The organism is Corallococcus sp. M7, assembly GCF_054512695.1.
Window position 1 is genome coordinate 2394342 of the sequence record NZ_CM137252.1, and the last position, 57671, is coordinate 2452012.

At 71.2% G+C, this 57671-nt stretch carries 38 protein-coding genes (2 of these 38 cut by a window edge); 23 read left to right on the plus strand and 15 right to left on the minus strand.

Translation table 11 applies throughout. The features are described 5' to 3' along the window. Positions 1-160, minus strand: the beginning of a protein-coding gene (locus ACX114_RS10135; RefSeq protein WP_459297052.1) for an acyltransferase family protein. It extends 932 nt beyond the left edge of the window; only the first 160 of its 1092 coding nucleotides appear in the window; it begins with the start codon at positions 158-160; its stop codon lies off the left edge, out of view. A gap of 140 nt (positions 161-300) precedes the next feature. Here ACX114_RS10135 and ACX114_RS10140 point away from each other — a divergent pair, with 140 nt between their 5' ends. The 3 genes from ACX114_RS10140 (at position 301) to ACX114_RS10150 (ending at position 2870) form a co-directional block, all read left to right on the plus strand. Continuing rightward, positions 301-1080: a hypothetical protein gene (locus tag ACX114_RS10140; RefSeq protein ID WP_459297054.1), complete on the plus strand. Its 780-nt coding sequence runs from the start codon at positions 301-303 to the stop codon at positions 1078-1080. A 180-nt stretch (positions 1081-1260) separates the two neighbouring features. Next, positions 1261-2382: a cytochrome-c peroxidase gene (locus tag ACX114_RS10145; protein WP_459297056.1), complete on the plus strand. Its 1122-nt coding sequence runs from the start codon at positions 1261-1263 to the stop codon at positions 2380-2382. A 50-nt stretch (positions 2383-2432) separates the two neighbouring features. Further along, positions 2433-2870 (plus strand): hypothetical protein, encoded by a 438-nt coding sequence (locus ACX114_RS10150; RefSeq protein WP_459297058.1) that lies wholly within the window; start codon positions 2433-2435, stop codon positions 2868-2870. A 51-nt stretch (positions 2871-2921) separates the two neighbouring features. Here ACX114_RS10150 and ACX114_RS10155 read toward each other — a convergent pair whose 3' ends face one another. After that, entirely contained in the window at positions 2922-4391 is a 1470-nt protein-coding gene (locus ACX114_RS10155) for a chondroitinase-B domain-containing protein (RefSeq protein ID WP_459297060.1), read from the minus strand. Between the two features lie 165 nt (positions 4392-4556). On the opposite strand from ACX114_RS10155, the gene ACX114_RS10160 reads away from it, so the two are divergent. Then, on the plus strand, positions 4557-5060 hold the full coding sequence (locus ACX114_RS10160; protein ID WP_459297062.1) for a hypothetical protein: 504 nt from the start codon (positions 4557-4559) through the stop codon (positions 5058-5060). 10 nt (positions 5061-5070) lie between these two features. Here the strand turns inward: ACX114_RS10160 and ACX114_RS10165 are convergent, their stop codons facing one another. The 3 genes from ACX114_RS10165 to ACX114_RS10175 form a co-directional block, all read right to left on the minus strand. Next, on the minus strand, positions 5071-5766 hold the full coding sequence (locus ACX114_RS10165) for a DUF4476 domain-containing protein (RefSeq protein WP_459297064.1): 696 nt from the start codon (positions 5764-5766) through the stop codon (positions 5071-5073). Between the two features lie 110 nt (positions 5767-5876). Continuing rightward, positions 5877-6476: a 2,3-bisphosphoglycerate-dependent phosphoglycerate mutase gene (locus ACX114_RS10170; RefSeq protein WP_459297066.1), complete on the minus strand. Its 600-nt coding sequence runs from the start codon at positions 6474-6476 to the stop codon at positions 5877-5879. 96 nt (positions 6477-6572) lie between these two features. Beyond that, the gene (locus ACX114_RS10175) at positions 6573-6833 is read right to left on the minus strand and encodes a phosphopantetheine-binding protein (protein WP_014394890.1); all 261 of its coding nucleotides are present in this window, start codon (positions 6831-6833) and stop codon (positions 6573-6575) included. Positions 6834-7027: 194 nt separating this feature from the next. Between ACX114_RS10175 and ACX114_RS10180 the strand changes: the two genes are divergently transcribed. Both ACX114_RS10180 and ACX114_RS10185 read left to right on the plus strand, forming a co-directional pair. Beyond that, a complete protein-coding gene (locus ACX114_RS10180) occupies positions 7028-10777 on the plus strand; it encodes a type I polyketide synthase (protein ID WP_459297068.1) in 3750 nt (1249 codons plus the stop codon). A gap of 11 nt (positions 10778-10788) precedes the next feature. Continuing rightward, complete coding sequence (locus ACX114_RS10185) at positions 10789-11064, plus strand: hypothetical protein (protein ID WP_459297070.1); 276 nt, start codon at positions 10789-10791, stop codon at positions 11062-11064. Positions 11065-11069: 5 nt separating this feature from the next. On the opposite strand, the gene ACX114_RS10190 is transcribed toward ACX114_RS10185, so the two are convergent. The 3 genes from ACX114_RS10190 to ACX114_RS10200 are packed head-to-tail and all read right to left on the minus strand — an operon-like array spanning position 11070 to position 25820. Further along, positions 11070-23894 (minus strand): non-ribosomal peptide synthetase, encoded by a 12825-nt coding sequence (locus ACX114_RS10190; protein WP_459297072.1) that lies wholly within the window; start codon positions 23892-23894, stop codon positions 11070-11072. A gap of 55 nt (positions 23895-23949) precedes the next feature. Next, a complete protein-coding gene (locus ACX114_RS10195; RefSeq protein ID WP_459297074.1) occupies positions 23950-24213 on the minus strand; it encodes a phosphopantetheine-binding protein in 264 nt (87 codons plus the stop codon). Between the two features lie 20 nt (positions 24214-24233). Then, complete coding sequence (locus ACX114_RS10200) at positions 24234-25820, minus strand: AMP-binding protein (RefSeq protein WP_459297076.1); 1587 nt, start codon at positions 25818-25820, stop codon at positions 24234-24236. 280 nt (positions 25821-26100) lie between these two features. Here ACX114_RS10200 and ACX114_RS10205 point away from each other — a divergent pair, with 280 nt between their 5' ends. The 10 genes from ACX114_RS10205 to ACX114_RS10250 all read left to right on the plus strand — a co-directional run bounded on the left by ACX114_RS10205 (position 26101) and on the right by ACX114_RS10250 (position 35529). Further along, the gene (locus ACX114_RS10205; RefSeq protein WP_459297078.1) at positions 26101-27048 is read left to right on the plus strand and encodes a 1-deoxy-D-xylulose-5-phosphate synthase N-terminal domain-containing protein; all 948 of its coding nucleotides are present in this window, start codon (positions 26101-26103) and stop codon (positions 27046-27048) included. Further along, the gene (locus tag ACX114_RS10210; protein WP_459297080.1) at positions 27045-28082 is read left to right on the plus strand and encodes a transketolase family protein; all 1038 of its coding nucleotides are present in this window, start codon (positions 27045-27047) and stop codon (positions 28080-28082) included. Before ACX114_RS10205 ends, ACX114_RS10210 begins: the two co-directional genes overlap by 4 nt. 1 nt (position 28083) lies before the next feature. Continuing rightward, entirely contained in the window at positions 28084-28287 is a 204-nt protein-coding gene (gene lysW / locus ACX114_RS10215; RefSeq protein WP_120551333.1) for a lysine biosynthesis protein LysW, read from the plus strand. Between the two features lie 9 nt (positions 28288-28296). Further along, positions 28297-29151: a RimK family alpha-L-glutamate ligase gene (locus ACX114_RS10220; RefSeq protein ID WP_459297083.1), complete on the plus strand. Its 855-nt coding sequence runs from the start codon at positions 28297-28299 to the stop codon at positions 29149-29151. After that, the gene (argC, locus tag ACX114_RS10225; protein ID WP_459297085.1) at positions 29148-30191 is read left to right on the plus strand and encodes an N-acetyl-gamma-glutamyl-phosphate reductase; all 1044 of its coding nucleotides are present in this window, start codon (positions 29148-29150) and stop codon (positions 30189-30191) included. Before ACX114_RS10220 ends, argC begins: the two co-directional genes overlap by 4 nt. A gap of 29 nt (positions 30192-30220) precedes the next feature. Next, positions 30221-31066 (plus strand): family 3 encapsulin nanocompartment shell protein, encoded by an 846-nt coding sequence (locus ACX114_RS10230; RefSeq protein ID WP_459297087.1) that lies wholly within the window; start codon positions 30221-30223, stop codon positions 31064-31066. Further along, on the plus strand, positions 31066-32058 hold the full coding sequence (locus ACX114_RS10235) for a sulfotransferase (protein WP_459297089.1): 993 nt from the start codon (positions 31066-31068) through the stop codon (positions 32056-32058). The genes ACX114_RS10230 and ACX114_RS10235 overlap by 1 nt, the downstream gene beginning before the upstream one ends. Positions 32059-32823: 765 nt before the next feature. Further along, positions 32824-33600 carry an SDR family oxidoreductase gene (locus tag ACX114_RS10240; RefSeq protein WP_459297091.1) on the plus strand — a complete coding sequence of 259 codons (777 nt, stop codon included), beginning with the start codon at positions 32824-32826 and terminating at the stop codon, positions 33598-33600. Next, positions 33597-34466, plus strand: coding sequence for a [LysW]-aminoadipate kinase (locus ACX114_RS10245; protein WP_459297093.1), 870 nt, complete (start codon positions 33597-33599; stop codon positions 34464-34466). The genes ACX114_RS10240 and ACX114_RS10245 overlap by 4 nt, the downstream gene beginning before the upstream one ends. Then, positions 34453-35529, plus strand: coding sequence for a M20/M25/M40 family metallo-hydrolase (locus ACX114_RS10250; RefSeq protein WP_459297095.1), 1077 nt, complete (start codon positions 34453-34455; stop codon positions 35527-35529). Before ACX114_RS10245 ends, ACX114_RS10250 begins: the two co-directional genes overlap by 14 nt. Positions 35530-35533: 4 nt before the next feature. Here ACX114_RS10250 and ACX114_RS10255 read toward each other — a convergent pair whose 3' ends face one another. Beyond that, positions 35534-36769, minus strand: a complete 1236-nt coding sequence (locus ACX114_RS10255) for an MFS transporter (protein ID WP_459297097.1) — start codon at positions 36767-36769, stop codon at positions 35534-35536. Positions 36770-36868: 99 nt separating this feature from the next. Here ACX114_RS10255 and ACX114_RS10260 point away from each other — a divergent pair, with 99 nt between their 5' ends. The 4 genes from ACX114_RS10260 to ACX114_RS10275 all read left to right on the plus strand — a co-directional run bounded on the left by ACX114_RS10260 (position 36869) and on the right by ACX114_RS10275 (position 42365). Then, a complete protein-coding gene (locus ACX114_RS10260) occupies positions 36869-37789 on the plus strand; it encodes an RluA family pseudouridine synthase (RefSeq protein WP_459297099.1) in 921 nt (306 codons plus the stop codon). Between the two features lie 97 nt (positions 37790-37886). After that, positions 37887-39380, plus strand: a complete 1494-nt coding sequence (locus tag ACX114_RS10265) for a putative metal-binding motif-containing protein (protein ID WP_459297101.1) — start codon at positions 37887-37889, stop codon at positions 39378-39380. Between the two features lie 13 nt (positions 39381-39393). Beyond that, positions 39394-40878, plus strand: a complete 1485-nt coding sequence (locus ACX114_RS10270; RefSeq protein WP_459297103.1) for a putative metal-binding motif-containing protein — start codon at positions 39394-39396, stop codon at positions 40876-40878. A gap of 11 nt (positions 40879-40889) precedes the next feature. Further along, positions 40890-42365, plus strand: coding sequence for a hypothetical protein (locus tag ACX114_RS10275; protein WP_459297105.1), 1476 nt, complete (start codon positions 40890-40892; stop codon positions 42363-42365). Positions 42366-42403: 38 nt separating this feature from the next. Here the strand turns inward: ACX114_RS10275 and ACX114_RS10280 are convergent, their stop codons facing one another. After that, positions 42404-42685, minus strand: a complete 282-nt coding sequence (locus tag ACX114_RS10280) for a hypothetical protein (protein ID WP_459297107.1) — start codon at positions 42683-42685, stop codon at positions 42404-42406. A gap of 146 nt (positions 42686-42831) precedes the next feature. Between ACX114_RS10280 and ACX114_RS10285 the strand changes: the two genes are divergently transcribed. Beyond that, entirely contained in the window at positions 42832-43872 is a 1041-nt protein-coding gene (locus ACX114_RS10285) for a hypothetical protein (RefSeq protein WP_459297109.1), read from the plus strand. 10 nt (positions 43873-43882) lie between these two features. After that, a complete protein-coding gene (locus ACX114_RS10290) occupies positions 43883-44404 on the plus strand; it encodes a GNAT family N-acetyltransferase (protein WP_459297111.1) in 522 nt (173 codons plus the stop codon). An 8-nt stretch (positions 44405-44412) separates the two neighbouring features. On the opposite strand, the gene ACX114_RS10295 is transcribed toward ACX114_RS10290, so the two are convergent. Then, complete coding sequence (locus ACX114_RS10295) at positions 44413-48342, minus strand: nSTAND1 domain-containing NTPase (RefSeq protein WP_459297113.1); 3930 nt, start codon at positions 48340-48342, stop codon at positions 44413-44415. Positions 48343-48470: 128 nt separating this feature from the next. Here ACX114_RS10295 and ACX114_RS10300 point away from each other — a divergent pair, with 128 nt between their 5' ends. Continuing rightward, the gene (locus ACX114_RS10300; protein WP_459297115.1) at positions 48471-49403 is read left to right on the plus strand and encodes a sigma-70 family RNA polymerase sigma factor; all 933 of its coding nucleotides are present in this window, start codon (positions 48471-48473) and stop codon (positions 49401-49403) included. Position 49404: 1 nt separating this feature from the next. On the opposite strand, the gene ACX114_RS10305 is transcribed toward ACX114_RS10300, so the two are convergent. From ACX114_RS10305 to ACX114_RS10320, 4 genes are all read right to left on the minus strand, one after another. Beyond that, positions 49405-50502, minus strand: a complete 1098-nt coding sequence (locus tag ACX114_RS10305) for an ADYC domain-containing protein (protein WP_459297117.1) — start codon at positions 50500-50502, stop codon at positions 49405-49407. 66 nt (positions 50503-50568) lie between these two features. Next, positions 50569-55941, minus strand: coding sequence for a hypothetical protein (locus ACX114_RS10310; protein ID WP_459297119.1), 5373 nt, complete (start codon positions 55939-55941; stop codon positions 50569-50571). 97 nt (positions 55942-56038) lie between these two features. Further along, positions 56039-57181: a hypothetical protein gene (locus ACX114_RS10315; RefSeq protein ID WP_459297121.1), complete on the minus strand. Its 1143-nt coding sequence runs from the start codon at positions 57179-57181 to the stop codon at positions 56039-56041. Positions 57182-57446: 265 nt separating this feature from the next. Beyond that, positions 57447-57671: the 3' portion of a hypothetical protein gene (locus ACX114_RS10320; protein ID WP_459297123.1), read on the minus strand. The gene runs 306 nt beyond the window's last position; the window shows 225 of its 531 coding nt (coding positions 307-531); its start codon lies off the right edge, out of view; its stop codon occupies positions 57447-57449.

A 57671-nucleotide genomic window follows, 5' to 3' on the forward strand; every position in this document is an offset into this window, starting at 1 on the left:
TCCAATACTCCTGGACCCACGGGTGGTCCCGGAACGCGGGCGCCAGCAGCGCGTCCAGCGTGTGACCCATCACCATGGCGAGCACGGCCAGCCCGCGCGCGCCATCCAACGCGGGGTGCCGGGTCTGCCGGAAGCTGAGCGAGGGACCGAATCCTTTCAAAGCGGGCCGAGCATAAGCCCACCCTTGGGCCTCGTCTCCAAAACGCACCAACCGTGGGGGTCGGCAAGCGTGGAAACGACCCGGATTTTCACTCTCCGCCCAGGTCGCTTCCTTCGCGCGGGATGCTACAGGATGGATGCATGCCTGCCCGCTCCGCGCTCGCCGCCCTCGTGCTCCTCGCCATTCCCGCCCCGGGCCGCGCCGAGTCCGGCGATGACTGGTTTGGCCGCGACAAGCCCAAACACTTCATGGCGTGCGCGGCGGCCACGGGCGTGGGCTACGGCGCGGGCGCCGTCCTCTTCGATTCGCCGGGCGCGCGGGCGCTCACCGGCGTGGGACTGGGATTGGGCGTGGGGTTGGGCAAGGAGGTCTACGACCGGGCCCGCGGCAAGGTCTTCTCCGTGAAGGACCTGGCGTGGGACACCGCCGGCACCGCGACGGGGCTACTGGCCTCGTTCCTCGTGGATCGGTTCATCACCGAGGTGCTCTTGCCCCCGTCCCGGAGCCTCGCCGTCGCCAGCCGTGGCGGCGGGAGCGTCCGGGCGCGCGCGGCGCTCCACGAACTTCAAGAGCAGGTCGCGCTGCAGCCGGGGCTCCACCAGCAGCAGGCGGCCTTCGGGATCATCGCTGTCGGAGACGAGCACGGTGACCTGCCGGCGCGGGCACTGGTTCATGCAGCCGGTGGGCGTGACGCGCACCTGTCCGGCGAGGTCCCGCTCGGCCAGCTCCCCCTGGAGCCAGCGCGGCAGGTCCTGCCCTCCGGTCCGGGCGCTCTTCCCCAGGCACTTGCGGCAGACGAGCACGTCCACCTCCCGCCCCTTGCCGCCCGAATCACCGTCCTGCATCCGCCGTCCTCCGTGGCGCCCCGCTTCCAGGCGGATGCGCCGCTGCGTGTCGCCGAGACCTTCAAGAAGAGGTAGCGGCGCGGGGATTGTTCCGCAGGAGCCCCGGGCCACGTCCGCCGGGCCGGCGTCCAGGCGGGCGCTGACGGACTGATGGAATGGGAAAGCCCGCGCCGTGGGTGCGACGTTCCGTCGCGAAGCCAGCCGCCCAGAGCGCTGCTACGGTGCGCTCCGCGACGCATCCGGGAGGCTCTCCACATGACGCGAAATCGACTGCTGATCGGGTTCACGCTGTCCGCGTTGGGCCTTGGCGCGCTCTCCGGTTGTGAGCGCTCCGCGGACAAGGCTCCGGACGTGAAGCCGCCCGCGCCCGCTCCCGTGGCGGAGCAGGCCCCGAAGCCGGCGGCGCCGGATGCCGCGGCGGTGGCGAAGCTGGCGACGCACTTCTTCCAGGCGCCTCGCAACCAGGCGCCGCTGCCCGAGGACACCGCGGAGCAGGTGGCCCTGGGGCGCATGCTCTTCCACGAGCCCCGCCTGTCGAAGAACCACGACGTGTCCTGCAACAGCTGCCACGGCCTGGACACCTTCGGCGTGGACAACAAGGCGCTGTCGGAAGGGCACAAGAAGCAGAAGGGCAGCCGCAACTCGCCCACCGTCTACAACGCGGCCCACCACATCGCGCAGTTCTGGGACGGCCGCGCCGCCACGCTGGAGGCCCAGGCGGAGGGGCCGATGATGAACCCGGTGGAGATGGCCATGCCGGACGCGAAGCGCGTCGAGGCCACGCTGGGCTCCATCCCCGAGTACACCACGCGCTTCCGCGCCGCCTTCCCCAAGGGGGGCAAGCCCGTCACGCTGGCCAACGCCGCCCGGGCGCTGGCCGCCTTCGAGCGCACGCTCACCACGCCGTCGCGCTTCGACCGCTTCCTCGCGGGAGAGCACGCGGCCCTGAGCGCGCAGGAGCAGCGCGGCCTGGAGGCCTTCGTCACCACCGGCTGCACCACGTGCCACAACGGCCCGGCGGTGGGCGGCGCGTCCTTCCAGAAGCTGGGGCTGGTGGAGGCGTACCCGGCCCTCACCGACGCGGGCCGCTTCGACGCGACGAAGAACGAGGACGACCGGGGCTACTTCCGCGTGCCCACCCTGCGCAACGTGGAGATGACCGGGCCCTACCTGCACGACGGCAGCGTGAAGGACCTGCCCACCATGGTGCGCCTGATGGGCCGCTACCAGTTGGGCCGCACGCTGAAGGACGGCGAGGTGGACGACCTGGTGGCCTTCCTCAAGAGCCTCACCGGCGAGCTGCCCCCCGCCGAGCGCATCTCCGCGCCGCCCCTGCCTCCCAGCACGAAGCGCACGCCCAAGCCGGACCCGTCATAGCTTGCAGGAAACGTCGCGCCCCGCCCGGCGGGTGCTAAACCCTCGCGCCCATGACCTTCTTCTTCCATCTCCACTCGGGTCTTCGCTACCTGGTGCTGTTGTCCGGTGTCATCGCGCTCGCGTTCTTCGCGTTCGCGGTCGCCACGAAGCGCCCGTTCGACAAGGTGGGGCGCATCATCGGCGCGTCCTACTCCGGCCTGCTGCAGCTCCAGGTGCTCGTGGGCATCGGGGTGCTGCTGACGCGCGGCTACTACCCGGCGCTCATCGGGCACATCGTGATGATGATCCTCGCGGTGGGAGCCATCCAGGGCCCCCTGGGCGCCACCCGGCGGCGCCTGCGGTCCGCGGAGGCCCCCGCCGCGGGTGAGCAGCCGCGCGCGGCGCCCAACTTCGTGCCCGTGCTGGTGGGCACGCTGGTGTCGCTGCTCCTCGTGGCGGGGGGCATCCTGGCCATCCGCCCGGGCCTGTTCGTCTCCACCGCGTTCTGAAGCGCGTGCGAGGCGGCTGGGGTCTCCAGCCGCCTCGGGTGAGGCCGTTCGCTAGCGGCGGGCGCGCCGGCGCAGGGCCAGCGGCACGAGCAGCCCGAGGAGCGCGGGCAGCAGGCCGGGGCTCGCGTTGCAGCCGCCGTCCTCATCCTCGTCCTCGTCCCCGGACGGGTCCTGCTCCGGGCCCGCGTCCGGCACGACGCCCGCGTCCGTGGTTCCGGTGCCCGCGTCCGTCGTTCCACCGGTGCCCGCGTCCACGCCGCTGCCGGTGCCCGCGTCCGTCGTTCCACCGGTGCCCGCGTCCGTGCCGCCACCCGTGTTCGCGGGGCAGTTCCCCAGCGAGTGCTCCAGCGCTCCCAGCGTGGCCGAGGCGGGCCGGGCGCGCACGCAGAAGTCCTCCGGCGCCAGCGTGTTGCGCGGGGCCGCGCCGATGAGTGACGACACGTCGCCCTTGAGCGTCAGGTCGCCCTTGAGCGGCGCCACGTACCAGGAGGCGAAGGTGGTGGTCGTCACGTTCGACCGGTTCGAGCTCTGGGTTCCGGTGGCGCTGTCGCGGTTGCGGATGACGCCCGTCAGGACGTTGCCCACGGCCTCGCCGGTGGATGCGGCGTAGCGGTAGTCCACGCCCGTCGTGCCGACGAACGTGTTGAACAGCACGCGCGTGTTCGCGGCCTTGTTCAGGTACACCGCGACGTCCGAGCAGTTGGCCACGATGTTGTTGCGGATGATTCCATCCGTGTGCTCCGGCGAGCACGGCACGGACGGGTCGAAGGCCGGCGCGCAGTACTGATTGCCGGTGCCGCCACCGCCGAAGGACAGGCCGATGCGCGTGTCCCCCGCGGGGAAGTCCTTCACGCACAGGACGCGGTTGCGCTCGAAGAGGCCGCGCTTTCCGCCGCTCTTCATGAAGGCGCCGTAGGAGATGCCGCCCTGCTTGGAGAAGTCGTGAATCTCGTTGTCGCGGACCACCCAGTCATCGCCGGTGTCGATGTTCAGCTTGTTGACCGGCGTGGACGTCACGCGCGCGCGCGTGTCGTAGATCTCGTTGTTCTCGATGAGGCCCCGGTGCGGCATCTCCCACACGCCGCTGCCGTTCTGCGTCGCGTTCGCCTTGAGCTGCGAGTTGAAGTCGCGCACGCGGCTGTTGCGCAGGACGAAGTTCTCCGCGTGGCCGGTGACGTGGAAGGCGTGCTCGCAGGTCTGGTCGTTCGAACAGATGCCCTCCACCGTGAGCCCGTCGAAGGTCCAGTAGCGGCCGGACACCTTGAAGCCCTCCTGCGCGTTGAATCGCACGACGGCCGCGTGGCGGTTCTTCGCGCGCACGATGATGGGCGCGGCCTGGGTGCCCTCCGCCACGCAGTTGAGGTTTGCGTTGACGGTGTACGTGCCGTCCTCCAGGACGAGCTCGTCTCCGGCCTTCGCGGATGAAAGCGCGGTCTGGAGCTCGGCCACGGTGGAGACGCTCTTCACGGCCGCGCCGCCCGTCAGGGGCAGCAGGAACAGGGCGAGGGAAAGGGTTCTCAAGGGGGGACTCCCGGTACGAAAGGGGGGCGCCGAGGTTAGCGGATCCCCACGCGTGGCAGGCAGCCGGGCGTGCGCAGGCATTCCGGGCGCTAGGAACCCTGCCTCCGTGTGAACACCTGTCCTCTAATGGCTCGCCAATCCAGAGGATCGCGACGGGGACACTCCATGATTACGGTGTCAGCGCTCGCCGCAGGGCTGCTCATGGCCCCGGGCGCGTTCGCGCTGCCCTCCCGGGGACAGCCGCTGCCGGAGTTCTCCGCGCGCGACCTGACGTCCGGCCAGCACGCGAGCGATGAGCTGAAGGGGCGTCCCACCCTGCTGGTCGTCATCACCGACAAGGACGCGGGAGACCAGATGCGCGGGTGGTTCGATGCCGCGGACCAGCACGTGGCGGATTCGGTGCATCGCCAGTCGCTCATCACCCTCAAGCTGCCGTTCTTCGTCAGCGAGGGCGCCGCGCGGGGGAAGGCGAAGAACCAGGTGCCCCAGGCGTTCTGGAAGGACACCTGGATGGACAAGAACGGCGACATGGCCAAGGCGCTGGGCCTCTCCTCCAGCGACACCCCCTATGTCCTGGCGCTGGACGCGGAAGGACGGGTGCTGGCCAGCGTCCACGCCGCCGTGGACTCGCCGGAGGCGCGGGCCATCTGGTCCGCGCTCCGACGGTGATGCCGGAGGGCTAGTAGCGCCCGCCGCTGTCGAGGATGGCCTGCAGCTGCTGCTTGTCGTTGGAGAACGGGAACGCCTGGTACAGCTGGTAGCCGTTCTGCGGATCCAGCAGCGTGGGCCGCATCAGGCGCACCACCTCCAGCTTGTCATTGGAGAAGTTGAACTGGCCCAGCACCGACAGGATGTGCGTCACGAGGAAGTTCTCGTTCGGGGCCACCTGCGACAGGATGCGCAGCTTCTCGCGCGGGAAGGACTCGCGCACCATCGCCGCGGTGATGTTGCGGAACTGCTGGTCGGAGATGGGCCGCACCACCGGCGGCGGGGGCGGCAGCGGCGCCGGCTGGTTCACCACCACCGGGGGCGGCAGGCCCCCAGCCTCGTCCACGTACTCGCTCAGCTTGTCCAGCTCCTCCATCGCCTTGCGGATGCTGTCGCGGCCCTTGGCGTCCTTCGTGCGGGACATCGCGTCGCGCAGCGCGTTCTCCAGCCGGTTGATGCGGCGCTCCATCTGCTCCCGCTCGACGACGGCCAGGTTGCGCTGCGGCACCGGCTGCGGCATCGGCTGCGGGGTGGAGTGGCCCGGGGGCGGAGGGCGGCGGAACTCGGCGCCGCCAGCGATGTTGACTGAGTCCGCCGCTTTGGGCGCCGTCTGAGCCAGGGCAGCGGCGGAGGACAGCAGGACAACGGCGAGGGTCAGGGCCTTCATGGTGTGCATCCTTGGGGGTGTTCTTGCTTCATCCCATCTGACGGGACAGAGGCCTGCTCATTCAAGCCCCCTCCCATCTTCCCCAGGAAGGCCCTGCCGTCGGGGCGTCTCTAGCCGCGCTTGGAGACGACCTGGCCGTCGGCGCCAATCTCGTAGACGAGCGGCACGCCGGTGGCGAGCTCCAGGCCCACCACCGTCTCGCCGGACAGCTTGTCCAGGCGCATCACCAGGGAGCGGTTGGAGTTGCCGTGCGCCACGACGAGCACGTTCTTGCCCTGGCGCAGGTCGCCCGCGATGGCCCGGTCGAAGAAGGGCAGCACGCGCCTGGCCGTCATCTCCAGGGACTCGCCGTTGGGGGGCGGCACGTCATAGGAGCGGCGCCAGATGTGGACCTGCTTCTCGCCGAACTCCTTGGCGGCGTCCGCCTTGTTGAGGCCCTGCAGGTCGCCGTAGTGGCGCTCGTTGAGGGCCGCGTCGCGGATGACGGGCGGGGTCTGCCCCAGCGTCTCCAGCAGGATGGCCAGCGTCTGCTGCGCGCGGGTGAGGGCGGAGGTGTAGGCGACGTCGAACTTCACGCCCTGGAGGGAGTCGGCGGCCTTGCGGGCCTCGGCGCGGCCCTGCTCGGTGAGGGGCACGTCCACGAAGCCGGTGAAGCGGTTCTCCAGGTTCCAGAGCGACTGACCATGACGGACGAGGGCGAGGATGGGCATGGTCCCCCTGCTAGCCCAACCGGGGGCGGGGGGAAAAGAGGCAAGCCCCATCCACCCGCCCGGCCCGTCGTCTTGCGGCCACGCGTCGGGGCGCGTTCAGCCGGCGGCCTGGGTCTCCTGCTGGAGCCGCTCGCAGACGGCCGCCACGGCGCTCAGCGTGTTGAACAGGTCCACCATGCCCACCTGGAGGCCCAGGTCGTCCTCGATGCGGTTGGCCAGCATGGTGGCCAGCAGCGAGTTGCCCCCCACCTCCAGGAAGTGGTCCTCCGGACGCACGGCGTCCACTCCCAGCAGCTCCTGCCAGTACCCCGCAAGCCGCGCCTCCATGGGCGAGGGGACCGCGCTCTGTGTGCTCATGGTGGCTGCTCCGGGGGGGGCTGGATTTGCCGTAAATTGAGGAAAATAGAACTACCGCGTCAAGGCTGACCGCGCCAGGGCGAGCAGGCGGGCTTCGTGTTTCCCCCGGGTCCGGACTTCCCTGGCAGGCTCGGGAGCCATGGACCACGACGCGAACGGAGGCCGGGACGGCCGCCGGGGACGAGGACGTGCCCATGGCGGTGGCGGTGGTGGGGTTAGCGCTGCGCTTTCCGGGGGCGGAGGACGCTCGCCAGTACTGGCGCAACCTGGTGGGCGGGGTGGACTCCATCACCCGGCTGGACGCGGCGGGCCGGGAGCGGCTGGGGCTGCCCCAGGGCGACGAGTGGATCACCGCAGCGGGGGTGCTGGAGGAGGCGGAGTCCTTCGACGCGGCGTTCTTCGGGTACTCGGCGCGCGAGGCGGAGCAGATGGATCCGCAGCACCGGGCGCTCCTGGAGTGCGCGTGGGCGGCGATGGAGTCCGCGGGGTACGCGCCCCGGGGCCAGCCGATGCGGGCGGCGGTGTACGCGGGGGCGGGCTTCACGACGTACGGAGGGAGGGACGTGGCTGCGGGCCTGGCGGGGGCGCTGGGGCTGTCCGGGGACTTCCTCGCCACGCGGGTGTCGTACGAACTGGACCTGACGGGTCCGGCGATGACGGTGCAGTCGGCGTGCTCCACGTCGCTGGTGGCGTTGCACCTGGCCTGTCAGTCGCTGCTCGCGGGGGAGTGCGACCTGGCGCTCGCGGGGGGCGTGTCCATCCGCACGCCGCAGTTGGGCGCGCACCGCAACCAGGAGGGCGGCATCCTGGCGCCAGACGGGAGATGCCGGCCGTTCGACGTGAACGCGGCGGGCACGGCGGTGGGCAATGGCGTGGGGATGCTGGTGCTCAAGCGGCTGGCGGACGCGGTGGCGGACCGGGACACGATTCGCGCCATCGTGCTGGGCACGGCGCTGAACAACGATGGGGGCGCGAAGACGGGGTTCGCGGCGCCTTCGGTGCAGGGGCAGGCGGCGGTGATTCGCGAGGCGCTGTCGGTGGCGGGGGTGGCTCCGTCGGACGTGTCCTATGTGGAGGCGCACGGGACGGCGACGGCGTTGGGCGACCCCATCGAGGTCGCGGCGCTCAAGCAGGTGTTCCAGGGCGTGTCGCCGGGCGCGTGTGGGCTGGGCGGGGTGAAGAGCAACTTCGGGCACCTGGACGCCGCGGCGGGCGTGGCGGGGGTCATCAAGACGGTGCTGTCGATGGAGCACCGCACGCTGCCTCCGACGCTGAACTTCACGAAGCCGCATCCGATGCTGGAACTGGAGGGGAGCCCCTTCCAGGTGGTGGGCAGCACGCGCGCGTGGGAGGGCCCGCTGCCGCTGCGCGCGGGGGTGACGGCGCTGGGGATCGGGGGCACGAACGCGCACGTGGTGTTGCAGGAGGCGCCGGCTCTTCCGGAGACGGACGCGCCCCGGCGTGGGGAAGAGGTGCTGCTTCTGTCCGCGAAGACGGAGGGGGCGCTGGAGCGGATGACCTCGGCGCTCGCCGAGCGCTTGCGTGAGCATGCGGATCCCGGTGCGACCGTCGAGGCGGCCCTGCTTGCGGATGGCGCATCGCGTGCGGACGTGAACGCGGTGAAGAGGCAGGCGGCGGTGGACAACATCGCAGCATCACGGACGCAGTCCGCGAGTAACACATCGGACGACTGGCTCGCGGACGTCGCTCATACGTTGCAGGTGGGGCGGGCTCGCTTCCCGTGGCGCCGCTTCGTCGTGGTCCGCCAGGGCGAGGACGCGGCGGCGCTGCTGGAGGGACGGTCCTCCGCTGGTGAGGATGCGCCTCCTCGGATCCGCACCGTGTTCGACGAGGGGGAGTCTCGCGGCGTGGCCTTCCTGTTCCCGGGCGGTGGTGCGCAGCGGGTGAACATGGGCGAGGCCTTCCTTCGCGAGCCCGCGTTCCGCGCTGCCATTGATACGTGCGCGGAGTTGCTCAAGGGGCCCATGGGCGCGGACCTCCGCGACATCCTCTTCGCGGGCCCCGAGCGCTTCGACGCGGCGGCCCGTGAGCTGGACCGGCCGCTGTGGTCCCAGCCCGCGCTGTTCGTCTGCGACTGGGCGCTCGCGCAGTTGTGGCTGTCGTGGGGCGTGAAGCCGGACGCGCTGCTGGGGCACTCGCTCGGTGAATACGTGGCCGCGTGCCTCGCGGGGGTGTTCACGCTGGAGGAGGCGCTGGGCCTCGTCGTTGCTCGCGGACGGCTGATGGAAGCGATGCCTCCGGGCGGGATGGTGTCCGTGCTCGCGCCCGTGGAGCAGGTCTCGGAGCTCGTGGGGCCGGTTGTGTCGGTGGCGGCCATCAATGGCCCGGAGACCTGTGTCCTCTCCGGCCCGTTGCCGGAGCTGGAGGCCGCGGAGCAGGCGCTGACGGCGCGGGGCATCGAGCACAAGCGGGTGCGCTACGCGCGCGCGGCGCACTCCTCCATGATGGAGCCGTACCTGGAAGGCTTCGCTCGGGAAGTGGCTCGCGTGAAGCTCCGCGCTCCGTCGCTGCCTGTCGTGTCCAGCCTCACCGGACGGTGGCTCCAGGAGCGCGAAGCGACGTCGCCGGACTACTGGGTCCGGCACCTGCGTCATACGGTCCGTTTCTCCGACGCGCTGGGCTGCCTGCTGGAGTCCGGCGACCGTGCACTGATTGAAGTGGGCCCGGGCACGACGCTCACCGCGCTCGCGCGGCAGCACCCGGCGCGCAAGACGCAGCCTGTGCTGGCCACCCTGCCGACGAAGGGTGACGCGCCCGGGAGCGCCTTGTCTGCCCTGGGCGAAGCGTGGGCCGCGGGCGTGGACGTGGACTGGGAACACATCCGCGATGGCGAGCGGCGCCGTCGCGTGGACCTGCCGACCTACAGCTTCGATCGCGAGCACTACAGCCTGGACGACGCCGCGGTGAGCCCCGTTCCTCGCGACGCCATGGCGGCCCGGGCGAAGGCGACCGGGCCTTCGAAGCCGAAGGGAAGTGCTCCCCGTCGCGGTGAGCGCGTGGCACCCCGTGACGCCACGGAGCAGTCCCTGGCCGAGTGCTTCCAGACGCTGTTCCGCCTGGACGAAGTGGGCGTCCACGACGACTTCTTCGCGCTGGGCGGCGACTCGCTGGTCGCGCTCCGGCTGCTCGCGATGATCTCCGAGCGCTTCGGCAAGCGGCTCGCGCTGAAGGAGATGCTGACCGCGCCCACGGTGGAGTTGTTGGCGCGGAAGCTGGGCGGACGGGAGGAGGCCCGGTCCCTGCCACCCGGGGTCGCGCTGCTCCAGCAGGGCACTCGCGGTCCGCCGCTCTTCTTCGTGCACGCGGCCGGAGGTCAGGCGGTGTTCTACCGGGACCTGGCGCGCGCCATCGACTCGGACCGGACCGCCTACGCCTTCGAGTCCCGGGGCCTGGAGCCGGACGGACCGCTGCACACGTCCGTCGACGAGATGGCGACGGCCTACCTGGAAGGCCTGCGCGCGTTGCAGCCCGTGGGACCGTACCTGCTGGTGGGCGCGTCGTTCGGCGGCGCGGTGGTCTACGAGATGGCCCGCCGGCTGACGGCGGAAGGCCACGCGGTGCCGCTGTGCGCGATGCTCGACACGCCGGGCCCCGGGGACATCGCCCGGGCCCGGGCCGGCGGAGTGGGCTTCGCACAGGAGCAGGTCCTCGCGGATCCGGAGCAGCAGCGGCGCTACGTGCGCGTCTGGGAGGCGAACATGACGGCCTTGCGCGACTACCCCATGCCCCGCTTCGAGGGCGGCACCCTCCAGTTCTTCCGCGCGGCGACGGTCATCGAGCACATGCCGAAGCACGTGGAGCTTGAATGGTTGGACTCAGGCGCGGTGCTCCGGGTGGAGACCGTGCCCGGCGACCACCAGTCGATGCTCACGGGCGGGAACGCCGAAGGGCTGGGCGCGAAGCTCGCGGCGTTCCTGCCGTGAACGAGGCCTCCATGTCGCCGCTGCTCCATCGCTACTGGCTCCAGTTCCCCGACGACGCCTTCGTGCGTTCGATGGGGCTGAACCAGGGCTGCGGGGTGACGGCCTACAGCCTGGAGGATGCCCGGAGGCTGCTTCAGGAGCAGCTCTTCCGGGACATTCCGCTGCCGCCCTTCGCGCGTGTCATCGAGGACGTGGACGTGACCACGCTCGAAGCCAACCACATCCGTCCCAACATCGGCGTCGTCACGTGGCGGGGCATCTGGTTCCCGTTCATCCAACTCTGCTGAGCGACCTAGTTGGAGCCCGGGCGGCCGCGCCGCTGGGCCATGCGCCGCAGGTTGTCCCTCCGTTGTGCGCCCGGGTCCTGCGCGGGTGCGGGAGCCGTCGCTGGAGGCGTGTCCTTCGGCGGTGACAGGTGTCCGGCGAGCGCGCGCACCGTGGGGTACTGGAAGAGCGTGACCAGCGGGACCTTGCGGCCCACCAGCGCCTCCAGCTTCGCGTGCACGGACTGGAGCAGCAGTGAGTTGCCGCCCAGGTCGAAGAAGTTGTCGCTCGCGCCCACGCGCTCCAGCCCCAGCACTTCGGCCCAGAGCGCGGCCAGCGTCTGTTCCAGACCTGCTTCGGGGACGCGGTAGTCCTCGCTCAATTCGGGCCGGTGCACGTCTGGCGCGGGCAGGGCCTTGCGGTCCAGCTTGCCGTTCGCGGTGAGGGGCAGCCGCTCCAGCACCACGAACGCCGACGGCACCGCGTGCTCCGCGAGCGACCGGCGCAGCGAGGCCCTCAGCGCATCCACCGTGAACGCGGACCCTTCGCGCAGCACCAGATACGCGACCAGCCGGCGTTGTCCCGGCACGTCCTCGCGCACCTGCGCCACCGCCTCCTTCACCGACGGCTGCGAGAGCAGCGCGGCCTCCACCTCGCCCAGTTCGATGCGGAAGCCTCGCAGCTTCACCTGCGAGTCCGCGCGGCCCCGGAACTCCAGCGTCCCATCCGCGAGCCACCGCACCACGTCGCCCGTGCGGTACAGGCGTGCGCCGGGTTCTTGGGAGAACGGATCCGGTCCGAAGCGCTCCGCCGTGAGCGCGGGCTGGCCCAGGTAGCCGCGCGCCACCTGGGCGCCTCCCAGGAACAGCTCGCCCCACAGGCCCACCGGCACGGGCTGTCCCGTGCCATCCAGCACGTACACGCGCACGTTGGGCTCCGGGCTTCCGATGGGAGGCAGCAGGCCTTCGGGCGCTTCGGGCTTCACGACGCCGGAGGTCGCGATGACGGTGTTCTCCGTGGGGCCGTAGCAGTTGAGCCACTGCCCCGGAACGGAGGGCCCCGGACGGCGGTGCAGCACGTCACCGGCCACGTGCACCCGGCGCAGTGGCATGCCGGGCGGCCATGGCTGCTCCAGCGCGGCCTCCGCCATGGGCGTGGGCAGCGTGGTGAGCGTGATTCCCTCCGTTGCGAGCCACCGCACCAGCCGGGCCGGCTCCGCGCGCACCTCGTCCGTGGGCAGATGGAGGCTCGCGCCATGAGAGAGGGCCGGCCAGGTCTCGAAGACGGTCGCGTCGAACGCGAGCCCCGTCAGCAGCGTGGCCCGGTCTCCCGGTCCAATCTCCGCCGCCGTACCGAGCCCCGCGACGAGGTTCGCCAACGTCCCATGCGTCACCGCGACGCCCTTGGGTTTGCCGGTGCTGCCCGACGTGTAGATGACGTAGGCCATCGCCTCCGCGTGCAGTGTCACGCCAGGCACGGTGACAGGCTGTGTCTCCAGCGCGGGCTCCGCGTCCAGGCAGAGCACGCGCACGCCGCATCCCTCGAAGCGGGCGGCGAAGGCCTGCCGGGTGACGACGATTCGCGCGCCACTGTCCGTGAGCACGTGCCGCCACCAGGCCTCCGGCCACGTCAGGTCCATGGGCAGATAGGCCCCGCCTGACTTGAGGATGCCCAGCGCGCCCCACACGTAGCCGGGCGTGCGGTCCACGCACAGGGCGACCACGGTCTCAGGCTTCACACCCTGCGCGCGCAGCAGGTTCGCGAGCTGGTTCGACCGGGCCTCCAGCTCCCCGAACGTCAGTTGCTGCCCGTCGCCCGCCAGCGCGAGCGCCTCCGGCCTCAGCCGTGCCTGCTCCGCGATGCGCGTGGGCACGCGCAGGTCCACGGGGACATCGAGCGCGGTGTCGTTCCATTCCACGAGGACCTGCTGGCGCTCCGCCTCCGTCAGCAGCGACAGCGACGCGAGCGGGCGCTCCGGGTGCCGCGTCACCTGCTCCAGCAGACGCAGGTAGTGCCCGGCCATGCGCTCCACCGTCGCCGCGTCGAAGAGCGCGGTGTTGTATTCCCAGTGCGTCAGCAACCCGGTGGCGGATTCGCGCATGAACAGGGTGAGGTCGTGCTTCGCGAGCCCTGGATCGAAGGGCACCGGCGCCGTCTCCAGTCCTCGCAAGGGGAAGCCGGGGAAGTCCTTGAAGAGCGCGAACACGGCCTGGAACACGGGCGTGCGGCTCAGGTCTCGCGGCGTCTGGAGCGCGTCCACCAGTTGTTCGAAGGGCACCTCCTGATGCGCGTACGCGCCCAGGCACGTCTCGCGCACGCGGGCGAGCAGGACCTGGAAGGACTCGGAGCCGGAGACCTTCACGCGCAGGGGCAGGGCGTTGACGAAGAAGCCGATGAGCCCCTCCACCTCGCGGTGGTTGCGGCCGGAGATGGGCGAGCCGACCACCACGTCGTCCTGGCCGCTGTAGCGCGACAGCAGGGCGTGGAAGCCCGCGAGCAGCGCCATGAAGGACGTGACGCCCTGCTGATGACACAGCTCACGCACGGCGGCGTCCACCGCGGCGGGGATCCGCACCATGTGGGCCGCGCCTGCCTGGGCCTGCACGGGCGGACGAGGCCGGTCGGTGGGCAGCTCCAGCGCGTGGGGCGCCCCGTTCAACTGCCGCTTCCACCAAGCGAGCTGCGCGTCGAGCCCTTCGCCCTGCAACGTCGCGCGCTGCCAGCGGGCGTAGTCCGTGTACCGGATGGGCAGCGGCGGCAGGCGCGGCGTCTGGTTCCGGGTGAAGGCGTCGTAGAGGACGCCCAGCTCGCGCCCCATCACCTCCGTGGACCAGCCGTCCGTGATGATGTGATGCATGAGCAGGAAGAGCGCGTGGTCCTCCGCGTCCAGCCGCAGCAGCGTCGCCGTCAGCAGCGGACCCGTGCGCAGGTCGAAGACGTGGCGCATCCGCTCCTCGGCCCGCTGACGCAGGACGGTGTCGCGCTGCGGGGGCGGCACATCCTCCAGCCGCTCGAAGGCGAGCGCGAAGGGCACCGAGGGCAGGACGCGCTGAACGGGCTGGCCGTTCTCTTCCGCGAATACCGTGCGCAGGGACTCGTGGCGGTCGATGAGCGCCGCGAGCGACCGCTCCAGCGCGGCCACGTCGAGCGGTCCCTTGCACCGGATGAACAGCGGGACGTTGAAGGCGAACCCGCCCGGTGCGAGCGCGTCGATGAACCACAGCCGCTGCTGCGGGAAGGACTGGGGCGCGGAGTCTCCGGCCTCCGTTCGCACCAGGGGCTGTGCCTGGAGGGGATGGGATTCCTGGCGCAGGGCTTCGATTCGAGCGGCCAGCTCCGCGAGCGTCGGGGCCTCGAAGAGCACGCGCACCGGCAGCTCCATCTGAAGCGACTCACGCAGACGGGAAGCCACCTGGGTCGCGAGCAGCGAGTGGCCGCCCAACTCGAAGAAGTGGTCCTGCGTGCCCACGCGCGGCACGCCCAGCAGCGGTGCCCAGATGTCCGCGATGAGCTTCTCCACCGCGGAGACCGGGGCCACGTAGACGGTCCCCGGAATGGCCTCCTCCGTCGGAACGGGCAGGCCGTTGCGGTTCACCTTGCCACTGGGCGTCAGGGGCAGCGCGTCCATGCGCACCAGCGCGGAGGGCACCATGTATTCCGGCAGCCGTCGCGACAGTGCCTGCCTCAGCGCTTCCGCGGAGAAGACCGTCTCCGGTTGCACCACGTAGGCCACCAGCCGCTTGAAGCCCGGTGTGTCCTCGCGCAGCACGACGACCACATCCTGCACGTCGGGCAGGGCGCGCAGGGCGGACTCCACTTCGCCCAGCTCGACGCGGAAGCCGCGCAGCTTCACCTGTCCGTCCAGGCGGCCCAGGAACTCCAGCTGTCCATCCGCGAGCCAGCGGGCCTTGTCGCCCGTGCGGTAGAGGCGGGCGCCCGGTGTGGCGCTGAAGGGGGAGGGCACGAAGCGCTCCGCGGTGAGGTCCGGCCGGTTGTGGTAGCCGTGCGCGAGCCCTTCACCTCCGATGAAGACCTCTCCCGGGACGCCGACGGGGCTCGGATTCCCGCGTGCATCCAGGACGTAGGTCTGGACGTTCGTCAGTGGTGTTCCCACCGAAGGAAGCGCGGGCCAGGTGCTCGGGGGCCCTGAAGCCCGCCATGCGCTGGCGGCGTGCGTCTCCGAAGGACCGTACTGGTTCTCGAGTACGCACCCGGGCAGCCGCTCGAAGAGGGACACGACGGCGGGCGTCACCTGGAGTTGCTCGCCCGCGGTGATGACCTCGTTGAGCGGGGGCAACTCCGTCGCGGTGCGCGCTGCTTCACTCAGCGATTGGAGCGCGACGAAGGGCAGGAAGAGTCGCTCCACGCGGTGCTGGGTGAGGAAGCGCAGCAGCGCGGGTGGGTCGCGGCGCAATTCAGCGGAGCTGAGCAGCAGCCGCCCACCGATGCACCAGGTGCCGAAGATCTCCTGGAAGGAGACGTCGAAGTTGAGCGAGGCGAACTGGAGCGTCGTGGCCTCCGCGCGCACTGCCCGGCGGAGCTGCCACGCGAGCATGTTGCCGATGCCCCGGTGGGACATGGCGATGCCCTTGGGCCTCCCGGTGCTGCCCGAGGTGAAGACGACGTAGCAGACGGCCTCAGGCGACAGCTCCACGTCCGGAGACGTGGTGGGGCGGGAGGCCAGCGAGACGGTCTCCATCGTCACGATGCGCGCGGAGGTGCCCGGCGGCAGGGCACGCACGAAGCCCTCATGCGCGAGGACGACCGGCGCGCGTGTGTCCTCCACCATCAAGGTCAGACGCTCGGCCGGGTAGTTCGGATCCAGCGGGACATAGGCAGCGCCAGCCTTGAGGGTGGCGAGAACGGCGACAGGCATGTCGAGGCTGGAGCGCTCCAGGCACAGCCCGATGGAGCTTCCAGGCGTGACACCCAGGGCGATGAGGTGGTGCGCGAGCTGATTGGCGCGAGCATCCAGTCGTGCGTAGGTCAGCGACTCCGTGCCGTTCGTGACGGCGACTGCTTCCGGTGTCCGCGCGACCTGCGCCTCCACCCAGCGGTGCATGAGACCGGGCTCGAAGGACGTGTCCTTCGCGGCGTTCCACGTCACGACGACCTGCCGCCGTTCCTCCTCGGAGAGGAGCGGCAGGGCCGACAGGGGCTGGTCGGGATGGCGGACCGCTCCCTGGAGCATTCGCACGTAGTGCCCGGCCATCCGGGTGAGGGTCGCTTCCTCGAAGAGGGCGGTGTTGTACTCCCAGAAGGCTGTCAGCCCCTGCTCCGACTCGCGCACGAAGAGCATGAGGTCGAAGCGGGAGACGCCCGTCTGGAACGGGACGTCCTCCGCTTGGAGGCCGGGCAACGAGAAGGGGACGGCCGCCTGTTGCAGGACGAAGAGGGCCTGGACCAGCGGCGCGCGGCTCAGGTCGCGTGGTGGCTTGAGCGCCTCCACGAGCTGTTCGAACGGCAGGTCCTGGTGCGCGAAGGCGCCCAGACAGCTCTCGCGCACGCCGCGCAGCAGGTGGCGGAAGGAGCGCGAACCGGTGACGTCCGCGCGCAGGGCGAGCGTGTTGACGAAGAGGCCCAGCAGGCCTTCCACCTCACGGCGGTTGCGGCCGGAGATGGGCGAGCCGACCACCACGTCGTCCTGGCCGCTGTAGCGCGCGAGCAGGGCCTGGAACCCCGCCAGCAGCGTCATGAACAGCGTGGTGCCCTCGCGCTGTCCCATGGAGACGAGGGCGCTGGTCAGCGCGGGTGGCAAGGGGACTTCGATGTACGCGCCCCGGAAGGTCTGCACGGGCGGACGTGGCTTGTCGGTGGGCAGGTCCAGCACGGGCGGCGCCCCCGCCATGTGCTCGCGCCACCACGACACCTGTTCTTCCAGCACGTCGCCCTGCAACCACGCGCGCTGCCACAGCGCATAATCCGAGTACTGGACGGAGATGGGCGGGAGCTCGGCCTCCGTTCCCTTGAGCCGGGCGAGGTAGAGCGCATCCAGCTCCCGCTGGAGCAAGGCGATGGACCAGCCATCGAAGACGCTGTGATGGAAGTTGAGGATGAGGATCTGATCCTCATTCTCGATCCGGAGCAGCGTGGCCCGGATCAGGGGGCCTTTCCGCAGGTCGAAGGGCACGTGCGCTTCGGTCTCCACCTGACGCTGGAGCGGGATGCGCGGGTCCACGTCCACCTGCTTCAGGGCGAGCTTCCACTCGGGGCCGATGCGCTGCACCGGCTGGCCGTCCACTTCGTCGAACGTGGTGCGCAGGACCTCGTGACGCCGGATGAGGGCGTTGAGCGCGTCTTCCAGTGCCTGCGTCTCCAGCCGCCCGCGCAGCCGGGTGACCAGGGGCAGGTTGTAGGCGTGCGCGCTGGTGTCCAACTGCGAGACGAACCACAGCCGCTGCTGGGAGAACGACTGGGGAACGAGCGCGCCGCGAAGCTGGGGCACCAGCGGTGGGACGGCCTTGCGGTTCGCGCCGTGCAGCTGTTCCTCCAACCGCGCGGCGAGCTGCGCGACGGTGGGTGCCTCGAAGAGGACGCGCAGGGACAGGTCCACCTGGAAGGCCTCCCGCAGCCGGGAGACCACCTGCGTGGCGAGCAGCGAGTGCCCACCCAGTTCGAAGAAGTGGTCCTGCAATCCCACGCGCGGCACCACGAGCAGGGACGCCCAGATGTCGGCGATCACCTTCTCCACCGCCGTCATGGGGGCCAGGAACCCGGTGTCGTCCTCGGCTTCCTCCTTGGGCGCGGGCAGGCCGTTGCGGTTCACCTTGCCGCTCGGGCCCAACGGTAGCGCGTCCATGCGCACCAGGGCGGAGGGCACCATGTGATCCGGCAGCCGTCGCGTCAGCGCCTGCCTCAGCGCCTCCGGAGAGAAGGACGCTTCAGGCTGGACCACGTAGGCCACCAGTTGCTTGTGACCCGGCGTGTCCTCGCGCACCACGACGACCACGTCCCGCACGTCAGGCAGGGCGCGCAGGGCGGACTCCACTTCGCCCAGCTCGACGCGGAAGCCACGCAGCTTCACCTGTCCGTCCAGACGGCCGAGGAACTCCAACTGTCCATCCGCGAGCCAGCGGGCCTTGTCGCCCGTGCGGTAGAGGCGGGCTCCCGGCGTGGGACCGAACGGAGAGGGGATGAAGCGCTCCGCGGTGAGGTCCGGCCGGCCGTGGTAGCCGTGCGCGAGCCCTTCACCGCCCACGTACAGCTCGCCAGGAACTCCGACGGGGCAGGGCTCGCGGCGCGGATCCAACACGTACGCCTGGACCGAGGGCAGCGGTGTGCCCACCGGAGGCAGGGCGGGCCACGTGCTTGGGGCGCCGGAGGCACGCCACGCGGAGACCACATGCGTCTCCGAAGGACCGTACTGGTTCTCGAGGACGCACCCGGGCAGCCGTTCGAAGAGGGCGACGAGAGCAGGTGTCACCTGGAGTTGCTCACCCGCGGTGATGACCTCGTTGAGCGGGGGCAACTCCGTCGCGGTGCGCGCTGCTTCACTCAGCGACTGGAGCGCGACGAAGGGCAGGAAGAGTCGCTCCACGCGGTGCTGGGTAAGGAAGCGCAGCAGCGCGGGTGGGTCGCGGCGCAGCTCGGCGGAGCTGAGCAGCAGCCGCCCACCGATGCACCAGGTGCCGAAGATCTCCTGGAAGGAGACGTCGAAGTTGAGCGAGGCGAACTGGAGCGTCGTGGCCTCCGCGCGCACTGCCCGGCGGAGCTGCCACGCGAGCATGTTGCCGATGCCCCGGTGGGACATGGCGATGCCCTTGGGTCGCCCGGTGCTACCGGAGGTGAAGACGACGTAGCAGACGGCTTCAGGCGACAGCCTCACGTTCGGAGACGTCGTGGGACGGGAGGCCAGCGAGACGGTCTCCATCATCACGATGCGCGCGGAGGTACCCGGCGGCAGGGCCCGCACGAAGCGCTCATGCGCGAGGACGACCGGAGCGCGCGTGTCCTCCACCATCAGGGCCAGACGCTCGGCTGGATAGTTCGGATCCAGCGGGACGTAGGCGGCGCCGGCCTTGAGGGTGGCGAGAACGGCGACAGGCATGTCGAGGCTGGAGCGCTCCAGGCACAGCCCGACGGAGCTTCCAGGCGTGACGCCCAGGGCGATGAGGTGGTGCGCGAGCTGGTTTGCGCGAGCATCGAGTTGCCCATACGTCAGCGACTCCGCGCCGTTCGTCACGGCGACCGCTTCCGGTGTCCGCGCGACCTGCGCCTCCACCCAGGCGTGGATCAGCCCCGGCGCGGGAAGCCGTTCCTCGCGGCTGTTCCATGCGACCAGGAGTTGCTCACGCTCCTCTCGTGACAGGAGCGACAGGTCCGCCAGTGGCAGTTCGGGGTTCTCGGTGATGCCTTCGAGCAGCCGCACGTAGTGCCCGGCCATCCGGGCAACGGTCGCCTCCTCGAAGAGGGCGGTGTTGTACTCCCAGTAGGCGACGAGCCCGTGCGGCGTCTGCCGCATGAACAGCATGAGGTCGAAGCGGGAGACGCCCGACTGGAACGGGAAGTCCTCCACCGCGAGGCCGGGCAGGGACAGCGGCGTCGCGGCGCGCTGCAGGACGAACATCGTCTGCACCAGGGGCGTCCGGCTCAGGTCACGCGGCGGCTTGAGCGCGTCCACCAGTTGTTCGAACGGCAGGTCCTGATGCGCGAACGCACCCAGGCAGCTCTCGCGCACGCCGCGCAGCAACTGCCGGAAGGAGCGCGAGCCAGAGACATCCGCGCGCAGGGCGAGCGTGTTGACGAAGAAGCCGATGAGCCCCTCCACCTCACGGCGGTTGCGGCCGGAGATGGGCGAGCCGACCACCACGTCGTCCTGGCCGCTGTAGCGCGCGAGCAGGGCCTGGAACCCCGCCAGCAGCGTCATGAACAGCGTGGCGCCTTCACGCTGTCCCAGCAGTTGGAGTGAGCCATGGAGGGACTGGGGCAGCAGCACCTCGAAGTTCGCGCCCTGGAAGGTCTGCACGGGTGGACGTGGCTTGTCGGTGGGCAGGTCCAGCACGGGCGGTGCTCCCGCCAGCGCCTCCCGCCACCATGCGAGCTGGTCCTCCAGTTCCTCTCCCTGGAACGACTCACGCTGCCACCGCGCGTAGTCCACGTACTGGAGGGACAGGGGCGGCAGGGTGCTCTGGCCGTGCGCGGGATAGAGCGCGTTCAACTCGCGCTGGAGCACGTCGACGGACCACCCGTCGAAGACGATGTGGTGGATGACGAGCATCAACACATGGTCGTCGTCCGCGACACGCAGGAGCAGCCCCCGCATCAGCGGACCTCGCCGCAGGTCGAACGGGCGTCGTGCCTCCGTGGACAGTTGCTCCGGGAGCTTCGCGGCCTCCACGTCCGTCCGCGACAGCGTGAAGGCCCAGGTCGGCCCGATGCGCTGCACCGGCAGGCCGTCCACCTCGTCGAACGTGGTGCGCAGGACCGCGTGCCGCTGGATGATCTCCGCGAGGCTCCGCTCCAGCGCGTCCGCGTCCAGCGTGCCCCGCAGCCGCGTGACCATGGGCACGTTGTAGGAGTACCCCAGCGTGTCGAGCTGCGAGATGAACCACAGCCGCTGCTGCGCGAACGACTGCGGCAACCAGCCGTCCCGGGGACCGGGAACCAGCGGAAGGGACTGGATCCGGCTGCTCTCCCTCCGCAGCGCGTCGATGCGCGCCGCGAGGCTGGTGACCGTGGGCGCTTCGAACAGCGCTCGCACGGACAGGTCCACCTGGAAGGTCTCCCTCAATCGGGAGGTGACCTGGGTCGCGAGCAGCGAGTGCCCACCCAGCTCGAAGAACGAGTCCTGCGTGCCCACGCGCGTGCGGCCCAGGAGCGCGGCCCAGACCTCGGCCACCGCCGTCTCCGTCGGGGTGACCGGCGCCACATAGGCGTCCTCCGTGAGCGCGTCGCCCACGGGCGTGGCGAGCGCCCTCCGGTCCACCTTGCCCACGGGCGTCAGCGGCAGCCGGTCCAGCTTCACGAAGGCGGACGGGACCAGCGGCGCCGGCAGTTGGTCGGACAGGCGCGAACGCAGCGCGCTCACGTCCAGGTTCGCGCCAGTGAGGTAGGCCACCAGCCGCTTGTCGCCGGGCGCGTACTCGCGCACCTCCGCCACGGCGTCCTCCACGCCGGGCAGGTGTCGCAGGGCGGTCTCGATCTCCCCCAGCTCGATGCGGAAGCCGCGCAGCTTCACCTGCGTGTCCGCGCGCCCCATGAACGCCAGCTCGCCGGAGGGCAGCCACCGGGCACGGTCACCCGTGCGGTACAGCCGCGCGCCGGGGACGTCGCTGAAGGGATGGGGCACGAAGCGGTCCGCGGTGAGGTCCGGCCGGTCCAGGTAGCCCCACGCGAGGCCGTCGCCTCCCACGTACAGGTCGCCCACGACGCCGGGCGGCACCGGCTCCAGGCGCGCGTCCAGCACCAGCGCCTGGGAGTTCTCCAGCGGCCGGCCAATGGGCACGGGCATCCGCGCATCCAGGTCCCGCTTCACCTGATACGTGGCGGAGAACGTGGTGTTCTCCGTGGGGTCGTAGCCGTTGATGACCGCGCGTCCCGCGTCCAGCAGCTTGCGCGCGGCCAGCGGGGACAGCACGTCGCCGCCCGTGAGGACCTGCCCCACGCGAGCGAGCGCGGCGGGCCGGTTCAGCGCCATCTGCTCGAAGAACGCCGTGGTGAGGAACATCACGCTGATGCGCTCGCGCTCCAGCGTGGCTTCCAGCTCCTCCAGCGACGGTGTCACCGGCGGATAGAGGAACAGCTTCGCGCCGCTGAGCAGCGCGCCCCACAGCTCCAGGGTCGCGGCGTCGAACGACGTGGTGGCCAACTGGAGGACGACGTCCTCGGCGCCGAACCGGACGTAGGACACGCCCTTCACCAGCCGCGTCACGGCCCGGTGGGGGACGCCCACGCCCTTGGGCCGCCCGGTGCTCCCGGACGTGTACATGACGTAGGCCAGCGCTTCGGCGGGGACCTGCACGTCGGGCGCGGCCCCAGGTTGAACCTCGAAGGCCCGCCAGGACGGGTCGAGCATCACGACCCGTGAGGCCAACCCCTTCAGCGAGGACTCGCGACCCTGCTCCACCAGCAGCACGGTGATGCGGGCGTCGCGCGCCATGAGCTCCAGGCGCTCGGAGGGATAGCCCGGATCCAACGGCACGTACGCGCCCCCCGCCTTGAGGATGGCGAGCGTCGCCACGACCATCTCCAGCGACCGGCCCGCGCACAGGCCCACCGGCGTTCCCAGCCGCACGCCCAGCCCACGCAGGTGGTGCGCGAGCTGGTTCGCCCGGGTCTCCACCTCCGCGTACGTGAGCCGCTGGCCTCCCGCCTCCACGGCCACGGCGCCGGGCGTCCGCGCGGCCCGCTCCGCGAAGAGCGCGGACAGGGACGCATCACGAGGGTAGGGGACGGCGTCTCCCGTCCCCTGGTCGAGCAGCCGCCTCCGCTCCTGTGCGGTGAGCAGCGGAAGCGTGGCCACGGGGCGCTCCGGCTCCGCGACCGCGGCCTCCAGCAGCCGCGTGTAGTGCTCCGCGAAGCGCGCCACCGTCGCGGCGTCGAAGAGGTCGGTGCTGTACTCCCAGAGCCCCACGAGCCCTTCCGGCGTCTCGCGCAGGAAGACGGTGAGGTCCATGCGCGACACGCCCGGCTCGAAGTCCAGCTCGGACGTGCGCAGCCCCTCCAGCTCCAGCGCGGGCACGGCCGAGTGCTGGAGCGTGAAGAACACCTGGAACAGGGGCGGACGGCTCAGGTCGCGCTCGGGCTGGAGCGCGTCCACCAACTGTTCGAAGGGCACCTCCTGGTGCGCGTACGCGTCCAGGCACGTCTTGCGCACGCGGCGCAACAGCTCTCCGAAGCCGAGCGCGCCTTCACCCCGCACACGCAGGGGCAATGTGTTGATGAAGAAGCCGATGAGCGGTTCCACCTCCTGGCGGGTGCGGCCGGAGATGGGGGAGCCGATGACGATGTCGTCCTGGCCGCTGAGCCGCGAGAGCAGCAGGTGCATGCCGCCCAGCAGCGCCATGAACAACGTGACGCCCTGCTTGCGGCACAGCGCGTCCAGCGCCTGGCCCAACCCCGGAGGCAGCGCGTGGCGGTACACCGCGCCCCGCGTGGACTGCGCGGCGGGACGGGGACGGTCCGTGGGCAGCTCCAGCGCGGCGGGTGCTCCAGAGAGCTCTCCCCGCCACCACTCGACTTGTTGCCGCAGGTGCTCGCCCTGGAGCCACTGCCGCTGCCACACCGCATGGTCCGCGTACTGCACGGGCAGCGCGGGCAGCACGGGCGTCGTGCCGGCGCGAAAGGCCGCGTAGAGCGTTTGCAGCTCCCGCTCCATCACCGTGAGCGACCAGCCATCGCAGCAGATGTGGTGCAGCATCAGGAGCAGCACGTGCTCCGCTTCCCCCAGCCGCAGGAGCCGCACGCGCACCAGCGGTCCACGGCGCAGGTCGAAAGGGGCGCGCGCCTCCGCCTCCGCGACCTGTCGCAAGGTCTGCTCCCGCTCGGACGCGGGCACTTGCTCCAGCGTCTCCACGGACAGCGGCAGGCGCAGCGACGGCGCGATGCTCTGCACCGGCTGTCCGTCCACCACGGCGAAGGTGGTGCGTAGCGCCTCGTGCCGCTCCACCAGCACGGCCAGCGCCCGCTCCAGCGCGGGGATGTCCAGCGCGCCGGTGAGCCGCGCGAAGTACGGGACGTTGTAGGAGATGCCTCCGGGCGTGAGCTGCTCGATGAACCACATCCGCTGCTGCCCGAAGGAGAGCGGCAGCAGGGCGTCGCGGGGGACGGGCACCACGGGCGGCGCTCGACGACGGGGCCTCGCCGGGGACTTCGGCGCGGAGGCGGAAGGGGAGCCGGGGTGCTCGGTCGTCATGTCTCGCTCGGGGGAAAGCGGGGGAGGGGGACCGCCCTCGAAGGGGCGGCCTGGCTCAAGCGGTCTGCTCCTGGCGCAGCTCGTCGCACAGCGTGGCCACGGACCGGAGCGTGTTGAACAGCTCCACCATGGACACCTCCACGCCCAGCTCGCTCTCGATGCGATTGGACAGGACCGTGGCCATCAGGGAGTTGCCGCCAATCTCCAGGAAGTGGTCCTCCGGGCGCACGACCTCCACGCCCAGCAACTCCTTCCACCACGCCGCCAGCTTCGCTTCCGTGTCCGTCAGGCTGGAGGCTTCTTCGGGGCTCGGGTTCAAGGCCGTTCCTTTTCGCCCGCTCACGCGGGCTTCAGCCGCTCGCGCAGCAGGTACTTGCGCACCTTGCCGGTGGCCGTCTTGGGCATCTCGTCGATGAGGTCCAGGCGGTCCGGCCAGTACTGGTTGGACATGCCCTGCTGCTTGAGGTGGTCGCGCAGCTCGTTGAGCGTGGGCGGGGCCTCTCCCTCGCGCACCACGACGACGGCGCACACCCGCTCGCCGCCAATCTTGTCGTCCGAGTGCGCGACGACCGCGACCTCCTTCACCTTCGGGTGCGAGTACAGCGCGGACTCCACCTCCACCACGGGGATCTTGTACCCGTACCGGAAGATGACGTCCTTCAGCCGCCCCACGATGCGGATGCCGCCACGCCCGTCGTCGCGCGCCAGGTCGCCCGTGTCGAACCAGCCCTCCGCGTCCACCGCCGCGGCGTACACGTCGTCACGCTTGAAGTAGGTGAGGCACTGGCTGGCGCCGCGCACCAGGAGCCGCCCCGTCCCGTCCGGATGCGGCGTGCCGTCCTCCGCGAGCGCCGGGACGATGCGCGTCTCCATCCACGCCACCGCCCGTCCATCACTCTGGCTGGGCCAGTCCGGCGGGTCCTCATGCCGGGTGATGGTGACCGCGCCGTTCTCCGTCATGCCCCACAGCGTGTGCAGCCGCACGCCGAACACCTCGCGCACCGCCGCGATGAGGTGCGGCGGCACCGGGATGGAGCCCGTGGCCAGCTGCCGCAACGAGGAGGTGTTGCGCTGGCGCTTTCGCTGCAACGCGATGAGGTTCATCAGGTACGTGGGGATGCCGTACGTGAACGTGACGCCGTGCTCCTCGAAGAGCTTGAGCGTCAGCTCCGGGTCGCCCACGTCCATGTAGATGGCCGTGGCCCCCAGCAGGATGGGCATCAGATACGAGTACGTGAACCCCGTGGATGCCGTCAGCAGCGACGGCAGCGCCACCACGTCCGTCCCATCGATGCCCAGCGTGTCGCAGAGCGCGCGCGTGATGCCGTAGTTCGTGTTGTGCGAGTGCACCACGCCCTTCGGCTCGCCCGTGGTGCCGGACGTGTAGAGGATGTTGCACACGTCGTCCGCGGCCGCGGGCGTGACGCCCTCCAGCGACGCCTCCTTCTCCCACTCGCGCTCGATGAAGTGGCGCTCGAAGTCCCGCTCGCCCGCCTGGAGGTCGGTGTTGCTGCCCAGCAGCACCCGGTGGCGCAGCGACGGCAGCACCGCCGCGATGTCGCGCGCCATGTCCCGGTGTGAGTGCCCCGTCCATGACGTGGGCCCCACGTACACGGAGGCCTCCGTGCGGCCCAGGATGAACTCCACCTCGCGGCGCCGGTAGTCCGGAGGAATGGGCGCGATGACCGCTCCCAGCCGCGCGCACGCCAGCGCCAGCGCCGTGAAGTGCCACCCGTTGGGCAACTGCACCGCGACGATGTCTTCGCGACCCACGCCCAGCTCGCGCAGGCCCAGCGCGAACCGGTCCATGTATCGCGCCAGCTCCGCGTACGTCAGCCGCGTGATGTCCTTGGAAAAGTACCGTGCGGCGATGATCGCGGTCTTGTCCGGGTGCGCCTGGACGCAGCGACGCAGATCGTCAACCACCGTGATGTCACGCCACCAACCCTTTCGGCGGTACTCCGAACCCTTCTCCAATGCCGCTGCGTTATGGAAACGCTGCCCCATTTGAAGGTCTCCTCCGAGTGACGCGAAACCGGGGAATGCCGGGCGAGCCGCGTGTGTAACACCGCGAGATTACCGGGCAAGACGGTTTTTTCTCGTACATCTACATCTTAAGAAAATCCGCGTTGACGGCGCATGATGCGTTTTCCTAGGGTGTCTCACAACAGCCGGATTCCAGGGCTGTGTCAGCGACGCTACGGGCATGACTTTCTCGGCGAATCCAACGACCCCCGGGCTGTCGCGCGACGCGCGGACGCCAGAAGAACCCACGGCCTCCGGCGGCCCGGTGGCGCCTGCTCGCCCTGGGGACGGGGCTTCGGGCGCCGCGTCGGATGCGGGCCTGGCGCTGCTGCCCAGGCGGGCGAAGCGCATCCGCCAGACCATCGTGCGGCTGGCGGCGACACCGTCGGGCTGTCACCTGGGCGGCTCGCTGTCGATGGTGGAGATATTGGTGGCGCTGCTGGGCCGGGTGATGCGCGTGGATCCGCGCGCGCCGAAGGCACCGGAGCGTGACCACCTCATCCTGTCCAAGGGGCACGCGGCGGCGGGGCTCTACGCGGCGCTGGCGGAGTTCGGCTTCGTGGACGTGGAGACGCTGGTGCGCGAGTACAACGCGGACGGCAGCATCTTCACCGGCCACGTGAACGCGGCGGTGCCGGGCGTGGAGTTCGCCACCGGCAGCCTGGGCCACGGGCTGGGGCTGGGCGTGGGGCTGACGCTCGCGCACGTGCTGCGCGGGGAACCCAACCGCACCTTCGTCGTCTGCGGCGACGGAGAGATGGGCGAGGGCTCCAACTGGGAAGCGCTCCAGGTGGCGTCGCACCGCAAGCTCACCGGCCTCACGCTGATCATCGACCGCAACGGCGGACAGAACGACGGCCCCACCGAGTCCATCCTGTCGCAGGAGGCGCTGGTGCGGAGGCTGGACGCGTTCGGCTTCCAGTCGCTGGAGGTGGACGGGCACGACCTGCCCGCGCTGGTGGCCGCGCTGGAGGCGCCCGTCGTGGGCGGCCGTCCGCGCGCCATCGTCGCCCGGACGCAGAAGGGCGCGGGCGTGCCGATGCTCAAGGGCAAGGGGCCGCACTACGCGGTGTTCTCGCCGGAGCACCTGCGGCGGGCGCTCGCGTCGCTCGGGGAGGACGGCCAGTGAGCGCGTCGCTTGCGTCGACGGTGGACCTGGCCCAGGCGCCGGAGGCGTGGCTCGCCGCGCATCCGGAGCTGTCCAGCCGGCTGGTGTTCCGGCACGCGGCGGCGCGCTTCGCGCAAGATGACGCGCGCGTCGTTTTCCTGGAGGCGGACCTGGGCGGCGGAGGAGACCCATTCGAGAAGCGCCACCCCCAGCGCTACTTCAACCTGGGCATCTGCGAGGCCACCATGCTGGACATGGCGTGTGGCCTGGCGCACGGCGGGCACACCGTCATCGCGCACAGCTTCGCGGCGTTCGGCGTGATGCGCGCGTGCGAGCAGGTGCGGCTGAACCTGGCCTATGCGCGCGCCAACGTGAAGCTGGTGTGCGACTACGGCGGCGTGGCGGGCGCCTTCTTCGGCCCCACGCACCACGCGATTGAAGACCTGGCCGTGCTGCGCGCGATGCCCAACCTCACCGTGGTGTCGCCCGCGGACGGCCTGGAGACGGTGCAGGCCACGCGCGCGATGCTCCAGCACGACGGGCCGGTGTACCTGCGGCTGGGCCGCAACCGCGTCACCCGGCTGGACATCCCGCGCCCGCCGTTCGAGCTGGGCCGCGCCGCGCTCCTGCGCGAGGGCGATGACGTGGGGCTGCTCGCGCACGGCGAGGTGGGCGTGTCCGTGGCGCTGGACGCCGCGAAGCTGCTGGAGGCGCAGGGCGTCTCCGCGCGCGTGCTCAACGTGCATACGTTGAAGCCGCTGGACGAGGAGGCCGTGCGCGAGACGGCGGCGCGCACGCGGCTCCTGGTGACGGTGGAGGAGCACAACGTGCTGGGCGGACTGGGCAGCGCGGTGTGTGAAACGGTGTGCTCGCTGGACCTGGGGCGGCGCGTGCTGCGCGTGGGTCTGCAGGACCGGTACGACTCGCGCGCTGGTTCGCACGAGGCCTTGCTCAAGGGCCACGGCCTGGAGGGCGGGCAGGTGGCCGAGCGCATCCTGGGAGTGCTCCCAAGAACCCCGGTGTTTGCCGTGGAACCCGCAACGAGGAGGGACTGACATGCAGGTCCAGAACCCGAATCCGATGACGCAGTCCGTGCCCCCCGAGCAGTGCCCGCTGTGCGCGCAGCCGGTGCCGGGCGGGAACCGGATCGTGGGCGAGGTGCTCTCCTGTGACGGCTGCTCCGCCGAGCTGGAGGTGGTGGGCGTCAACCCGCTGCGGCTCGAGGAAGCACCCGAGGTCGAGGAAGACTGGGGGGAGTAGCCCCGCGCCATGCGCAAGGTCGACCTCGTCTATACGCGCGTGCGCACCGAGGAGAAGCTCCTCCTCGAGGCGCTGCGCAGGCGCGACTGCGCCGTCAACCTGGTGCAGGACTCCGGGATGGTGCTGTCGATGGATCGACAGCGCGTCACCGAGGCCGACACCGTGTTGATGCGCAGCATGTCCTTCACGCGTGCGCGCTACCTGGCCACGTTCCTGGAGATGAAGGGGCTGCGCGTGCTCAACAGCGCGAGGACCATCTCCCTGTGCGGGGACAAGGCGCTCACCAGCGCGGCGCTGGCCGCGAAGGGCGTGCCCATGCCGTGGTCGTTCGTGGCCTTCGACGAGGACGCGTGCCTGGAGGCGATTGAAGAGAAGGGCTACCCGGTGGTGACCAAGCCCGTGCTGGGGAGCTGGGGCCGGATGGTGGCCCGGTTGGACTCGCGCTCCGCCGCGGAGGGCGTGTTGTCCACGCGCTTCGGCACCGGCGGCGCGCAGGACCACGTGGCGCTGGTGCAGGAGTACGTGGACAAGCCGGGCTACGACCTGCGCGTCTACGTCATCGGCCGCGCGGTGGGTGGGCTCAGGCGGCGCTCCGAGCACTGGATCACCAACACGGCGCGCGGCGCCGTGCCGGAGCGCTACGAGGTGCCGGTGGTGCACGCGAAGCTGGCGGAGGCCGCCGCGGACGCGGTGGGCGGGGACATGGTGGCGGTGGACCTGCTGGAGACGCGCGGCGGCGACATCTACGTCAACGAAATCAACCACTGCGTGGAGTTCGCGCGCAGCATCGACGAGACGGGCGTCCCGCTGCCGGACCTCATCGCGGAGTACGTCGCCTCTGGAGCCGGAGGAGCCCGGCGATGAGCGTGCGCGTGGCGGTGCTGGGAGCCGCGGGCTACACCGGCGGCGAGGTGCTGCGCCTGTTGCTCGCGCACCCGGCCGTGGAGGTGGTGCAGGCCACCTCCGGCCAGTTCGCCGGCAAGCGCCTGGACTTCCCGCACCCGCACCTGCGCGGGGTGGGGACGCTGCGCTACACGCCGCACGACGCGCTGGAGCCCTGCGACGTGCTGGTGAGCTGCCTGCCTCAAGGGGAATTGCTCCAGCGCTGGCAGAAGGTGTCCCGGCTGGCGGAGCGGGTGGTGGACCTGAGCGCGGACTTCCGCCTGGACGCCGCGGGGCACGCGCGCTGGTACGGCAAGCACCCGCGCCCGGACGACGTGCCCGCGTTCGTCTACGGCCTGCCGGAGTGGATGGGCGAGGCGCTGACGAACGCGCGCCACGTCGCGGTGCCCGGCTGCATGGCGCACGCGGGATTGCTGGCGCTCCTGCCGCTCCTGCACGCGGGGCTCGCGCGTCCGGACGTGCTGGTGGTGGACGCGAAGACGGGCTCGTCCGGGGGCGGCTCGACGCCGGATCGCTCCTCGCACCACCCGGAGCGCGCGAACGCGCTGCGCTGCTACAAGCCGGTGGGCCACCGGCACACGGGCGAATTGGAGGGCGTGGTGGCGCGAGTCACCGGCCAGCAGCCCACCATCCACTTCAGCGCCACGGCGGTGCCGGGCGTGCGCGGCATCCTGGCCACGGTGCACGCCTTCGCGGCGCGGCCGGTGGAGGAGGCGGAGGTGGTGCGCGCCATCGCCACGCGCTACCGCGAGAAGCCCTTCGTGCGGCTCCTGCGCCCCAGCGCGTCGCTCTCTCCGTTCCCGGAGCCCGGGCCGCTCCTGGGCACGAACCACTGTGATTTGTCGGTGGACGTGGACGCGGAGCGGGGCCGCATCGTGGTGAACGCGGCCATCGACAACCTGGTGAAGGGCGCCGCCGGCACGGCGGTGCATGCGCTGAACCTGATGCTGGGCCGCCCGGAGACGGAAGGGTTGGGCTTCCGGGGCCTGCATCCGCTCTAGACCGCTTTTCATTCCGAGGAGCCGCACCCATGAGCTTGAGCACGAAATCCCCTGGCGAGGTGTTCGCGGCCGCCGTCCAGAAGCAGGGCGCGAAGGCGCACGTGGACTACGACACGTCCATCGTGGACGCGTTCCCCGGCTTCAAGCGCCGTCCGCGCATCGCGGTGCGCGGCATGTTCAAGACGGCCAAGGCGGAGCGCGACCCGGTCCCCTTCTGGTACGAGACGCACCCCCAGACGAAGCCCACCGGACCGGTGCAGGACGTGGAGCTGCGTCCGGAAGCGGGCTTCGAGTTCCACCAGGACACGCAGGCGCTCAAGCCCACGCGCGCGTGGATCCAGGTGCCGCGCAACCTGCTGGAGGATCCGAAGTCGCTGGCGCAGTTCATCGACTTCCGCCTGCTGGTACGGCTGAACACGGCGGAGAACCAGGCGCTGTGCATCGGCAAGGGAGGGGACGGCGTGCGGGGCCTGCTGCACACGCCGGGCATCGTGCGGCTGCCGGCGCAGAAGACGGCGGTGCGGTCGCTGCTCAACGCCTGCGCGCAGGTGGAGCAGATGGGCGGGTCGGCGGACGGCATCGTCATCAACTCGTTGGACTTCTACGAGCACCTGGTGGGCCAGCAGTCGCTCCTGTCGGACCTGGCGGCCATGGGCATCCGCCTGTGCCGCACGCGCATGGTGAACCCGGGCACCATCATCGTGGGGGACTTCACGGCCGCGGCGACGCTGTATGACAGCGAGCGCTCCGTCATCCGGTTCGCGGAGCCGCCGCCGGGCATCTTCCCGCGCGAGGGACTGGCCGCCTACGGCGAGGTCTACACGACGCTCGCGGTGCACCTGCCCACCCACTTCTTCGTGGCGTCGCTGACCTGATGGCCACCGCGAGCGCGAAGGGCGAGGGCGCGCAGCTCACGGTCCTCTACATCACCGGCTGGTGCCGCAGCGGCAGCACCATCCTGGGCAACGTCCTCAACGAGGTGCCGGGCTTCTTCCACGTGGGGGAGCTGAGCTTCCTCTGGAAGAACGCGTACGGGAACGGGTCCAACACGTTGTGCGGCTGCGGCCAGCAGTTGTTGGACTGCGGCATCTGGAGCACGGTGCTGAACTCCGACGTGCCGGCGGGCCTGACGCCGCGAGCGCATGCGGCGGAGGTGGTGCGCAGGCAGCAGGCCGCCGTGCGCACGCGGCACACGCTGCGGGTGCTGGACGAGGCGGGGGATTCGCAGGCGCTCCAGTCGCACGCGGACTTCCTGGCGCGCACGTACCGGACCATCGCGCGAGCGACGGGGAGCACGGTGTTGGTGGACAGCGGGAAGTTCCCGTCCGAGGCGGCGCTGCTGCCGCGCGTGGACGGCATCCGGCCGCTGTATCTGCACCTGGTGCGCGACCCGCGCGCGGTGACGCACTCGTGGACGAAGACGAAGCAGTACGTCGTCCCCATGTCCGCCGCGCGCAGCACGGCGTACTGGCTGGGCTTCAACGCCGCGTCGGAGGAGGTGACGCGGAGGTTCCCCGACCAGTCGCTCTTCCTTCGCTACGAGGACTTCATCGCCGCACCGGACCGCGCCGTGGACACGGTGCTGGACCTGGTGGGCGTGCCGCGAGCCCAGAACCCGGTGAAGGGGCGCACGGTGGTGCTGGGGAAGAACCACACCGTCACCGGCAACCCGGACCGCTTCCGCAGCGGACCCACGCTCTTGCGCGGCGAGGACGACGCATGGAGGGGCGAGCTGGCCTCCGGAGCGAAGGCGCTCACCGTGGCGCTCGCCTGGCCGCTGATGGCGAAGTACGGCTACTTCAGTGGGGCACGGCGAGCACCCATCGGAGGGGCAGCGCCGGACGCGGGCACGGAGCGTCGCCCCTGAGTCTCCGGCCATGAGCTCAGTCCTCACGGATGAGAAGGCGAGAAACCTTCTGGGCTCCCGCCGGAGGCGCACCAAAAAAACCTGTCCGACAGTCGGACAGGTGCGGGCGACCAGGGAAGGGGGCCCCCTGGCCAGCCAGTCTCCAGAAACCTGTCGGACAGTCGGACAAGCTCTAGAGAACCGGGGCCCGGGACCGCGCTCCGCCCAGGCTGCGGAAACCTGTCGGACAGTCGGACAGATTTTGAAGGACCAGGCCCCGGAACCTTGCTCCACCCGAGCTGCGGAAACCGGTCGGACAGTCGGACAAGTTGTAGAGAACCGAGGCCCGGGACCTCGCTCCGCTCAAGCCGCGGAAACCTGTCGGACAGTCGGACAGGTTCTGGAGAACTTGGGCCGGAGGCCTCGTTCAGCTCGAACTGAGGAAACCTGTCGGACAGTCGGACCGGTTTTGAGGAACCGGGGGCTGGGTCCGCGCTCCGCCCCGGTCGCGGAAACCTGTCGGACAGTCGGACCGGTTTTGAAGAACCGGGGGCTGGGTCCGCGCTCCGCCCCGGTCGTGGAAACCTGTCGGACAGTCGGACCGGTTTTGAAGAACCGGGGGCTGGGTCCGCGCTCCGCCCAGGTCGCGGAAGCCTGTCGGACTGTCGGACTGGTTCTGGAGAACTTGGGCCGGGCGGGCATGCCTCGGCCCTCGTAGGTGCGGTTCAGTGATGTTTGGTGTGGTCGTTCGGCGGCGGCCTTGCGCCAACTTCTGGAGGGACGCGGATGGAACTGGGACTCGCCAACAAGGTCGCGCTCGTCGCTGGTAGCTCCAGCGGGCTGGGGCTCGCTGTCGCGGAGGAACTGGCGAAGGAGGGCGCGCATGTCGCCATCGGTGCCCGGGATACGGACCGGCTGGCCCAGGCGGAGGCCCGGCTCAAGTCCGTGGCCCGGGGCGGCCGGGTGCTGGCGACTCGCGTGGATGTGAAGGACGACGCGGACGTGCGCCGCTGGGTGGAGGATGTGGTCTCCAAGCTGGGTGCGCTGCACGTCGTCGTCACCAACAGCGGCGGTCCTCCGCCGGGCCCGGCCTCCACCTTTGGCGTGGACGCGTACCGGAGCGCTGCGGATGCGGTGCTGCTGCCTCCCATCTCCCTGGCGCTCGCGGCGCTCCCCCACATGAGGAAGGCTGGTTGGGGACGCCTGCTGTTCATCACCTCGGAGACGGTGCACCGGCCGGTGGCCCGCTTCGCGCTGTCCGGCTTCGCTCGCATGGGCATCGTCGGCTTCTCCGCCGCGCTGGTGCAGGAGCTGGGGGATGCCGGCATCACCGTCAACGTGCTGGCTCCGGGCTACATGCGCACGCCTCCGGTGGAGCGCACCGCTGGCAACGCGGGGGACGTGGAGGCGGGCCTTCGCGCCATGGGGGCGCACATCCCGCTCAAGCGCGTCGGGCTCCCGGAGGAGTTCGCCGCCGCGGCGGTGTTCCTGGCCAGCGAGCGCGCTTCCTTCATCACCGGCACCGTGCAACTCGTGGACGGTGGCGCGAGCGTCATCGGATGAGCGCGACGCCTGCATCTTCTTCCCGCCGTCCCTTCGTCGTGAAGATTGGCGGCGCGGCGGGCGTGGACCTGGAGAACGTCTGCTCGGACATCGTGGAACTCGTCCGCCAGGGCGAGCGTGTCGTCGTCGTCAATGGCGGTTCGGAGGCCGGTGAGCGGCTCCTGGGCTCGCTGGGACTGGAGCGCCCGGAGGCCACCACCGCGAACGGCAACGTCGTGCGCCTCACCTACGCGCCCACGCTGCGCGCGCTCACCATGGCGTGGGTGGGCGAGGTCAACAAGGCCGTGGTGCTGGCGCTGCTCGCGAAGGGCGTCACCGCCCTGGGCTTGTGCGGCGCGGACGGCCGCGTGCTCACCGCGCGCCGCCGGCCTCCCCTCAAGTTGCAGGACGCCGACGGGCGGATGCGCATCGACCGCGAGCACCTGGCGGGTGAGGTCTCCTCGGTGAACTCGGCGCTCCTGGGGACGCTGCTGGATGGCGGCTACGTTCCCGTCGTGTGTCCTCCCGCGGTGACGGAGGACGGCGTGCTCGTGAACGTGGACGCGGACCATGTGGCGTCGTCCATCTCGGTGGCGCTGGGCGCGAAGGCCCTGGTCATCCTCTCCAACGTGCCGGGGCTGCTCGCGGATCCGAAGGACCCGGGTTCGCTGGTGCGCTCCAGCGACGACGTGGAGGGCTGCATGCCGCTGGCCGGCGGACGCATGCGCTACAAGCTGGAGGCCGTGCGCCGCGCGCTGCACGGCGGAGTTCCGACCGCGTATGTGAGCGCGTCGCGCGTGGCCCGGCCGGTGTTCTCCGCGCTGGAGGAGACGGGCGGTACGAAGTTCACCCTTCGCGATGGAGGCACGGCGGATGCGGGCGCGTGAGCCAGGCGTCGACTTGTTGCGGTGGATGGTGGAGCAGTACAGCCCCAGCCACCAGGAGGCCTCCTTCGCCGGAGCGCTGGTGGAGCGGCTGGGCGCTCGCGGCTGGCGGGCCCACACCGACGCCGTGGGCAACGCCGTTGCCCGTTACGGAGACGGAGACACCGTCATCGCGTTCCTGGGCCACATCGACACCGTGCCCGGGGAGGTGCCCGTGCGTCTGGAGGGCCAGAAGCTCTACGGCCGGGGCGCGGTGGACGCCAAGGGCCCGCTGTGCGCGTTCATCGAAGCCGTGGAGTTGCTGGACGACGCGGAGCGCGCCGGCAAGCAGTTCCTGCTCCTGGGCTGCGTGGAGGAGGAGGTCGCCATCACTCGAGGCGCCCTGCACGTGCGCGACCAGTACGCCCCGGACTTCGTCATCAACGGCGAGCCCAGCGGCGCGCACGCGGTGACCATCGGCTACAAGGGCCTCTTGCGCCTGGACCTGGAGCACCGCGCCAGCCGCCGCCACACCGCGAGCCGCGACTACCGCGCCGCCGCTGAACATGTCATCGACGCGTGGAACGCGCTCAAGCGCCTGTGTGACGACTGGAACCGCGAACGTCCGTCCCTCTTCGAGCAGAACCTGCCCTCCCTCAACGCCTTCCACACCGGCGCCACGGAGACGGAGGAGTGGGCCACGGCCGCCGTGAGCATCCGCACCGGCCCGTCCACGGACACCGACGCCCTGCTCGCGGCGCTGGCCACCGTGCCCTCCGTGACGGTGCGCACCGTGGCCCGGAAGAACGCCGTGTCCACCAACGGCAACGACGCGCTCTCCCGCGTCTTCAAGCAGGCCATCCGCGAGCGCGGCGTGAAGCCCACGCTGCGCCTGAAGACAGGCACGTCCGACTGGAACACCGTGGCCTCCACGTGGGCCGTGCCCACCGTGGCGTACGGCCCCGGCGACGCCGCGCTGGACCACACGCCGAACGAACACATCGACCTGCCGGAGTACGAAGAGGGCGTCGCGGTGCTCGCGCGCGTGCTGGCGCTCCTGCCGGCGAAGGGGACCGCGGGAGGCTGAACGCTCAGGTGCCCAGCGCGGCCAGGCCCCTCGAGCGCAGGGTCCGCATCCCCACCACGATGCCGAAGAAGAGCAGGGCGCAGCCCGCGGTGATGGGCCGCACGCCCACGCGGTCCGACAACGCGCCCTGGCCCCAGACGCCCAGGATGTAGCCCGCGTTCACCAGGAGCAGGAACAGGCTGCTCACGCGCGCCTGCAGCTCCGGCGGCGTGCGCGCCTGGCACACCGTCTTCAGGCCCGTGAAGGCGACCAGGTACACGGCGCCCAGGATGAACAGTGTCACCAGGGCCACCGGCAGCGTGGGGGACAGCCAGTACGCGGCGGAGCACAGCCCCACGAGCAGCAGCGCCGCCTCCAGGAAGGCCCGCCGCCCCATCCTCGCGGCCAGGGCGCCGGAGCCGAACGCCGCGATGACGGCCCCCGTCCCCTGCGCCGTGAGCAGCATGGACGTGGTGGTCGCGTCCCCACCCAGCACCTTCAGCGCGAACACCGGCACCAGGCCCACGAAGGGGGAGATGAGCAACCCCACCAGCGCCCCGGAGCCCAACGCGAGCGCGATGCCCGGATCCGTCCACGCCAGCCGCACGCCTCGCATGATGCCGGCCCACAGCGCTTCCACCTTGGGCGGCAGGGTGCTCGCCGCGCCGCGCATCGCCGCGAGCGCCAGCAGCACGGCGAGGAAGGACAGCGTGTTGACGAACAGCGCCCCGGCGATGCCCACCTTCGTCAGCACGAGCGCGGCCAGCACGGGCCCGATGATGCGGCCCAGGTTGAACTGCGCCGAGTCCAGGCTGAGCGCGTTGTGCAGGTCCTCCGGGGGCACCACGGCCACGGTGAGCGCCGTGGCGCAGGGGATGACCAGCGTGCTGAACGCGCCGTTGAGCAGCGAGAGGACCGCCACCCACGGCACCGACAGGTTGTCCGTGCCGGCCAGCACCGTGAGCAACGCGGCCAGCAGCGCCTGCACGCAGATGCACACGGCCATGAAGGTGCGCCGGTCGAAGCGGTCCGCGAGCGCACCTCCCAGCGGCGCGAGCACCAACGAGGGCAGGTGCGTCAGCGCGGCGACCCCGCCCGTCCATGCGGCCTGACCCGTCACCTCCGTGACGTAGACCCCCAGGGCCACGGACTCCATCCACGTGCCGATGTTCGACACGAGCGTGCCCAGCCAGAGAAGGGTGAAGTCGCGATGAGTCAGGGCCCGGGCGGAGCCCGAACGTGAGAACAAGGAGGTGGCCACGGAGATACTCTTTCTACAGCGCGTCCCTGACGCATGCTCGGTGGGCGCACGCCTACACGGTGGTTGACTCCCTGGCTGCCTTGGGAGACGGGGAAACCCATGACGCGGCACAAGGTTCTCGTGGTTCCCCGGGAGATTGCCGGCGACCGGCTCGACCGGTTCCTGACGAAGCACGTCCCGGGCCTCACGCCGGAGCGGGCCCGGGCGATGCTGGACGCGGGACGCGTGCGCATCCGGGGCAAGAAGGCGCAGGCCACGCGCAAGCTGTGGGGCGGCGAGGAGCTCACCCTGGAGGTGCCAGAGCCGCGGCCGTCGCCGCATGCATCACCGGAGGGCCCGGAGCTGCCGGTGCTGTACGACGACGCGGCGCTCGTCATCGTGGCGAAGCCGCCGGGGCTGGTGGTGGAGCCGGAGGGGCGGGCGGCGTCCGTGGTGGGGCTGCTCGCGGCGCGGTGCCCGCCGTTCGACGTGGAGGGCGTGGCCCAGCCGGGCGTGGTGCACCGGTTGGACCGGGAGACGAGCGGATGTCTGGCATTGGCCCGGACGGATGACGCGGTGGCGGCGCTGCTGAAGGCGTTCCAGGAGAAGCGCGTGGACAAGCGCTACCAGACGCTGGTGCTGGGCCGTCCGCCGGACACGGGGCACCTGGAAGGACCGTACGCGAGGGACCCGAAGGATCCGCGCCGCTTCACGACCCGCGTCCCCTCCGCGAGGCGGGCGGCGCTGACGTTCACGGTGCGCGAGCGGTTCCGCGAGGGGGCGCTGCTGGACATCGACCTGGACACGGGGCGCACGCATCAGATCCGCGTGCAGCTGTCGGAGGCCGGATTTCCGGTGCTGGGGGATTCGCTCTACGGCACGGAGGAGGCGCGCAAGCACCCGGCGGCGCTCGCGGTGGGACGCCAGGCCCTGCACGCGTGGCGGCTGGAGGTGCCGTCCTCCGCGACGGGCCAGGTCGTCCAGGTGGAGTCGCCGCCGCCGGAGGACTTCCTGCGGGGGCTCACGGTGCTGCGCGGATGAGCATGGTAGTTTTTTGGGAACCGGGGAGCCTGACGGGACGTCAGGTTCCGCGTCCGGCCGCCGCTCCGTGAGCGGTGCCGCGCGCCTAGAGGGGAACATGCAATCGCTGATGAAGGGTTGGGGCAGTGTGTCGCTGGTGGCGGCGTTGTGGCTCGTGGGGTGTGGCTCCTCCACGAGTCCGTCGGCTCCCGGGGTGGACGCCGGCACGACGGTGGACGCCGGGACGGACGCGGGCGTCACGGATGACGCGGGCACGCCGGACAGCGGCGTGGTGCCGGAAGGCGCCCCCTGCGAGAAGACCCAGGGCGTGTGCGCGGGAGCGAAGCGGGCTTGGGTGGACGGGGCCTACGAGCCCGTGTGCACGGCGCGCTCCTATGGCGCGGACTACGAGGCGTCGGAGATGCGCTGCGACGGCCTGGACAACGACTGCGACGGCGTGACGGATCCGACGACGTGGGCGGATGCCGCGCCGATGCAGTGGGCTCCGGATGAAAGATGGGCGGACAGCCTGCCCGTGACAGGGGGCTACCTGTTCGTCTCCTCCAACGGCCTGTCGGCCATCGAGTTGCTCCGGCTCGACGCAACCCTGACCCTGAAGGGCACGACGGCCCTGGCGCTGTCGCCCGCGCCCATTCGCGTGACGAGGGCCCAGTTGGTGCGCACCGCGCGCGGGCCGGCGCTCTTCTCCATCGTCGTGTACTCAGAGCCGAGCTACTTCGTCCGGGGAAGCCTCACGCAGCTCGATGAGCTGGGCACTCCCCTCGGCGAGGGCGCCGTCCTCTTCGAAGGGCCCTACACCTGGGCGAATGGACACGTGGCCCCCTCGCTGGATGGGGAACGGCTCGCGGTGACCTGGACCTGGGAGCTCGCCGGTGCCCGCGAGGTGCAGGGCATGACGGTGGACCCCGCCGGCCAGGTCCTGGCGACTCCCCGCGTGCTGCACCGGTCGGACTCGCTGGATATCTCCGCGGCGGAGGTGCTGGGCCTGGGGGATGGCGGGTTCCTGGTGAAGGCGAACGAGAACAAGGCGGGCTCGTTCGATGACACGCGCGTCTGGCTGCAGCGTTACGACCGCGAGCTCCTCCCCGTGGGGGACGAGCGCATCCTCACCGTGAAGTACGCGGCCCTTCCCAGGCTGATGCTCACGGCTCCCCTGGAAGAGGGCGGCGCGGGCGAGCCGACGTTGCTCTACCGGGATCCGCATGGACTCACTCCCCAGTTCCTGCAGGTGCGGTCCCTCTTCGACCAGGGCACGGCGGAGAGCCTGACCGCCACGAAGCAGAGTCAGACGTCCCTGTTCGGCGCGACGATGACCTCCAGGGGACTCCAACTGGCGTGGCTCTCCATGCTCTTCGTTCCCAACCCCGGCGGGGATGCCGCCTTCGGTGTCGAAGGACGGCTCTGGGGACGGAGCGCGACCGGCGTCGTGACGGATTGGACTCCGGGCACTGCGTCCATGCCCATGAACGCCACCGCGTCATGGGTGCTGCTGCATGAGCTGGCGGGACATCAGTTGGGGGCGCTCATGATGACCGCCACGGATCAGCCCAGGACGTACACCCTGCGGTCGCTGCGTTACTGCGCGCCTTGATTCGGGGGGAACCATGCATTCACGGATGAAGTCGTGGGGCTGTGGGTCGTTGTTGGTGTTGGCCGCGCTGCTCGCGGGCTGTGGCTCCTCCTCGACGCCACCGGATGCCGGCACCCAGGTGGATGCCGGCGTCACGGTCGATGCGGGCGTCACGGACGACGCGGGGACTCCGGACAGCGGCGTGGCGGAGGCGCTGCCGTGCGAGCGGACCCAGGGCGTGTGCGCGGGGGCCCGGCGCGCCCTGGTGGACGGCGTCCATGAGTCCGTGTGCACCGCGCGCTCCTATGGCGCGGACTACGAGGCGACGGAGACGCGCTGCGACGGTCTGGACAACGACTGTGACGGCGTGACGGATCCGGCGACGTGGACGGAGGTCGCCCCGATGAAGTGGGCGCCCTACGAGAGGTCGGTGGACAGCCTGCCCGTGGCGGGAGGATTCCTGATGGTCTACGTCGACAGCCCGGGGGGGATCGAAGTGCTCCGGTTCGACGAATCCCTGAACCTTCAGGGCACGTCGAGGATCCCTCTGGATCCAGGCATCTCCCACGTGACGGAGGCGCAACTGGTGCGGACCGCTCTCGGTCCTGCCCTCTACTACACCGCGCTGCATTTCCAGACGGGAACCCCCGCCGAGGGACGCCTCATGCAACTGGATGAGCAGGGGGCTCCCGTGGGCCCTCCCGAAGGCGTGGTGCTCTTCGAGCAGGCCAAGACCCAGCCGTCCGTGCGCGTGGCCGCGTCCGTGGACGGCCAGCGGATCTCCGTGGTCTGGGTCTCGGACATCTACGGTGTCCGCGAAGTGCAGGGCATGCTCGTGGATCCCGCCGGACAGGTCCTGGTCCCACCCCGGGTGGTGTTCCAGTCGGACTCGCCCGAGCTCTATTCGCCGCGGGTGCTGGCCATGGGGGACGGGAACTTCCTGGTGGCGGCGCCCGAGGGGTTGGGCACGTTCGATGACAACCACATCCGGTTGCGGCGTCATGACCCCAAGCTGGGACTCGTGGGCGACGAGCGCCGCCTCTCCGTGGCGTATGGGGCCATTCCCAAGCTGCTGATGATGCCCGCGAAGGAGGGCGGCGAGGAGCCGGTGATGCTCTACCGCGAAAAGGACGGGCACACTCCCAGGCTCCATGAGGTGCGGCACCTCTTCGCGGGGGGCACGCCCGTGACGCTGACGTCCGCGGCGTGGAGCCAGTCCAGCGTGCTCGGCGCCACGATGACTTCACGGGGGCTCCAGCTGGCCTGGATCTCCATGGGCCATGTGCCCGTTCCGGGCCAGGAGTCGGGCTTCATCTACGACGGGCAGCTCTGGGGCATGAGCCCTTCGGGCGTCGTGACGGATTGGACTCCCGGACCCGCGCCCATGCCTCTTCACCGGAACGGGGAATGGGTGCTGATGCATGAGCTCCCGGACCGCTGGATGGGCGCGCTCATGATGACCGCCACTGACACCCCCGAGTCCTACACCCTCCACTCGCTTCGTTACTGCGCCCCTTGAACCGAGAGACCATGCATTCACGGATGATGTCGTTGGTGATGGCCCTGCTGCTCGCGGGCTGTGATTCGTCCACGAAACCACCGGAGCCCGTGCCGGACGCCGGCACCCAGGTGGATGCCGGCGTCACGGACGACGCGGGCACGCCGGACAGTGGCGTGGCGGAGGCCCTGCCCTGCGAAAAGACGCAGGGCGTGTGCGCGGGGGCGAAGCGGGCGATGGTGGACGGCGCCTATGAGCCCGTGTGCACCGCACGCTCCTATGGCGTGAAGTACGAAGAGACAGAGCTGAGCTGCGACGGTCTGGACAACGACTGTGACGGCGTGGCGGATCCGGCCACCTGGGCGGAGGTCGCTCCCCTGGGGACGCCCCCGACCGGAGGCCTCGTGGACAGCCTGTCCGTGGCAGGGGGCTTCCTCGTGGCGTCCGTAGCGGGACAGGACACGGTCCAGGTTCGTCGTCTCGATGAATCCCTGGCGCCGCAGGCCACGACGCAGGTGCCCGTGGCGCCCGGCGTTGATCCGGTCACGTCGGTCCGCCTGATTCGGACCTCGCGCGGACCGGCGCTTGTCTATGTGGGCCAGTACCTGAGCCCGTCCGCCGTCTCCCAAGGACGCCTCGTTCAGCTCGACGAGCAGGGCAACCCCGGTGGCCCTCCGGGAGGCGTCGTCATTTTCGAGTACCCCCAGTTCCCGGTCCACGCGGGGGTGGCCGTGTCCCTGGACGGGCAGCGGCTCGCGGTGCTGTGGAACGTGGTGACGGAGGATTACAGGGAGACGCAGGGGCTGGTCGTGGATGCGGACGGAAAGCGGTTGAGCGGACCCTGGATCCTCTTCAGGACGCAGGAGCAGGTCCTTCTCTCCACTCCGGCCGTGCTGGCGCTCGGGGATGGAGGGTTCCTGGGGATGGTGGTGGAGGACCACGGTCCGCAAAGTCCGTCACGCATCCAGCTCTTTCATTACAACCAGGAGCTGTCGGTCATGAGCGAGCAGCGAGCGCTCGTCGTGGGGAATTCGCCCACGGCCCACTTGCTGAGCGCGTCTCCCGGCGCGGACGGCACACCCGGTGAGCCCCTGCTGCTCTACCGTGAGACGGCGGTCCGTCCTTCACAGCTCAAGCAGGTCCGGTCCCTCTTCACCGGCGGCGTTCCGCAAACGCTCGCCAACGCGACCGAGGGTGAGACGCCGTGGTTCGGTGCCACCATGACTTCACGCGGGCTCCAGATGGCCTGGCTCGCCGTGCACTCCGTGTCGCCCGGGAAGACGGACGATTCTTTCTTCAACTATGAAGGCCGGTTCTGGGCCCTGGGGCCGAACGGCATCGCGACGGACTGGAGCCCGGGACCTGGCCCCATGCCCCTGCACCGCCACTCGCAATGGGTGCTGATGCATGAGCTTCCCGGACACTGGATGGGGGCGCTCCTGATGACCGCCACCAACACGCCGACAGCAACCCATACCCTCCAGTCCGTGCGTTACTGCGCGCCCTGACCCTGGCGGTGTGGGGCGCGGAAGCGCGCTGAGGACGGCTACCGGCCGGTGTCGTCCTCGGCGTCAGGCTCGGGCGGTTCCAGACGGGCCTGCCGCTCACTGGCCTCCCAGGAGGCCTCTGCGTCACCGGCGTGCACGCGGGCGGCGGCAGCGTCATCCTGGTCGCCGGTCCACGTCGTGTGGCCTCCCGCGAAGCCCTCCAGCGGGCGAGCGCCGCGACGCGACTCCACCTCCAGGTCCTTCTGCTCCTGTTCGCGCAGCCGCTCGCGCTCCTGCTCCCGCTCGTGCTCATGCTGCTGTTCAAGAATCCTGTCCGCCATGTCGCATCACCTCCTGCCCCAAGGTGGGGTGCGCCCGCGCGGGGCGGCAGGGGGAGGCGGGCGTTCATGCACGGCCGCATGCCTGGCGTGCGGTCGGCTACGCTCCAGCGGCCCATGTCGCCGGGGCATCACGAGGAGCGCGGTGCATGACCCCGGGAGTCTCCATCGTCGCTGATGACACCCGGAGCTGGGGACTGGAGACCCCTGGCCCCGGCCTGCTGCTGCATGTCCCCGCCGCGGGTCGCTGGGCGCGGAGGCCCGCCATGCACCTGGATGCGGCGCCCGGCTACCGCATCCGGCTGCGCGGCGTGGCACAGACGCTGCTCTGGGCCCGCATCGATTCCTACTGGGACCGCGCTGTCTTCCTCCGGGGAACGGCCCTGTTCCCCCAGGTCCTGCCGCCCCTGTCCGCGCCCGAGGTCCGGGCCGTGGAGGCCGCGTCCGGCACCGAGGCGTGGTGGGAGGCGTGGGACTGGCGGATGGCGCGTGCGCTCGTGGAGGCCCCACTGCCGGTGCTCCACTCCGGGGCCTGGTGTCTGCGCCCCGTGCGCACCATCGCCTCGGAGAAGGCGGAGCGGCATCCGGTCTCCCCCATGGAATGGGGCTTCGGTCAGCCGCCCATGCCGCCGCACTCGCTGTCCGCCGTGACGTCGTTCCTCACCGCCTGGAAGGAGGACTGGTGGGAAGCGCGGGCCGAACATGCGCCGGGGGCGGTGCTCGGACTGCGCGTGCCCTCTTCACCCGAGGATGGGCGCGTGAAGAGCTGGCGCAAGCGCGCACGGGACGGGACGTTGCCGCCCGTGTTGCTGCTCTACGTGGACATCCTGGCGAAGTGGCTGGTGCTGGATGGCCATGACCGGCTGCACGCGGCGTTGCTCGAAGGCGTGGAGCCTCCGCTCTTGGGGTTGTGGCCCGTCGTCACCCCGCGGCGGCCCGCGAGCACCGTCCGCGAGGAGGGGGCCCTGTTCAGCGCGGAGTTCCAGTTGCGCGCGGGGGCGACGCCGGAGACCGTCGACCGCGTCAACCGCATGCTGGTGCTCAACTTCACCCCCGCCCCCCGGGGAACCGTCTCGCGCGCCTGGCCCATCCCGGGCGGACGCGAGACCTGGCGTGAGGAGATCATCACCCGGCGTCGCAGGGGCTGGCTCCCGCCCCTGGAGGACAACGCCCTGGACTGGCTCACGTAGACTGCCCGGCATGCTTCGTCAGCACTTCGAACGCCAGACCACCCGCAGGCTGCTGCTCCGCGCCATCCGAGAAGACGACCTGGACGCGGTCTTCGCCCTCCATTCGGATCCGACCACGAACCGGTTCAGCCGCCGGGGCTACATGGAGACGCTGGACGACGCGCGGCGAATCATGGGCCTCTGGCTGGAGGACTGGGCGCGCGAGGGCGTGGGGTACTGGCTGGTGGAGCGGCTCGAAGCGCCCGGCGTCGTCGTGGGCCTGAGCGGCCTGCGCCACAAGGAGATCGAGGGCCAGCGCGTGCTCAACCTCGCCTACCGCTTCACGCCCGAGACCTGGGGCTCCGGGTACGCCACGGAGGTGTCCCGCGTCGCGCTGGAGCTGGCCGCCCGGCACCTGCCGCATGTTCCCCTGGTGGCCATCATCCACCCGGAGAACGCCGCGTCCATCCGCGTGGCGGAGCGGCTCGGGATGCGCCTGGACCGGCACATCACCGAGGACGGCATCCAGAACCGCGTGTATGTGATGGGCTGAAGCCCGCGTCAGCGCGGGTCGAGTGAGGCACAGACGCGCACGCCGATGCGGACGTCCCGCGCGGTCGCGTCACCGGGAGACAGGTCGGCGCTCGCCGCGACGAACGAGTCGTAATACCAGGAGCCTCCGCGGAGCACGACGCTGCCGAACTCCGGTGTCACGGAGCGCGTGAGCTCGTAGGCGTTGCCCGCCATGTCCCGCAGGCCGAACGGGCTCACCGACGCGGGATGCGTCCCCACCGCGTCCGGGCCAAACGCCAACGGCCTCCGGTCATACGTCGCGTCGATGTTGGCGTCGTCGGGCTGGAGCTGGTCGCCGTGCGGATAGCGGCGGCCGTCCGCGCCCCGGGCCGCGTACTCCCATTCATGCTGGCCGCACAGGCGCGCTCCCGGCAGCCGCTTCGTCCGGTGGAGCCAGTAGAAGTAGCCCTCCAGGTCCTGCGCGGAGACGCCGGACAGCGGCAGCCGCTTCCAGTCGACGCTCGCGTGCCGCGTTCGCTCCGCGTAGAGCAGCGGCTCGCCTTCCTTCGCGGTGCGGAACTCCTCGCGGGTGCGGTGGAAGGTGAAGACCCAGCCCGTGCCCTGCCGCCACCGCAGCGTGATGGTGCCGCCGTCGCCGAAGTGCGGCTGTTCGAGGATTTTCCTCGCGGGCGCGTCCGGTGGCAGGTCTTCCAGGTAGGTCAGCCAGTCACCGAACGTCACCTCGTCGCGGCCCACCAGATAGCCACCGGTGAGGCAGTAGCGATGCATGGGCGGGCTGAAGGTGAAGCGGCGCACCACCTCCGGCTCGGCGCTGCCCAGGAGGAAGCAGCCCGGCGGGATGTAGACGTAGCCTTCGGGCACCTGCGTGGGGAGCGTGAGGCGCAGCGCTTCACGGGCGCCGTGCGTGAGGAACACCGGGACGTCCAGGGGCACCCGTCCCGGCTGCGTGACGTGGAGCAGGTAGGAGCCTTCCGGGAGGACGAAGCGCGAGCCGCCGGCGGCCTGCACGGCTTCGCGGCGGAACGGCCCGTCGCTCCGCACAACGCGCGTGATGGACACGCGGGCCCCCGGCGGCGTGCTCTCGAACACCAGCTCTGCGGGCTCGCGGAACCGCCGCAGGGAGGCCTCGCCTTCCTTCGCTGAGTCCACCTCCTGCTCCAGGCGCTGGAGCCACGCGTCGCGCTCGTGGCGCTGGTGGAATGCTTCCGCCAGGAGGACGCGCTCGGCCAGGACCTGCGCGATGAGCCGGCGCGTGTCCGGATGGTGGCGGTCGCGATCCAGGCCTCGCTCAAGGCTCCGGCTGGCGCGGGTGAAGGCAGCCTCCGCCTGGTCGCGCAGGGCGAGCGTCTCCGTCCAGCGCTTCTCCGCGGCGCTGCGCAGGCCCGTGGCATCCGTCGCGGTCTCCGGGCCCAGCGAGGAGGGGGGCCGGCCGTCGAACATCGCCAGCGACTCCTCCCGGCTCGCGAGCGCCCTCGCGGCGAGGGTGCGGCCCGAGGACAGCGCTTCCTTCGCCGTGCCCAGCTCCGCGGCGATGAAGCGCGAGTCCTCCAGGTACGCCTGGAGCCGGAGGCCGCCATACGACGCGAGGACCGCGAGCGCGAGCACGAGCGCGGTGAGCCCCCGTCCCCTGCGCGCGCGGCGCACGGCCCGGTGGGACGCCCGGAGGAAGGCCTGCTCCCGGGTGCCCAGGGTGGCGGGCTCCAGCACCCGCACTTCATCCAACTGGCGCTGACCCCAGAGGGCCTCGCTGGCGCGGCGCAGGCGGTCCCACTCCGCGCTGGCCGCCTCCACGCGCTTGCGCAGCACGCGGTGCCCGATGTCGTCGTCCAGCCAGTCGCGCAGCGTGCCCCAGCTCGCGATGAGCGACTCGTGGGCGATCTCCCAGCGAGGCAGACCGCTCACCGTGCGCGTGTGCAGCAGCCGGCCTTCCACGAGCACCCGCAGCGCCGCGCGGGAGACCTCATCCGAGGCGTCCGCGAGGTCCTCCGCCCCACGCTCGATGCGCGTGCCCTCCGCCGTCACCAGTTGAAGCAACAGCCGCCGCGCCGCCGCGTGCTCCGCGGGGCTCATGCGCGCGAGCACTCCGTCCGCATGCCGGGACAGCGCACCGGCCACGCCGCCCATCGCCTCCAGCGCCGAGCGCGTGATGCGGCCCCGGGCGGCGTCGCGGCGCTCCCACAGCTCCGCGAGCGCGAACTGGAGCAGCGGGAGGCTGCCCACGCCATGCGCCGTGGAGTCGACGAGCGTCCGCACCAGCTCCGGCGACTCGAAGGCCACGCCCCGCGCACGGGCCGGGCCGATGATGGCCTCACGCACGCCCTCGGGCGACAGGGGACGGAGGATGTAGAGCGCCCGCTCCGCCTCTTCCCCCAGGCCCGGGAGCGCGCACAGGCGCGTGAGGAAGTCGCCTCGCACCGCCAGCAGCACGTGCACGCCCGGTGACGGCAGGGCCAGCTCTCCCAGGAGGCGGGCGAAGTGCGCGGCCTGTCCAGGGTCGGAGAGGGTGAGCAGCTCCTCCAACTGGTCGACGAAGAGCAGCAGCCCCCGCCCGCGTCCATGCGTCTCGCGCAGCGCCTGTCCCAGCCAGGCCGGCGTGTCCATGAGGGCGGTGACGAGCTCCGCCTCCCTGCGCCCCAGCACCGGCGCGAGCGCCGCCGCCAGCGCTTCGAGCGGGCGATGGCCGGGCCACAGCGTGACGACGTGCGGCTCGCGTCCATCACCCAGGTCCCCGGCCGCCACCCGGGGCAGCACGCCCGCGCGGCACAGCGAGGACTTGCCCGTTCCGGAGTCGCCAGCGACGAGCACCAGCGGCCGCGTGCGCAGGCGCTCCAGCACGGCGCGGATGTCGCCCTCGCGTCCGAAGAAGAGCGCCCGGTGCTCGGCCGCGAACGGCGCGAGCCCTCGATAGGGATTGCCGGCCGCCAGCGGCGCGGGCGCGATGGAGCGCTCCAGCTTCTCCAGGGACTCGCTCAGCGCCTCCGCCGAATTGAAGCGCTCCAGCGGATCCACCGCGAGACAGCGCTGGATGAGCGCGGCGAAGTCGGGGTCCACCTCCGAGCCGAGCGCGGCGCGGGGCGGGGTGTCCTCGGGCTTGCGCGACGTGCGGCGGGGCACCTGGCCCGTGCACAGCTCATGGAGGATGAGGCCCAGCGCGTACAGGTCGCTGCGGGCGGAGGCCGGGCCTCCGGTGAGCACCTCCGGCGCCAGGTAGGGCAGGGTGCCCACGAGCAGCGGCGAGCCGGACGCCAGCTCCGCGCCCACCTCGAAGCGCTCGGCGAGCCCGAAGTCGAGCAGCTTCACCTCGCCCTCGCGCGTGACGAGCGCGTTGGAGGGCTTCAAGTCGCGGTGCAGGACGCCCTGCCGGTGCGCCGCCGCGAGCCCCCGCGCCAGTCCCACGCCCAGCGACAGCACCCGGCGCCACGGCACCGGCAGGGGCAGCTCCGCGAGCGTCTCGCCGACGACGTACTCGGAGACGATGTACGGGTGGCCGTCCACCGCGCCCACGCTGAACACGCTGACGATGTTCGCGTGTTGCAGCCGCGCGAGCGCCCGGGCCTCCGTGGTGAACAGGTCGCGGAAGCGTTCATCCGGTTGCGCCGCCGCCATGAACTTCACCGCCACGCGCCGGTCCAGCGACGTGTCGTGCGCCAGGTAGACGACGCCCATTCCGCCCCGGCCCAGCGGGCGCTCCAGGCGGAACGCATCGAACGACGGCGGCGGCGTCCAGGGCTCCTGCTCCGGCGGCGGCAGCCGGTCCGTCTCCCTCGCGTCAGGGGGCTCCGGGTCCTCCACGGACGAGCGCTGGATGCCGGGCGTGAGCGTGGCCAGCATGCTCCGGCACTCGTTGCATCCCGCGGCGTGGCGGTGCACCTGCGCCAGCGCCTCATCCGTCAACTGGTCCTCGAGGAGCTGGACCAGGACGTCGTCGGTCAGGCAGCTGGAAGGGGGCGCGCTCACGGAGTGGGGACCTTCACGCTAGCCATGCGGCGCGCGGCGTTCAATGACACACGCGGACACGACCTCCCGCACCGTGCGCGCGATGCGCGTGGGGGGCGGGCCGGGGCGCGGCATGGTATGGCGTTGCCATGTCCCAGGTGTCCGCACTGGCCGCGACCTTCCTCTCGCACACGAAGACGCGCTTCGTGGCCCCCTCGCCGGAAGCGCTCGCGGAACTCGACGCCCTGCTGTCGCGCGCCTGGGAGGACGCACAGGCCCGCTGGCCGGGCATCCCGCTGTCCGCCGAGCGCTTCGTCACCCATGTCGCGGAGCGGCTCCCCCCGGCGAGCCCCACCGCGCCCATCGCGCCGCTCGTCTCCGCCCTGTCCCTGCCGGAGCTGTACCTGGCGTGCGCGTGCCTCATGGGAAACTCCGTCGCGCTGGAGGCCTTCGAACGTCAGTACCTGGCCCGGCTGCCGGAGCGGCTCAGGAGCCTGCGCCAGCCCGACGCGATGATCGACGAGGTCCGCCAGCGCGTGGGCGTGAAGCTCCTGGTGGCCAACGCGGGCCACGCGCCCGCCATCGCGGACTACACGGGGCGTGGGGGCCTGTTGAGCTGGGTGGTCGTCATCGCCAGCCGCATCACCAACAAGCTGCGCGGACAGGAGAAGCCGTCCACGGAGGACGACGCGGAGGAGCTGTTCAAGGCGCTGCCCGCGCAGGGCCTGGACCCGGAGCTGGACGTGATGAAGCGCCGCCACCACGCGGCCTTCCGTCAGGCCGTGCGCGAGGCCGCCGCCACGTTGTCGGCCGAGGACCGCCATCTGCTCCGCCTCCACTTCGCCGACCGGCTCTCCACGTATGAGATGGCGCCGCTCTTCCGCGTCAACCAGTCCACCATCTCCCGCTGGCTGAAGCGGGTGCAGCAGCAGGTCTACACGGAGACCCGCCGCCGCCTGCAGGAACAGCTGGGCCTCTCCACGGAGGACTTCCAGAGCTTCATCGCCTTCGTGGACAGCCAGCTGGACCTGACCTTGAGCCAGTTGCTCGACGAGAAGCGCGAGCCCCCGTCGGAAGGCTGAGCTACTGCACGCGCGCGGGCTCCGCCTTCGGGGGGCCATAGGAGAGGTTGCGCAAGAGCGAGGCCCCGGGCTTCACGTCGCCGCGGCTCACCGTGCACACCTCTCCGTTGTCGCCTGCGTCACCCGTGTCCGCCTGGAAGCGGCCGGGGCACTCCTGGAGGATGACGTCCAGCGCGCGGCCGTCGCGGGTGCGGGAGAGGCAGGTGGCGCCGTCGGGCGCCCAGGCCGCCTCGAAGGACCCCTTCGCCGGGTCCCACTCGCGCGTGACTTCCGTCGCGCGCTCCAGCACGCCCAGCCGGTCGTAGATGTCGATGGTGGTGTCCTGGCGGGTGTGGCTCCGGCCGTTGCCGCAGTAGTCCGCGCGGGCCAGCCGGGTACACGCCTGGTGGAGGCCGGCCAGCGACTTCCCGTCGCGGGTGGCCCAGGGCGCGTAGCCCCAGAGGATGCACTTGGAGATGGCGCCGTTCTCACACGCGAAGGTGACCCGGTCCGCCGATTCGGCGTGGGCGCCGCTCGCGTCCCACGTGCCGCCCACCGCCAGGGCCCGGGGCGCGGGAGAGCGGTCCAGCGCGACGCAGGGGTTCTCCCACTCGCGCGCCACGGGGTTCCAGGCCTCGATGCGGTAGAAGACGCGGGTGGGGTCATCCGCCGCGGGCTCCGCGCCGCAGATGGCCACCTCCACGGGCTTGCCGTCGCTGGCGGTGCCCTGGAGCACGGTGCCCACCACGTCGCTGGCCGTCGCCCCGGTCTCCGGCGCGGGGACCGCCCACAGCCGGCCGTGGTCGAAGCGCAGCGCCTTCACCCCGTCCTCCGCCTGTTTGGGCGCGTCCAGCGCCACGGAGACGAGCACGCTGGTGCGCTCGTCCGTCGGCTTCTCATCCCAGCCGCGCTTGGTGCCCCACAGCATCGTGCCCTGGGGCCGGGCGATGCGCTGGGCCGACTGGGACTGGCACCGGCGCGCGTAGCGCTCGGCGTCGGTCGGGCCGCTCACGGACCGGGTAGGGGCGGGCTTCGGGGCGGCGGCGGGCGGCGCGGCCTGTCCTTGCGACGACAGGAGCAGGAACAGGCATACCGGCAGGGTTCGGAAGGACGCGTTCATCGCTTCCGATGAGACCCCGGGCCCGAAATCGATGCACGGAATCCGTCCGCCCCCCGCACGGGGCCGTCAGTCCCAGCCCCGCAGCTGGACGCGCACCCGCCGCAGCAGCAGGTCCCACTCCTGCCGCTTCAAGGTCGCCATCACGCGTCCTGCGACGATGGTGAGGCCCGTGAGGGTCATCACCAGGAAGCCGATGCGGTGGTCCCGCAGGCCCGCGTCGAGCAGGTTGGCCACCACGTCCAGGAGCAGGAACAGCGTCCCCAGCGCCAGGTAGGCGCGGATGCGCAGGGCCATGCCCACCGCCACGCCCAGAAGACAGACAGCGCCGAAGACAACCGCATACGTGCCATCCTCGGACTCGCCCATGCGGGTTGCCAGCTTCGCCGCCGCGGGCACGTAGAGCAGCAGGCCGCCCAGGATGCGCACCGCGTTGCGAGCCACGTGCGGGAGGCTGGACGTGAAGAGCTGTCCCATCATCAGGAGCAGCAGCCCGAGCGGCGCCAGGTATATCTCCAGGCCCTCCAGGCCGAACGCGAGCGCGGCGATGAGCAGCGCCAGGTTGCAGGCCGCGGCGGCGAACGCGCCGAACATCCGGCTGCGCTCCACCGCGCCCAGCGCCGCGTACAGCAGGCCGGAGCCTCCCGCGAGCAGGGCGGCATCGCCCGTCGCATCGCTCGGGAGGATGAGCGCCACCGCGATGGGCAGGAGCGCCGCGAACCGCCGCGTCGCCTGCTCCACGGGACGCACGCCCGCCCTGCGCGCCAGCACCGTCACGCCCACGAGGACGAAGCCCAGCGACAGCGCGAAGAGGGCGTCATGCTCGGGGCGGAGGCCCTGCGCGTACAGGCCGCGCACCAGCGCGTAGACGCCCACGACGGCCATCTGCACGAAGTAGACATGGCGGCCCGTGTGCTCGCGCCACGCGGCGTGCAGGGACACGCCCACGGCCAGCGCGATGGCCGCCAGCGCCATGGGCAGCACGTCCTCGGAGGCCCGGCCGCCCACGGCGACGGCCGCGAGCAGCGCCGCGCTCGCCACCAGCCACAGGTCGCGGCCCCAGCCCATGCCTCCCGCGACGTCCGCCCGGCGGCGGGCCGTCACGCGGCGGGCGGCGTGGAGGGCCAGCGCGCTCCCCGCGGCGGCCAGCGCCAGCGTGGCGCCAGAACGGCTGAAGAGGACCCCATACGCCGGGCGCCAGGGAGCCGTGGCTTGCGCGAGGACCACCATCCCCGTGGCCACGACCGCGCCTCCGGCGACCATCGTCCCGAGTCCCGCGATGAACCCGGCGAGCGCCCCGCGCCACTGGAAGGCCGCCACGAGCAACGCCGCCGAGAGGAGCCCCAGCGTCAAGGGGAGCGCGGCGGAGACCATCCACGTCCCGCCCAGGCCTCCGAGCATTCGCCACACGAGGACGGGGACCGCCAGGGTCGGGGACGTGTCTCCCGTCACGGCCAGCGCGTACAGCATCGCCGCCGTGAAGCTGGGGATGACCGCCAGATGGGCGCGCAGCCGCGCGCGGCCAACGTCATGCCCCCGCCGCTTCGCGAGCCACGGAGCCACGACCACCACCGCGAGCCCCAGCAGCGCGAGCGTCGGCCCCGGCCACGCTTCGATGCTCGGGGCCAGGTGGGCCCGGGCATGCACGAGCAGCAGCAGGCCCACGCCCAGGACACCGCGTCCTTGTACGCGCGCCCCGCCGATGAACAGCACCAGGCCCGTGCCGAGGACGAGTTGCGCGGAGAGCAGGCCGGGCTGGAAGAAGGCCGCCGCCACCACGAGCCCCACGGCGGTGAGCGTCTCCCTGGGCAGGGCAGCGAGGAAGGGACCCGGACGGTCATCGGTGCCCAGGGACAACAGCCGCCGGAAGAACGCACGTCCCGCGTCCACGCGGGCCACCGCGACCGCGAACACCGCGTAGACGAGCCCGGCGGCGGCGATGCCCGCGAACGCCTGCTGCCACAGGAGGAAGCGTGTGCTGCCCGAGGGCATCCAGACCGCCGGGTGCATCCATCCCAGTGAAGGGCTGATGAGGTGTTCCGCCGAGGCGCGGATCCACTTCCCGTCGGGAGGCATCAGGGCCACCAGCGGGCTGCCGAGCAGCGACTGCTGAGCGGCCCAGATCGCGGCGCCGGGAAGCCCCAGCAAGAGCCCCCAGTGCGCCAGGATCCGCGAGCGGAACGAAGCCGCGAGCAGGACCGTCAGCAGCGCGGGCCCCAGCACCAGGAGCGGCGGCACCAGGCCCAGCGTGCGCGACGGATCCGGCAGGCCCACGACGACGGCCGAACGCAGGAGCAGCACGGCCAGCACGGCCATGCCCACGTGAGGCACCCAGTGATACAGCGGCCCGTGCCTGGGCCTCTCCAGGCGCTGGGCCACCCACGGTCCCACGCGCCGCAAGCCCAGCGCCAGGAACCACAGCGCGATGCCGATGAGGGGCACGCGCCAGGCGGACACGTCGGGAGGAAGCGGCCGGCCCGCGCGATTGACGGCCCCGGTGAGCGCGATGAACCCGCCGCTCAGGGCGAGCGTCACCACCGAGCCGCGCAACTGGAACGCCACGAAGCCACGCGACACGAACGCCAGGAGCGCACCCGCCGAGAGCAGCACGCCCGCGAGCAGGGCCACCGGACGCTCGGCGCTGTCGGGCAGGGCGATCCAGTTGACGAGCGTGATGACCGCGAGCACGGCCTGCACGAGCGCGGCGCCCGCGAAGCCATCCGTGAACAGCGGCCGTCCCCGAGCACCGAAGGGCAGGGGGAAGACGTCCAGCAGTCGCCGTCCCTTCACCGTGTCGACGCCCTGGCCGCGAAGCATCGCGAAGAGCGCGAAGCCGAAGGTCAGGCCCGACGCCACGAGCGCGGCCCGTGCCGAGGTGAAGTCAGCGACCGTGCCCAGCCCCTGCGACACCGTGAGCGAGAACCCCATGGCGGCCAGGAAGCCCACGAGCCGGCTGCCATCGCGCCGGACGCGCAGCAGCAGCACCGCCGTGGCCAGCGCCGTGGGCAAGCAGGCGAGCACCGTCGAGAAGGGACCCGCGACCCCCGCGAGCACGTCCGGCAACACAGGCGCGACCCCCAGCGCCCGAGCCACCCCGAGCGCGGCGATGGCCAGCGACAGGTCCTCCAGGGGCCGCAACGCATCCTTCAGCCCCTGGCGCGCCAGCCACACGGACTGCGCGAGCCCGCCCAGGCCATAGAGCACCGCCGCGAGCGCGAAGACGCCCAGGCCCGCCGCACTGGACGCGAGCCACGGAGTCCCGTCCACGGTCGAGAGCGCCCCGAAGAGCAGCGCGACACCGCCCAGATAGTGGAGGCCCCGCCACTTCCACCGCCCTGCGAAGTGGGCCGCGAACGCGATGACCGCTCCCGTGTACGCCTGGGGCCAGGGCGCGTTCGTCCCCTGCGTCCAGGCCAGCACGGAGAACGCGGGCATCGTCGCCAGCGACACGACGACACTCCACGCGAGCATCCGGTTGCGCAGGACGGCGGAGTACGTCACGCGAGCCAGGAGCATCAGCCCGGAGGCCACCGCCGCGACGCCAAAGCACCACCACGCCGGAACGTCGGGCGCCTGCACGCGCGCGATGAGCGCCCCCGCGAGCAGTGAGGCCATGACGGCCGGATGCACCAGGGCCCGGCGGCGGAACTCCAACAGGAAGAAGACGAGCGCGGCCAGCACGGGTGCGCAGACGGAGGCCGTATCCACCCAGGTGTCCTCACCCGGGAAGACCGAGAACGCGCCGAGCGCCCCCGCGAGTGCACCGCTGGCGACCACCGCGTGCGCCAGCGTCTCGAACACCGGGGCCGCGCGGGGATGGAAGGCCCGGACGCTCTCCGAGGACGCGCCCGCCGCCACCACCGCGCCCAGCGCCACCGCCCACAGCACGAGCCCCGCGAACAGGGGCGCCCCGGGCTCCAGCGCATCGAACCCGGAGGGCGCGCTCGCCACGCAGAAGACCGCCAACCAGAGCGCGCCGTAGATCGCTGCGCCCACACTGGCGAACGAAGCCGCGCCCGCCCGCACCTGCCAAGGCGATGCCTCGACCGCGCCAGCCTCCGACGTCCGCGCCTGCCACGGAGATGCCTCGACCGCGCCAGCCTCCGCCGCGCGCGCCTGCCGCGGCGATGCCTCGACCGCGCCAGTCTCCGCTGCCCGCGCCCGCGATGCTTCGAGCGCCTCTGCGTCAGCCTCCGCCGCCCGCGACTGCGATGTTTTGAGCGCGCCCTCGCCCGCATCCGCCGCCTGCGCCCGCCATGCCTTGAGCGCCACCACGCCCGAGTCCGTTGCCCGCGCCCGCCACAACGACGCGCCGAGCGCCACCACGCCCGCGAACGCGCACAGCGCACGCAGCCAGGGCGCATCGTCCCAACCCATCAGCGGGAGCCCCGCCAGGAGCGACGGGAACAGCGCCACCGCGAGGGACGTGGCCGAAGTCCCGGGCCACAGCCGTCCCGCTGCCCGCAGCGGAAGAAGGGCAACGGCCGCGACGCAAATCGCGGTGGGAATGCCGACCTTGGGCGTCAGCGCCACCAGGGCCGACAGCGCGATGAACACCACCGGCAGCAGGCCCAGCCCGATGCCCGCGAGCACACGCCCCGCCGACTTGGAGCGCCGCGCCAGGAACGTGCCCAGCCCGATGAAGGCCGCGTGGTAGCCCAGGAGCGCGCCCGTGACGATGAGCTGCCGGGGCACTCCACCCAGCGCCCGCCACGCCTCGCGCACGCCCATGAGCGAGCCGCCCAGCACGAGCACCGCGCCGAGGAACCACCAGATGTACTCGTGGAGGCGGGGAGGGTTGTCGCCCTCATCCAGCGCGATGACCGCCTCCAGCCCACTGCCTCCCAACGAGTCCAGGTGCCCCCGGCCGAACAACGCCTGCCCCGACCCCAACGCCGAACCCATGTCCTCCTCGCTGGAGGACTCGCCGTCATCCAGCGCCACCACCCGCCGTGCCGCCCGTTCACGCGAGGACTCACCGACGTCCAGCGACGATGCCCGCCGCGCCGCCTGCTCCCGCTCCGCCCGCGCCGTCTCATCCAGCGAGTGCGCGAGCGAGGCCAACCACCCCGGACGCCATCCACCCGCGCGACGCAGCGAACCGGCCACGTCATCCGCCCAGGCCTCCACGCGCGCCGCGGAGTCGAGCTCCGGCTCCGCCGGAACCGGAACCCCCACGGCCTCGGGCGAGGACTTCTCCACGACGCTCACGACCGGTTCAGACGACGCCGCGAGCGAAGCCTCCAGCCGCTCCGCCGTGTCCGCGTCCAGCAACCCATCGAAGCGCCAGTGCTCGATGCGCCGTCGCATCCGCGCCAGCACGAAGTCATCCAGGTGCCGCCCGGCGGCGGGCACGAGGGCGGCACCGCACTCCGGGCACAGGGGCCCGGAGTCCGGCGCACGCGGTTCCGTACAGGCAGGACAGAGCATGTGCCGCAGCATACCGGGGCGCTCACACGCGGCGTGTCGTCCTTGGTGACACTGTCACTTCAGGGAGCCCGGCCATGGCCTCCACGGCCGGGCTCCCCGCCACGTTGGACTACAAACCGTCGTGGTAGCACCAGCCGGTGGTGCGGTCGTAGCCGCCACCGGACAGGGGGTAGTTGATGAAGCCCAGCTCCTCACCCGGACCGCACTCCGACCGGGCGCGGGTGTAGGGCTGGCACTTCGTCTGGCCATTCAGGCTGACGCACGCGCCGCGCGCCCCTTCCGTGCCGCAGAACTCGGCGTAGGTCTTGGTGCACGTCTCACCAATCAGGGCGGGGTCGAAGTCGAAGCCGAGCGGCTCCAGGACCGACTGCTCGATGCACGTACCGTAGACGCCGCAGATGGTGCCCGTGGGGCAGCCGGGGACCGCCGCCATCGGGTCGCACGTCTTCAGGCACTGCCGGTCATCCGTGAACAGGTCCGAGCACGCGAAGCCCGGCGCGCAGTCCGTCGTCGCCGGGTGGTTGGCGTCCACCGCGGGCGTGCGGGTGCAGGCCGCGCCCTGCGTGCCCGTGCCCTGCGACTTCTCCAGCGTGCCGTCATCCGCGAAGTAGTTGTCCGCCACGCAGGTGTGACCCGGCACGCTCGCCGTCCACGAGCCCTCGCGCGGGTCGCAGCCCATGGGGCGCACGGTGTTCCAGGTCGCGTAGCGGATCCACTTGCACTCGCCACCCGGGACCACCGCGCTGCCCTTGTAGGGCGCGCTGAGCGGCGCCGCATTCACCGACTCGCGCAGCGTCACGTTGAAGAGCACACCCACCGACTGCTGCGGCGACACCTTGAGCGCCAGGAGCAGGGCGCCCGAGTCCGCCACGAACAGCTTCTGGCCCGTCGTGCCCGCGTCCTGGTAGCCATAGACGCACTGCTCGCAGGTGAAGGTGTTGGCGCCGCCGGCCGCCAGGTCATGCACGCCCGTCTGCGTGTTCACGTCCAGCCGCACGAACGCCGTGTCCTTCAGCGCCGGGTCTCCCAGGCCGTTGAACGTGCCCTGATAGGTCGGCTGAGCGCCGTACATCACCGGCGTCAGTTGGACGCCGTTGGACAGCGCGCCCATGGTGATCTCGGTACACCCCGCGGGTGGGCTGAGCTCATGCGCCTGCTGCTCCAGGACCTTCGCCTGCTCCTCCTGGCTGGGGGCCGGCTCCTGCGGCTGCGGCTCCACGGCACAGCCCGTCAGCGCCAGCAGGGAAAGCACGGCACTCCAACGCCACGCACGAAACCCGAGGCTTCGAGTCGTCATTGTCATTCTCTTGGATTATGGTTTTCAGGCTGCCAGGGGGGAGTGACAGCCGATCCGGGGAACCCGGATGCGCTATTGATTACGCGAAGATGTCTTGAATTGACAATCCCGATTCGACATTGTGGTGCGATTGTTATTGTCGTGAAATCCGTTACGGATGGGATGTGATCAGGCCCGCGGGAATCTCAAGACAAGAGTCCCCGCGGGCCTTCGCATTTCCTTACAAGGGAGGACCTTGGGTGGAGACGCGCAATTGCTGGCTGTTGATGGCCTGCGCGAGCTTGAGGATCAGCTCGCGGGTCTGCCCCGGCGTCAGTTGCTTGCGCAGGGCGAGGAACTCACCGCGCTCCCGGTCTCCCCAGCGCCGGGCGGAGACGCTGGTGTCCATCAACTGGTGGGCCTTCGTGAACGCCTCCAGATTCGCCTGGGAGGCGGGCGGCTCGGG

Excerpts from the sequence above, each read along its gene's own strand:
- ACX114_RS10310 (WP_459297119.1), bottom strand. The coding sequence starts at position 55,941 with ATGCTGCGGCACATGCTCTGTCCTGCCTGTACGGAACCGCGTGCGCCG.
- ACX114_RS10165 (WP_459297064.1), bottom strand. The coding sequence starts at position 5,766 with ATGAAGGCCCTGACCCTCGCCGTTGTCCTGCTGTCCTCCGCCGCTGCC.
- ACX114_RS10145 (WP_459297056.1), top strand. The coding sequence starts at position 1,261 with ATGACGCGAAATCGACTGCTGATCGGGTTCACGCTGTCCGCGTTGGGC.
- ACX114_RS10280 (WP_459297107.1), bottom strand. The coding sequence starts at position 42,685 with ATGGCGGACAGGATTCTTGAACAGCAGCATGAGCACGAGCGGGAGCAG.
- ACX114_RS10240 (WP_459297091.1), top strand. The coding sequence starts at position 32,824 with ATGGAACTGGGACTCGCCAACAAGGTCGCGCTCGTCGCTGGTAGCTCC.
- ACX114_RS10175 (WP_014394890.1), bottom strand. The coding sequence starts at position 6,833 with ATGAGCACACAGAGCGCGGTCCCCTCGCCCATGGAGGCGCGGCTTGCG.
- ACX114_RS10235 (WP_459297089.1), top strand. The coding sequence starts at position 31,066 with ATGGCCACCGCGAGCGCGAAGGGCGAGGGCGCGCAGCTCACGGTCCTC.
- ACX114_RS10180 (WP_459297068.1), top strand. The coding sequence starts at position 7,028 with ATGGCGGTGGCGGTGGTGGGGTTAGCGCTGCGCTTTCCGGGGGCGGAG.
- ACX114_RS10245 (WP_459297093.1), top strand. The coding sequence starts at position 33,597 with ATGAGCGCGACGCCTGCATCTTCTTCCCGCCGTCCCTTCGTCGTGAAG.
- ACX114_RS10205 (WP_459297078.1), top strand. The coding sequence starts at position 26,101 with ATGACTTTCTCGGCGAATCCAACGACCCCCGGGCTGTCGCGCGACGCG.
- ACX114_RS10160 (WP_459297062.1), top strand. The coding sequence starts at position 4,557 with ATGATTACGGTGTCAGCGCTCGCCGCAGGGCTGCTCATGGCCCCGGGC.
- ACX114_RS10290 (WP_459297111.1), top strand. The coding sequence starts at position 43,883 with ATGCTTCGTCAGCACTTCGAACGCCAGACCACCCGCAGGCTGCTGCTC.
- ACX114_RS10260 (WP_459297099.1), top strand. The coding sequence starts at position 36,869 with ATGACGCGGCACAAGGTTCTCGTGGTTCCCCGGGAGATTGCCGGCGAC.
- ACX114_RS10170 (WP_459297066.1), bottom strand. The coding sequence starts at position 6,476 with ATGCCCATCCTCGCCCTCGTCCGTCATGGTCAGTCGCTCTGGAACCTG.
- ACX114_RS10285 (WP_459297109.1), top strand. The coding sequence starts at position 42,832 with ATGACCCCGGGAGTCTCCATCGTCGCTGATGACACCCGGAGCTGGGGA.
- lysW (WP_120551333.1), top strand. The coding sequence starts at position 28,084 with ATGCAGGTCCAGAACCCGAATCCGATGACGCAGTCCGTGCCCCCCGAG.
- ACX114_RS10230 (WP_459297087.1), top strand. The coding sequence starts at position 30,221 with ATGAGCTTGAGCACGAAATCCCCTGGCGAGGTGTTCGCGGCCGCCGTC.
- ACX114_RS10150 (WP_459297058.1), top strand. The coding sequence starts at position 2,433 with ATGACCTTCTTCTTCCATCTCCACTCGGGTCTTCGCTACCTGGTGCTG.
- ACX114_RS10220 (WP_459297083.1), top strand. The coding sequence starts at position 28,297 with ATGCGCAAGGTCGACCTCGTCTATACGCGCGTGCGCACCGAGGAGAAG.
- ACX114_RS10300 (WP_459297115.1), top strand. The coding sequence starts at position 48,471 with ATGTCCCAGGTGTCCGCACTGGCCGCGACCTTCCTCTCGCACACGAAG.
- ACX114_RS10190 (WP_459297072.1), bottom strand. The coding sequence starts at position 23,894 with ATGACGACCGAGCACCCCGGCTCCCCTTCCGCCTCCGCGCCGAAGTCC.
- ACX114_RS10185 (WP_459297070.1), top strand. The coding sequence starts at position 10,789 with ATGTCGCCGCTGCTCCATCGCTACTGGCTCCAGTTCCCCGACGACGCC.
- argC (WP_459297085.1), top strand. The coding sequence starts at position 29,148 with ATGAGCGTGCGCGTGGCGGTGCTGGGAGCCGCGGGCTACACCGGCGGC.
- ACX114_RS10140 (WP_459297054.1), top strand. The coding sequence starts at position 301 with ATGCCTGCCCGCTCCGCGCTCGCCGCCCTCGTGCTCCTCGCCATTCCC.
- ACX114_RS10265 (WP_459297101.1), top strand. The coding sequence starts at position 37,887 with ATGCAATCGCTGATGAAGGGTTGGGGCAGTGTGTCGCTGGTGGCGGCG.
- ACX114_RS10270 (WP_459297103.1), top strand. The coding sequence starts at position 39,394 with ATGCATTCACGGATGAAGTCGTGGGGCTGTGGGTCGTTGTTGGTGTTG.
- ACX114_RS10305 (WP_459297117.1), bottom strand. The coding sequence starts at position 50,502 with ATGAACGCGTCCTTCCGAACCCTGCCGGTATGCCTGTTCCTGCTCCTG.
- ACX114_RS10275 (WP_459297105.1), top strand. The coding sequence starts at position 40,890 with ATGCATTCACGGATGATGTCGTTGGTGATGGCCCTGCTGCTCGCGGGC.
- ACX114_RS10250 (WP_459297095.1), top strand. The coding sequence starts at position 34,453 with ATGCGGGCGCGTGAGCCAGGCGTCGACTTGTTGCGGTGGATGGTGGAG.